The organism is Streptomyces bluensis, assembly GCF_014650715.1.
GTDB classification, from domain to species: domain Bacteria; phylum Actinomycetota; class Actinomycetes; order Streptomycetales; family Streptomycetaceae; genus Streptomyces; species Streptomyces bluensis.
This window is the reverse complement of sequence record NZ_BMVM01000032.1, coordinates 1-56,997: the sequence shown is the minus strand read 5'-3', so window position 1 is coordinate 56,997 and position 56,997 is coordinate 1. Positions and strand designations below refer to the sequence as shown.

General features: G+C 71.2%; 50 protein-coding genes (1 of these 50 only partly in view). 28 read left to right on the top strand and 22 right to left on the bottom strand.

Features of this window, described 5'->3' with window-relative positions:
- Positions 1 to 1,045: the 5' portion of an ABC transporter substrate-binding protein gene (locus IE262_RS38210; RefSeq protein WP_189880189.1), read on the bottom strand. 155 nt of this gene lie to the left of the window's left edge; 1,045 of the gene's 1,200 nt are visible here — the first part of the coding sequence; the start codon lies at positions 1,043 to 1,045; its stop codon lies beyond the left edge, outside the window.
- A gap of 383 nt (positions 1,046 to 1,428) precedes the next feature.
- On the opposite strand from IE262_RS38210, the gene IE262_RS38205 reads away from it, so the two are divergent.
- The 3 genes from IE262_RS38205 to IE262_RS38195 all read left to right on the top strand — a co-directional run bounded on the left by IE262_RS38205 (position 1,429) and on the right by IE262_RS38195 (position 4,533).
- Positions 1,429 to 2,916: a DUF1996 domain-containing protein gene (locus tag IE262_RS38205; RefSeq protein ID WP_189880187.1), complete on the top strand. Its 1,488-nt coding sequence runs from the start codon at positions 1,429 to 1,431 to the stop codon at positions 2,914 to 2,916.
- A 248-nt stretch (positions 2,917 to 3,164) separates the two neighbouring features.
- On the top strand, positions 3,165 to 3,527 hold the full coding sequence (locus IE262_RS38200; RefSeq protein ID WP_134040973.1) for a cupin domain-containing protein: 363 nt from the start codon (positions 3,165 to 3,167) through the stop codon (positions 3,525 to 3,527).
- Positions 3,528 to 3,738: 211 nt separating this feature from the next.
- Positions 3,739 to 4,533, top strand: a complete 795-nt coding sequence (locus IE262_RS38195; RefSeq protein WP_134040975.1) for an RNA polymerase sigma factor SigF — start codon at positions 3,739 to 3,741, stop codon at positions 4,531 to 4,533.
- Between the two features lie 272 nt (positions 4,534 to 4,805).
- Here IE262_RS38195 and IE262_RS38190 read toward each other — a convergent pair whose 3' ends face one another.
- Positions 4,806 to 5,147 carry an ANTAR domain-containing protein gene (locus tag IE262_RS38190; RefSeq protein ID WP_189880185.1) on the bottom strand — a complete coding sequence of 114 codons (342 nt, stop codon included), beginning with the start codon at positions 5,145 to 5,147 and terminating at the stop codon, positions 4,806 to 4,808.
- Positions 5,148 to 5,281: 134 nt separating this feature from the next.
- On the opposite strand from IE262_RS38190, the gene IE262_RS38185 reads away from it, so the two are divergent.
- Positions 5,282 to 5,974: a UdgX family uracil-DNA binding protein gene (locus tag IE262_RS38185; protein WP_189880183.1), complete on the top strand. Its 693-nt coding sequence runs from the start codon at positions 5,282 to 5,284 to the stop codon at positions 5,972 to 5,974.
- Between the two features lie 116 nt (positions 5,975 to 6,090).
- Here the strand turns inward: IE262_RS38185 and IE262_RS38180 are convergent, their stop codons facing one another.
- The 6 genes from IE262_RS38180 to rhaI form a co-directional block, all read right to left on the bottom strand.
- Complete coding sequence (locus tag IE262_RS38180; protein WP_134040981.1) at positions 6,091 to 6,759, bottom strand: LutC/YkgG family protein; 669 nt, start codon at positions 6,757 to 6,759, stop codon at positions 6,091 to 6,093.
- Positions 6,756 to 8,243 (bottom strand): LutB/LldF family L-lactate oxidation iron-sulfur protein, encoded by a 1,488-nt coding sequence (locus tag IE262_RS38175; RefSeq protein WP_189880181.1) that lies wholly within the window; start codon positions 8,241 to 8,243, stop codon positions 6,756 to 6,758. Before IE262_RS38175 ends, IE262_RS38180 begins: the two co-directional genes overlap by 4 nt.
- The gene (locus IE262_RS38170) at positions 8,240 to 8,995 is read right to left on the bottom strand and encodes a (Fe-S)-binding protein (protein WP_189880179.1); all 756 of its coding nucleotides are present in this window, start codon (positions 8,993 to 8,995) and stop codon (positions 8,240 to 8,242) included. The genes IE262_RS38175 and IE262_RS38170 overlap by 4 nt, the downstream gene beginning before the upstream one ends.
- Before the next feature lie 73 nt (positions 8,996 to 9,068).
- Positions 9,069 to 10,532, bottom strand: a complete 1,464-nt coding sequence (locus IE262_RS38165) for a rhamnulokinase (RefSeq protein WP_189880177.1) — start codon at positions 10,530 to 10,532, stop codon at positions 9,069 to 9,071.
- Between the two features lie 8 nt (positions 10,533 to 10,540).
- Positions 10,541 to 12,580: a bifunctional aldolase/short-chain dehydrogenase gene (locus IE262_RS38160; protein WP_189880176.1), complete on the bottom strand. Its 2,040-nt coding sequence runs from the start codon at positions 12,578 to 12,580 to the stop codon at positions 10,541 to 10,543.
- Between the two features lie 154 nt (positions 12,581 to 12,734).
- Positions 12,735 to 13,895, bottom strand: coding sequence for an L-rhamnose isomerase (gene rhaI, locus IE262_RS38155; protein WP_134040991.1), 1,161 nt, complete (start codon positions 13,893 to 13,895; stop codon positions 12,735 to 12,737).
- Between the two features lie 285 nt (positions 13,896 to 14,180).
- On the opposite strand from rhaI, the gene IE262_RS38150 reads away from it, so the two are divergent.
- The 11 genes from IE262_RS38150 to IE262_RS38100 all read left to right on the top strand — a co-directional run bounded on the left by IE262_RS38150 (position 14,181) and on the right by IE262_RS38100 (position 26,035).
- On the top strand, positions 14,181 to 15,695 hold the full coding sequence (locus tag IE262_RS38150) for a sugar ABC transporter ATP-binding protein (protein WP_134040993.1): 1,515 nt from the start codon (positions 14,181 to 14,183) through the stop codon (positions 15,693 to 15,695).
- Positions 15,692 to 16,732, top strand: coding sequence for an ABC transporter permease (locus tag IE262_RS38145; RefSeq protein ID WP_189880174.1), 1,041 nt, complete (start codon positions 15,692 to 15,694; stop codon positions 16,730 to 16,732). Before IE262_RS38150 ends, IE262_RS38145 begins: the two co-directional genes overlap by 4 nt.
- Positions 16,725 to 17,720 (top strand): ABC transporter permease, encoded by a 996-nt coding sequence (locus IE262_RS38140; protein ID WP_134040997.1) that lies wholly within the window; start codon positions 16,725 to 16,727, stop codon positions 17,718 to 17,720. The genes IE262_RS38145 and IE262_RS38140 overlap by 8 nt, the downstream gene beginning before the upstream one ends.
- Before the next feature lie 121 nt (positions 17,721 to 17,841).
- On the top strand, positions 17,842 to 18,924 hold the full coding sequence (gene rhaS / locus IE262_RS38135) for a rhamnose ABC transporter substrate-binding protein (RefSeq protein ID WP_134040999.1): 1,083 nt from the start codon (positions 17,842 to 17,844) through the stop codon (positions 18,922 to 18,924).
- A 17-nt stretch (positions 18,925 to 18,941) separates the two neighbouring features.
- Entirely contained in the window at positions 18,942 to 19,262 is a 321-nt protein-coding gene (locus IE262_RS38130) for an L-rhamnose mutarotase (protein ID WP_134041001.1), read from the top strand.
- A gap of 57 nt (positions 19,263 to 19,319) precedes the next feature.
- A complete protein-coding gene (locus IE262_RS38125; RefSeq protein ID WP_189880172.1) occupies positions 19,320 to 20,747 on the top strand; it encodes a BNR repeat-containing protein in 1,428 nt (475 codons plus the stop codon).
- A gap of 87 nt (positions 20,748 to 20,834) precedes the next feature.
- Complete coding sequence (locus tag IE262_RS38120) at positions 20,835 to 21,857, top strand: LacI family DNA-binding transcriptional regulator (protein ID WP_134041006.1); 1,023 nt, start codon at positions 20,835 to 20,837, stop codon at positions 21,855 to 21,857.
- A gap of 101 nt (positions 21,858 to 21,958) precedes the next feature.
- Positions 21,959 to 23,260 carry an alpha/beta fold hydrolase gene (locus IE262_RS38115; RefSeq protein ID WP_189880170.1) on the top strand — a complete coding sequence of 434 codons (1,302 nt, stop codon included), beginning with the start codon at positions 21,959 to 21,961 and terminating at the stop codon, positions 23,258 to 23,260.
- 138 nt (positions 23,261 to 23,398) lie between these two features.
- Positions 23,399 to 24,295, top strand: a complete 897-nt coding sequence (sigJ, locus tag IE262_RS38110; RefSeq protein ID WP_134041136.1) for an RNA polymerase sigma factor SigJ — start codon at positions 23,399 to 23,401, stop codon at positions 24,293 to 24,295.
- A 74-nt stretch (positions 24,296 to 24,369) separates the two neighbouring features.
- Positions 24,370 to 25,200, top strand: a complete 831-nt coding sequence (locus IE262_RS38105) for a pentapeptide repeat-containing protein (protein ID WP_189880168.1) — start codon at positions 24,370 to 24,372, stop codon at positions 25,198 to 25,200.
- Between the two features lie 109 nt (positions 25,201 to 25,309).
- Positions 25,310 to 26,035: a DUF2470 domain-containing protein gene (locus tag IE262_RS38100; RefSeq protein WP_189880166.1), complete on the top strand. Its 726-nt coding sequence runs from the start codon at positions 25,310 to 25,312 to the stop codon at positions 26,033 to 26,035.
- On the opposite strand, the gene IE262_RS38095 is transcribed toward IE262_RS38100, so the two are convergent.
- The 4 genes from IE262_RS38095 to IE262_RS38080 form a co-directional block, all read right to left on the bottom strand.
- A complete protein-coding gene (locus tag IE262_RS38095) occupies positions 26,003 to 27,178 on the bottom strand; it encodes a lactonase family protein (RefSeq protein WP_134041015.1) in 1,176 nt (391 codons plus the stop codon). The two genes, IE262_RS38100 and IE262_RS38095, sit on opposite strands and share 33 nt — an antisense overlap.
- 190 nt (positions 27,179 to 27,368) lie before the next feature.
- Entirely contained in the window at positions 27,369 to 28,439 is a 1,071-nt protein-coding gene (locus tag IE262_RS38090; RefSeq protein ID WP_134041017.1) for a hypothetical protein, read from the bottom strand.
- A gap of 71 nt (positions 28,440 to 28,510) precedes the next feature.
- Positions 28,511 to 29,767, bottom strand: a complete 1,257-nt coding sequence (locus IE262_RS38085; protein WP_134041019.1) for an FUSC family protein — start codon at positions 29,765 to 29,767, stop codon at positions 28,511 to 28,513.
- Positions 29,768 to 29,936: 169 nt separating this feature from the next.
- Positions 29,937 to 30,431: an FBP domain-containing protein gene (locus IE262_RS38080; protein WP_134041021.1), complete on the bottom strand. Its 495-nt coding sequence runs from the start codon at positions 30,429 to 30,431 to the stop codon at positions 29,937 to 29,939.
- Positions 30,432 to 30,615: 184 nt separating this feature from the next.
- Here IE262_RS38080 and IE262_RS38075 point away from each other — a divergent pair, with 184 nt between their 5' ends.
- The gene (locus tag IE262_RS38075; protein ID WP_189880164.1) at positions 30,616 to 31,572 is read left to right on the top strand and encodes a phosphotransferase family protein; all 957 of its coding nucleotides are present in this window, start codon (positions 30,616 to 30,618) and stop codon (positions 31,570 to 31,572) included.
- 92 nt (positions 31,573 to 31,664) lie between these two features.
- Entirely contained in the window at positions 31,665 to 31,913 is a 249-nt protein-coding gene (locus IE262_RS38070; RefSeq protein ID WP_134041025.1) for a hypothetical protein, read from the top strand.
- 75 nt (positions 31,914 to 31,988) lie between these two features.
- Here IE262_RS38070 and IE262_RS38065 read toward each other — a convergent pair whose 3' ends face one another.
- The 3 genes from IE262_RS38065 to IE262_RS38055 all read right to left on the bottom strand — a co-directional run bounded on the left by IE262_RS38065 (position 31,989) and on the right by IE262_RS38055 (position 34,899).
- Positions 31,989 to 33,017 carry an SDR family oxidoreductase gene (locus IE262_RS38065; protein WP_189880162.1) on the bottom strand — a complete coding sequence of 343 codons (1,029 nt, stop codon included), beginning with the start codon at positions 33,015 to 33,017 and terminating at the stop codon, positions 31,989 to 31,991.
- A 101-nt stretch (positions 33,018 to 33,118) separates the two neighbouring features.
- Positions 33,119 to 33,784: an HAD family hydrolase gene (locus IE262_RS38060; RefSeq protein WP_134041030.1), complete on the bottom strand. Its 666-nt coding sequence runs from the start codon at positions 33,782 to 33,784 to the stop codon at positions 33,119 to 33,121.
- 77 nt (positions 33,785 to 33,861) lie between these two features.
- Positions 33,862 to 34,899, bottom strand: coding sequence for a PHP domain-containing protein (locus tag IE262_RS38055; RefSeq protein WP_189880160.1), 1,038 nt, complete (start codon positions 34,897 to 34,899; stop codon positions 33,862 to 33,864).
- Between the two features lie 133 nt (positions 34,900 to 35,032).
- Between IE262_RS38055 and IE262_RS38050 the strand changes: the two genes are divergently transcribed.
- Positions 35,033 to 35,269 carry a hypothetical protein gene (locus IE262_RS38050; protein WP_134041034.1) on the top strand — a complete coding sequence of 79 codons (237 nt, stop codon included), beginning with the start codon at positions 35,033 to 35,035 and terminating at the stop codon, positions 35,267 to 35,269.
- A 157-nt stretch (positions 35,270 to 35,426) separates the two neighbouring features.
- On the opposite strand, the gene IE262_RS38045 is transcribed toward IE262_RS38050, so the two are convergent.
- The 3 genes from IE262_RS38045 to IE262_RS38035 form a co-directional block, all read right to left on the bottom strand.
- Positions 35,427 to 36,017, bottom strand: coding sequence for a VanZ family protein (locus IE262_RS38045; RefSeq protein WP_134041036.1), 591 nt, complete (start codon positions 36,015 to 36,017; stop codon positions 35,427 to 35,429).
- Between the two features lie 45 nt (positions 36,018 to 36,062).
- The gene (locus tag IE262_RS38040; RefSeq protein WP_134041038.1) at positions 36,063 to 36,725 is read right to left on the bottom strand and encodes a DUF4230 domain-containing protein; all 663 of its coding nucleotides are present in this window, start codon (positions 36,723 to 36,725) and stop codon (positions 36,063 to 36,065) included.
- Between the two features lie 168 nt (positions 36,726 to 36,893).
- The gene (locus IE262_RS38035; protein WP_134041040.1) at positions 36,894 to 37,289 is read right to left on the bottom strand and encodes an anti-sigma factor antagonist; all 396 of its coding nucleotides are present in this window, start codon (positions 37,287 to 37,289) and stop codon (positions 36,894 to 36,896) included.
- Positions 37,290 to 37,728: 439 nt separating this feature from the next.
- On the opposite strand from IE262_RS38035, the gene IE262_RS38030 reads away from it, so the two are divergent.
- Complete coding sequence (locus IE262_RS38030; protein WP_134041043.1) at positions 37,729 to 38,121, top strand: VOC family protein; 393 nt, start codon at positions 37,729 to 37,731, stop codon at positions 38,119 to 38,121.
- Positions 38,122 to 38,140: 19 nt separating this feature from the next.
- Here the strand turns inward: IE262_RS38030 and IE262_RS38025 are convergent, their stop codons facing one another.
- The gene (locus tag IE262_RS38025) at positions 38,141 to 38,437 is read right to left on the bottom strand and encodes a DUF4235 domain-containing protein (protein ID WP_134041045.1); all 297 of its coding nucleotides are present in this window, start codon (positions 38,435 to 38,437) and stop codon (positions 38,141 to 38,143) included.
- 318 nt (positions 38,438 to 38,755) lie between these two features.
- Positions 38,756 to 39,205: a nitroreductase family deazaflavin-dependent oxidoreductase gene (locus IE262_RS38020; RefSeq protein WP_134041047.1), complete on the bottom strand. Its 450-nt coding sequence runs from the start codon at positions 39,203 to 39,205 to the stop codon at positions 38,756 to 38,758.
- Between the two features lie 303 nt (positions 39,206 to 39,508).
- Here IE262_RS38020 and IE262_RS38015 point away from each other — a divergent pair, with 303 nt between their 5' ends.
- The 5 genes from IE262_RS38015 (at position 39,509) to IE262_RS37995 (ending at position 45,430) form a co-directional block, all read left to right on the top strand.
- Entirely contained in the window at positions 39,509 to 40,717 is a 1,209-nt protein-coding gene (locus IE262_RS38015) for an MFS transporter (RefSeq protein ID WP_229877958.1), read from the top strand.
- Positions 40,718 to 40,772: 55 nt separating this feature from the next.
- On the top strand, positions 40,773 to 43,160 hold the full coding sequence (locus IE262_RS38010) for a beta-galactosidase (RefSeq protein ID WP_189880158.1): 2,388 nt from the start codon (positions 40,773 to 40,775) through the stop codon (positions 43,158 to 43,160).
- Between the two features lie 111 nt (positions 43,161 to 43,271).
- Positions 43,272 to 44,339, top strand: a complete 1,068-nt coding sequence (locus IE262_RS38005) for a LacI family DNA-binding transcriptional regulator (RefSeq protein ID WP_189880157.1) — start codon at positions 43,272 to 43,274, stop codon at positions 44,337 to 44,339.
- Positions 44,340 to 44,395: 56 nt separating this feature from the next.
- Entirely contained in the window at positions 44,396 to 44,854 is a 459-nt protein-coding gene (locus IE262_RS38000; RefSeq protein ID WP_189880156.1) for a nuclear transport factor 2 family protein, read from the top strand.
- A 36-nt stretch (positions 44,855 to 44,890) separates the two neighbouring features.
- Entirely contained in the window at positions 44,891 to 45,430 is a 540-nt protein-coding gene (locus IE262_RS37995) for a flavoprotein (protein WP_134041057.1), read from the top strand.
- A gap of 44 nt (positions 45,431 to 45,474) precedes the next feature.
- Here the strand turns inward: IE262_RS37995 and IE262_RS37990 are convergent, their stop codons facing one another.
- Positions 45,475 to 46,269: a phytanoyl-CoA dioxygenase family protein gene (locus IE262_RS37990; protein WP_189880155.1), complete on the bottom strand. Its 795-nt coding sequence runs from the start codon at positions 46,267 to 46,269 to the stop codon at positions 45,475 to 45,477.
- A 63-nt stretch (positions 46,270 to 46,332) separates the two neighbouring features.
- Between IE262_RS37990 and IE262_RS37985 the strand changes: the two genes are divergently transcribed.
- On the top strand, positions 46,333 to 47,235 hold the full coding sequence (locus IE262_RS37985; protein ID WP_189880154.1) for a helix-turn-helix domain-containing protein: 903 nt from the start codon (positions 46,333 to 46,335) through the stop codon (positions 47,233 to 47,235).
- 93 nt (positions 47,236 to 47,328) lie between these two features.
- Here the strand turns inward: IE262_RS37985 and IE262_RS37980 are convergent, their stop codons facing one another.
- Positions 47,329 to 49,746: a SpoIIE family protein phosphatase gene (locus IE262_RS37980; protein WP_166681773.1), complete on the bottom strand. Its 2,418-nt coding sequence runs from the start codon at positions 49,744 to 49,746 to the stop codon at positions 47,329 to 47,331.
- Between the two features lie 305 nt (positions 49,747 to 50,051).
- On the opposite strand from IE262_RS37980, the gene IE262_RS37975 reads away from it, so the two are divergent.
- The 3 genes from IE262_RS37975 (at position 50,052) to IE262_RS37965 (ending at position 56,954) form a co-directional block, all read left to right on the top strand.
- Positions 50,052 to 53,156 (top strand): glycoside hydrolase family 2 TIM barrel-domain containing protein, encoded by a 3,105-nt coding sequence (locus tag IE262_RS37975; protein WP_189880153.1) that lies wholly within the window; start codon positions 50,052 to 50,054, stop codon positions 53,154 to 53,156.
- Between the two features lie 222 nt (positions 53,157 to 53,378).
- Positions 53,379 to 55,631: a glycoside hydrolase family 9 protein gene (locus tag IE262_RS37970; protein ID WP_189880152.1), complete on the top strand. Its 2,253-nt coding sequence runs from the start codon at positions 53,379 to 53,381 to the stop codon at positions 55,629 to 55,631.
- A 45-nt stretch (positions 55,632 to 55,676) separates the two neighbouring features.
- Complete coding sequence (locus IE262_RS37965; RefSeq protein WP_229877956.1) at positions 55,677 to 56,954, top strand: IS4 family transposase; 1,278 nt, start codon at positions 55,677 to 55,679, stop codon at positions 56,952 to 56,954.
- The last annotated feature ends 43 nt before the right edge of the window (positions 56,955 to 56,997 follow it).

Here is a 56,997-nt window from a genome sequence, read left to right as displayed (position 1 = left end):
AGGAGGCCAGTCCGCCCTCGGCGACCGCGCGCTGGCCCTCCGTGGAGAGCGCGAAGTCCATGAACAGCTTCGAGGTCGCCGGGTGCGGCGCCTCGGCGGAGATGCCCATGCCACGGGGGAGGACCACGGTGCCGTCCTCAGGGAAGACGATCTTCACCAGCCCGGCGCTGTCGTCGACGACCGGGTACGCGGGCGAGGCGCTGATCAGGAAGCCCGCCGTGTACTCACCGGAGACGATCTTCTCCAGCTGCGTCCCGGAGGAGGTCTCCGGACGGGTCAGCGGGAGGATCGTCTTCAGCGCGTCCCACGCCCCGGGGTTGCCCTCGGTCAGCGCCTTGGTCACCGAGAAGCCGAACGAGCCCTCCGGGTCACGGACCGTCACCTTGTTCTTGAACTTGCCCTCGTCGGCGCTCACGATTCTGGCCAGGTCGGCCATGCCGGTCGGCGGCTTCTCCATCAGGCTCGTGTTGTAGGCGATCGTCATCGGGTCCTGCGACAGCGAGTAGACGCTGGGCAGCAGCTCCGCTTCGTCGCCGAGTGCGGCGAGCTCCGGGGTCTTGTACTCCATCACCGTGCCCTCGCGCTGCGCGAAGTTCGCCCAGGCGCTCGCCGCGCTGGAGATCAGCACGTCCGCGGGCGAACTCCCGGCCGCGTTCTCCGAGAGGACCTTCTGGAACAGCTCGTCGCTGTCGAGCTCGTTGACCGAGACGGTCTTGATGAAGTCGTACTTCTTCTTGAAGTCACGGACGATGGGCGCCATGTTCTCGTCGCCGAGGTTGGAGTAGACGGTGATCTTGCCGCCCTCCTTCTTCGCCTGCGCGATCAGGGCGTTGTAGTCCTTGGGGTAGTAGACGGGCACCTTTCCCGTGCTGATCTTGTTCTCCGCCACCGCGGGCTTGTCGCCGCCCCCGCAGGCGGTCAGCAGTCCGAGCGCGAGGACCACGCCGAGCGCGGTCGCGGAGCGGCGACGGGCGGGGTGAGCGAGCCCGGGTGTGGTGCCCGTGGCGGCGACGTCTCGTGAGCCGAGGTGGCTGGATCTGGCCATGGTTCTCCTTTGAACGCGTGCCTTCTGGCAGCTGTTGCCGGGAGGTTAGAGACCCAGGTCAGGCGGGTAAATCCTTCAGTCGCCAGAGCTCATAGTGTGTCTTTTGGTCGTTCTGGTCGTGACGCGAGTCACTAGCTCTGTGCTGCACCGTTGGCTTGAAATAGCTGTACCACGAATCTTTTTGCTCAACGGCCGTTCCGGCGTGGGGCGGTGTGGGTGACTCGCCTCTGGTGCCGGATTCGTTCCCTCATGTCTGGTTCGTTCATGGAGGAAACCATGAATCTGAGACTTCGCTGAACATGTGGCGCTCAGATCCGTATCGAAGGGAGCTTCACACACACCGGACGCAACCGCCGGCTCAGAGGAAGTTTCAGAGAGGCCTGATGAGACGCAACACGCGAAAGAGATCGAAGACCACCGTTCGAGCTGTGGGCGCGGTGGCAGCGCTGGCCATGGGAGCCGGTGGAATCGTGGCGGCCAACATCTACGCCTCAGCCGGTGAGACCAGCACGGCGCAGGCTTCCGCCCAGAACCAGTCGGCGGCGACCCCGACCTCCACCATCGACTGCCCCGACGTCGGCCAGCAGTTAAAGGCGGTTCCCGACCGGGCCCGGTCTCAGGTGGACAAGGAACTGGCGCTCCTCGACAAGCAGATAGCCGAGGCATACCAGCGTCTTTCCACGTCCCAGCGGGCCATGCAGCAGGACGCCGGCTTCGCGCAGAACGCGATCGTGGGCCCGCTGAAGGACAAGCGGACGGCCACGATCGACCGGATCGTGATCGCCATCGGCCGCTCGGGCGCCAAGCCGCAGGGCCTTGAGGCTCTGGCCGCCTGCACGTTGCTGTCCACCGGTGGTAACCAGACCGACGCCGGTCAGGGCAACAACCAGGGGGGTGGCAACAACCAGGGCGGCAACCAGGGCGGCGGCAACGGCAATGCCGGACAACCGGCCGGTAACGGCCCCGTCGCCGCCGACTACGTGGACATCACCAAGGTCCGCCCCAATGTGAGCGCACCGCGCAAGTCGGGGAAGGCCTCGACGGGCACCTTCGCCACCAAGTGCGGCGTGAACGCCAACAAGCTGTACAACACCGACAACGTCATCGTCGCGCCCGGTGTCACCAACGGCGCACACCACACGCACGACTACGTCGGCAACCAGTCCAACAACGCCTTCGCGACCGACCAGGACTTCGCCAAGGCAAAGACCAGTTGCCAGAACCGCGGCGACAAGTCCTCCTACTACTGGCCGGTGCTGCGTCTGCAGGACGGCACCAAGGAGTTCGACGCGGACCAGCAGGGCGGCGGCGCCGAGGGCAACACCGGCAAGATCCTGACGGCCAAGAAGTCCACCCTGACCTTCGTCGGCAACCCCCGCGGCAAGGTGGTGGCGATGCCGAAGTTCCTGCGCATCATCACCGGTGACGCCAAGGCGTTCACCAACGGCACGGCGAACGCCAATGCCTCCTGGAGCTGCACCGGCTTCGAGAACAAGGTGCAGCTGAAGGACAAGTACCCCCTCTGCCCGTCGGGCAGCGACGTGGTGCGTACGTTCAAGTACCAGAGCTGCTGGGACGGCAGCAACATCGACAGCGCCAACCACCGTACGCACGTGGCCTTCGCCGACGCGAGCGGCGCGTGCCCGAGCGGCTTCAAGGCCATTCCGCAGCTGGTCCACCGTCTGGTGTACGACGCGGACGCGCCCAGCGTGAAGGACAACGGCAAGACCCGACCGTTCTTCGCCGTGGACGGCTTCCCCGAGCAGGCGCACAAGCCCGTCACCGACCACGACGACTTCATCAACGTCTTCGACGAGCGGCTGATGAAGAAGATGACGCAGTGCATCAACACCGGACGTAAGTGCAGCTGATCGTCCACGGGGGTGGGTGCCGCTCCCACGTCACCCACGGGGGTGGGTGCCGCTCCCACGTCACCCACCCCCACCCGGCGTCCCGCCCCTCGTCGGCACCACGGGATGGGTCGTGCCGACGGCGGTCGCGCACGGTGGTGGCCCGCACGAGCCGTGCCCGTCACCGCTGTCCCTCCGATGGCAGTCCCGGCTTGACAGACGGACGATGGACATGGGGGAGCGGAATTGCCGGAACAGAAGGAGCCGTCATGATTGAGGCGAAAATGGTCGGCAAGCCCGACGAACGGCGCGATTTCCCGCGCGGGCACCTGGAGGCGGTCCATCTGACCGGACTGGACTTCGCCGTGGCCACCTTCGACCCCGGCTGGCGCTGGACGGAGTCCGTGGCACCGATCATGGGCACCGAGCACTGCCAGGTCCACCACACCGGCTATATCGTCCAGGGACGTATGCGTATCCGTATGGAGGGCGGTGAGGAGGCCGAGCTCGAAGCCGGCGAGGCCTTTGTCGTCCCGCCCGGACACGACGCCTGGGTCGTGGGTGACGAACAGTGCGTGCTGTACGACTTCGCGGGTGGCATGGCGACGGGTTACGCCAAGTCACCGGGTTAGCTCGACGGCCCGCATCATCAGGTCATCGGAAATGAGTCCGTCCGAATTGTTTCTTTAGTCCGAAAGGCGGGAAATGAGCGGGTAGTGCTTCGGACAGGAGGCACGTCCGTGGGAGCTGGTGCGCCAGGCCCCGAGTGTCTCCCCGTGCGGTCCGAGTGCGCGCCCTCCCATGGTGACTGCCCGGTCACTCGTGGAGGGAGATGCGACGCGTATGCGCATCACCGTGAGAACGAGGCAACATCCGCACGACGACGCCCCCGACACGGCCGACGCCTTCGACCGGCTCCGGGCGCTGCCGGACGGGCCGGAGAGCCAGGCGTTGCGTGACGACATCGTCCAGGCATGGCTGCCCATGGCCGAGCGGATCGCCGTCCGGTTCCGGGGGCGCGGCGAGTCTCTCGAAGACCTCTGTCAGGTGGCGGCGCTCGGCCTCGTCAAGGCCGTCGACCGCTACGACCCGGTGCGGGGCAACGCCTTCGAGAGCTACGCCGTCCCCACCATCACCGGAGAGATCAAGCGGCACTTCCGGGACCACATGTGGGTCCTGCACGTGCCGCGCCGCGTCCAGGACCTGCGCAACCGGGTGCGCTCGGCGTCGAAGGACCTGTCGCAGGAGGTCTCCGGACGCAGTCCGACCGTCGGCGAGATCGCCGAGTACGCCCATCTCAGCGAGGAGGACGTGCTTGTCGGCATGGAGGCTCTGGACTGCTTCAGCACGCTGTCGCTGGACGCCGAGCTCCAGGGCAGCGACGACGGCTTCTCGCTGGGGGACGCCCTCGGTGGACCGGACGGCGGCTTCGACCTCGTCGTCGACCGCGAGTCCGTCAAGCCGTGTCTGCGCGCGCTCCCGGAACGTGAGCGGACCATTCTCTACCTGCGGTTCTTCCGCGGTATGACGCAGAGCCACATCGCCCAGCAACTCGGCATCTCCCAGATGCACGTCTCCCGGCTGATCAGCGGCTGCTGCGCCCGCCTGCGCGACGAGATGCTGACCGAGTCCGTGTGACCAGAGAGAAGTCTGTGGCGCCCCCAACCAGCCTCCTCCCGGTTCAACCGAGCCTCCCGGTCAATCCGGCCGCCCGGTCGAGAATTCTCGACCGGGCGGCCGGACGGTGAGCTCACTGTCGAACCCTCCCGGGACGGGTTCGTCAGAACGGTCCCTCACCGCTCCGAACTAACCAGGATGAAGCCGCTGAAACACGCCGGAGCTCCGCCACGGGCTTCAGGGAGCGCCGATTCCTGCGGGAACCAGGTGGGCCTACGGGAGCCGGGTAGGTCCTACGGGAGCCGGGTGGGCCCGTAGCGGTCGAGGGTGTCCTCCAGCTCGGCCCGGATCTCCGGCGGCAGCTCGCCGTTGCGGCCCCAGATGATGATCATCTCGGCTATGTTGCGCAGCTTGATGTTCGTGTGCTGCGAGACCTCCCGCAGGACCGACCAGCCCTGGTCGGGCGTGACCCGGGCCCAGGCGACGATCATGCCGATCGCCTGGTCGACGACGGCATGCGAGGTGACGGCCTCCTTGAGCTGGTGAACCTCTTCTTCGAGCTCAAAGATCCGCTCGGTGGCGTCGGTCGCCGTCTCCGGGGGCCCGCTGCCTTCCGGATGGCTCTGTGAGGGCATCGTCCCTCCCGCGTGACGCGAGCCGTCTCTTGTCTCCATGGCACTGCGGTGAGCGACTGCCCGCATCTTGAGGGGCGGCCGCGACGCTTTCGCGGGGACCGAGGGGGTACTCGGATTCGCTGGAGGTGAGGCCCATGTGCCCCTCGAAGACCACGCGGGAGAACACGAGGGGCGGCCGGCCCTACGATGCCGGGCCGTATCTGCCCCGCAGCGGTGGCCTCGACGCACACCGGCGGGCCGCCGCCCGCTGCCAGGGCTGCCCCCTGCATGAGAACGCCACCCGGACCGTCTTCGGCAAGGGCCCCGAGTCCGCCCGCATCGTGCTGGTCGGCGAGCAGCCGGGGGACCAGGAGGACAGGCGGGGCGAGCCCTTCGTCGGGCCGGCCGGGCGGCTCCTCGGCAAGGCGCTGGAGGAGGCCGGCATCGACCGGGACGAGGCGTACGTGACCAACGCGGTCAAGCACTTCAAGTTCACCGTGGCCCCGGGCGGCAAACGCCGCATCCACAAGGCGCCGGACCTGCGGGAGATCTCCGCCTGCCGCCCCTGGCTGCTGGCCGAACTGCACCTGACGCGTCCCGATGTCGTGGTGGCCCTGGGCGCCACCGCGGGCAAGGCCCTGATGGGCAGCTCGTTCCGGGTCACGAAGGACCGCGGTGCCCTGCTCCGGATGCCGGGCGAGGAGGAGGGCGCGTACGTCGTCGCGACGCTGCACCCGTCGGCCATTCTGCGCGCCTCCGACAAGGACCGAGAGGCCGCGTACGCCGGGCTGGTGTCGGACCTGAGCGTGGCCGCGAAGGCTCTGGCGGAGTGCGAGCCGTCGCCCTGACCAGCGGGATCCTGCGTCATGGCCGGCCGCGCACTGCAACCTGCTGACCTGACCAGCCGGAGCGCCTCCGCGGCGGGTCCCGCAGCGGCGGGGCCCGCCTGCGGCAGCACCAGACGCTACGGGACGACCTCGGCCCGGGGCTGACCGCTCACGAGCACCACCTCCAGGGTGCGCGGGCCGTGCACCCCCTCGACGCGGTCCAGCTCGATGTCACTGGTCGCCGAAGGACCGGAGATCCAGGTCATCGGGCGTGCCGGGTCGAGGCGTTCGAGGCCCTGCGGCACCGAGGAGACGACCTGGCCGGGGACGCGTACGACGCAGATGTGGTGGTCGGGGACGAGAGTGATGCGGCGACGGCCCTGGTCGGGCGAGCCGTCCAGGACGATGGTGCCGGTCTCGGCGATCGCGAGCGCGCACCCCGTCACCACGCTGTCGACCCGGTCCAGTTCGTGCGGGGTGCTGTTCGCGCGGTCGTGGACACGGGTCGCGTCCACCGCCTTCAACCAGGAGGGCGGCAGCTGCGGCGGGACGAGCACGCTGGTCGACCCCCGCTCGGCCAGGAGCCGCATGAGCACCTCCGGCAGCTCCTCTTCCGTGCAGCGGTGCACGAGCGCCCGGTAGTCGGCCAGGTTCTCGGCGAGGAGGTCCACCGTCTCCTCGACGCTCCGGTGGCCGTGCTCGCGCAGATAACTCCGGTCGATGATCTCGTCGTACGGCGTGTCGTCCTGTCGTACGTCCGCGAGCGCGCGTCGTACGCGGCCCAGGATCGCGTCCCTGCTGCTCACTTGCCGTTCTCCTTTCCGCCCTGCGTGCGCTGCCACCAGTCGCGGAACGGCTCCGCGGGGACGGCGGGCAGGTCGCGGCTCCCGGTCCACGCCTTTCCCGGTCCCGGCAACGCCCGCGGGTGGAGGCGGCGGGTGCGGGACGCGAGCCGCTGACCGGTGCGCAGGGCGCCCGGGTGGCTGAGCGCCCAGCGGGCCGCACGCATCGCCGCGCGCTCGGCGGCGTGCCCCTTCGCCGGTTTGAGCACCACCTTGGTGCCCTGCCGGGTGACCTGGCCGCCCTGCGCGACCCGTTCCCGCAGGTGCACCAGCACCTCGGGGATGTCGATGGCGACCGGGCACACCTCGTAGCAGGCCCCGCACAGAGAGGACGCGTACGGCAGGGAGGCGTCGATCTCGCTTGCCGTGCCCCGGAGTTGGGGGCTGAGGATGGCGCCGATCGGGCCCGGGTACACCGAGCCGTACGCGTGGCCGCCCGCCCGCTCGTACACCGGGCAGACGTTGAGGCACGCCGAGCAGCGGATGCAGCGCAGGGCCTGGCGTCCGACCTGGTCGGCGAGGGTGTCGGTGCGGCCGTTGTCCAGCAGGACCAGATGGAAGGTGCGCGGACCGTCCGCCGTCTGCGCGTCCGTCGTGCCCGTCCACATCGACGTGTACGGGTTCATGCGCTCGGCCGTCGAGGAGCGGGGGAGGGTCTGGAGGAACACCTCCAGGTCCTGCCAGGTGGGCACGATCTTCTCGATGCCGACGACCGAGATCAGCGTCTCGGGCAGAGTCAGGCACATACGGCCGTTGCCCTCGGACTCCACGACGACGAGCGTGCCGGTCTCGGCGACCATGAAGTTGGCGCCGGAGATGCCGACCTTGGCGCGCAGGAACTTCTCGCGCAGATGGAGGCGGGCGGCCTCGGCGAGTTCGGCGGGCGTGTCGGTGAGGCCGTCGGGCGCCGGGCGGCCCCACGCGCTCATCTCACGGGCGAAGATGTCGCGGATCTCGCCGCGGTTGCGGTGGATCGCCGGGACGAGGATGTGGGACGGCCGGTCCTTGCCCAACTGCACGATGAGCTCGGCGAGATCGGTCTCGTAGGCGTGGATGCCCTCGGCCTCCAGAGCCTCGTTCAGTCCGATCTCCTGCGTGGCCATCGACTTGACCTTGACGACCTCGCTCTCGCCGGTCGCCTTCACCAGGCCCGTCACGATCCGGTTGGCCTCGTCGGCGTCGGCCGCCCAGTGGACCGTGCCGCCCGCCCGTGTGACCGACTCCTCCAACTGCACGAGATACCGGTCGAGATGACGGAGCGTGTGGTCCTTGATCTGCTTGCCCGCCTCGCGCAGCGCCGCCCAGTCGGAGACCTCGGACACCGCCTTGGCGCGCTTGGCGCGGATGGTGTGGGTGGCGTGGCGGAGGTTGCCGCGCAGCGTCGGGTTGTTGACGGCGTCGTGCGCGGCCTTCGGGAAGGCCGGCATCCCCACGAACGTTCCGCTCATCCCAGGGGCTCCTCTTCCGTACTCGCAAGAATCTCGGCGATGTGGACCGGACGCATCCCGGTCCGCAGCCGGGTCATCGTGCCTCCGAGGTGCATCAGACAGGAATTGTCGGCCGCGCACAGCACCTCGGCGCCCGTGGACTCGGCGTTGCGCACCTTGTCCGTCCCCATGGCCGCCGAGACATCGGAGTTCTTCACCGCGAAGGTGCCGCCGAAGCCACAGCACTCGTCGGCGCCGGGCAGCTCGCGCAGTTCGAGTCCCCTGACCGCCTCCAGGAGCCGGCGGGGACGGTCGCCCAGGCCCAGGCCGCGCAGCCCGTGGCAGGTCGGGTGGTACGTCACCGTGTGCGGGTAGTACGCGCCCACGTCCGTCACACCCAGCACGTCCACCAGGAACTCGGTGAGCTCGTACGTCTTCGGCACGACCGGCGCCAGCGTGCGCGCGAGCGTGTCCCCGCGCCCCTCCGCACGGGCCCGTTCACCCATGCGCGGATACAGCTCCCGCACCATCGCGCCGCACGACCCGGACGGCGTCACGATCGCCTCGTAGCCCCGGAAGACATCGGAGAACTGCCGGGCCAACGGCTCCGCCTCATGCCGGTACCCGGTGTTGTAGTGGGCCTGCCCGCAGCAGGTCTGCGCCAGCGGGAAGTCGACGTCGACGCCCAGTCTGGTCAGGAGGTTCACCACGGCTCGGCCGGTGTCCGGATAGAGCGTGTCGTTGACGCAGGTCAGGAACAGGGCGACACGCATCGCGGCTCCTTGGGATCGATCATCGGATGAGTGCAGGTTACGACGTGGGCGCGCCGACGGGGAGGGGGCCCGCTCACCGCGTGCTGAGCCGGGCCTGAGCCGCCTGCCACGCCGCCGTGTCGCCCCGCGGCTCGTACCGCTCCAGCGGCTGCGTACGCGCCAGGAGCCGCCGCATCGCGGCACGGTCGCCGACCAGCCCGTGGGCCCGCGCCTGGACGAGGACGTTGCCGAGCGCGGCGGCCTCGGCCGGGCCCGCCACCACCGGCAGCCCGCAGGCGTCGGCGGTGAGCTGGCAGAGCAGCGCGTTGCGGGTGCCGCCGCCGACCACGTGGACCACGTCGACCGGGTGATCGGCGAGCTCCTGGGCCTCGGTGACGGCCCGGCGGTGGGCGAGGGCGAGCGAGTCGAGGATGCAGCGGGTGATCTCGGCGGGAGTGTCCGGCACGGGCTGCCCCGACTCCCGGCACGCCTCGGCGATGCGCTCGGGCATCCGTCCGGGCGCGAGGAACACCGCGTCACCCGCGTCCACCACCGACCGCAACGCCGGCGCCTCGCCCGCCGCCCGCAGCAGCTCACCGAGATCCGTCTCGCCCCACTCCCGCAGGCACTCCTGGAGCAGCCACAGCCCCATGATGTTCCGCAGGTAGCGGACCGTGCCGTCCAGTCCCAGTTCGTTGGTGAAGTTGGCCGCCCGGCTCGCCTCGGTGAGGACGGGGGCGTCCAGCTCCAGACCCGCCAGGGACCAGGTGCCGGTACAGATGTACGCGAAGCGCTCACCGGTGGCGGGGACGGCGGCCACCGCGGACGCCGTGTCGTGCGAGCCGACCGTCGTCACCGGCACCGGACCGGTCAGCCCCGTCTCCTCCAGCACCCGCTGCCGCAGCAGCCCCGCCGGGTCCCCGGGCCGGCGCAGCGGCGCGAACAGCTCCAGGTCGATGTCGAGCCGTGCCGCCACGCCATACGCCCAGTCACGGGTGCGCGGGTCGATCAGCTGGGTGGTCGAGGCGTTGGTGAGCTCGGTGCCGGGCTCGCCCGTGAGCCAGTACGTCAGCAGGTCGGGAATGAGCAACAGCCGCTTCGCATGGGCCAGTTGGGCCGACTCACGGGCTGCTGCCAGCTGGTACAGGGTGTTGAAGGGCGCGTACTGCAGCCCGGTCGCCGCGTACAGCTCGGCGGGGGGCAGTGTGGCCCACACCTTCTCGGCGACGCCCTCGGTGCGCGGGTCCCGGTAGTGGACCGGGTTGCCGAGGAGGGCGCCGTCGGCGTCCAGCAGTCCGTAGTCCACGGCCCAGCTGTCGATGCCCACGGAGTCGAGACGGCCACCGCAGCGGGCACCGGCGGCCCGCAGCCCGTCCAGCACGCCCCCGTACAGCGACAGGACGTCCCACCGCAGCCCCTCCGGCACGCGCACCGGCCGGTTCGGGAAGCGGTGGGCCTCGGTCAGCTCCAGCGAGCCGGCCCCCACCCGGCCGACCATGACGCGCCCGCTGGACGCGCCGAGGTCGACCGCGGCGAAGGACCTCGTGGTCGCACTCATCGGTGTGCTCACCGCAGGAAGGCGGCGGCCACGCCGGCGTCGACCGGGACGTGCAGCCCGGTGGTGTGCGTCAGGTCGCCGCCCGTCAGCGCGAACACCGCGTTCGCCACGTGCTCCGGCAGCACCTCCCGCTTGAGGATGGTCCGCTGGGCGTAGAACTCGCCCAGCTTCTCCTCCTCCACCCCGTACACCGCCGCACGCTGGGCGCCCCAGCCGCCGGCGAAGATCCCGGAGCCCCGCACGACCCCGTCCGGGTTGACGCCGTTGACGCGGATACCGTGCTCGCCCAGCTCGGCGGCCAGCAGCCGCACCTGGTGCGCCTGGTCGGCCTTGGTGGCGGAGTACGCGATGTTGTTGGGCCCGGCGAAGACGGCGTTCTTCGAGGCGATGTAGACGATGTCGCCGCCGAGCTTCTGCCGGATCATCACCCGGGCCGCCTCGCGCGAGACGAGGAAGGAACCGCGGGCCATGATGTCGTGCTGGAGGTCCCAGTCCTTCGTGGTCGTCTCCAGCAGCGGCTTGGAGATGGAGATGCCGGCGTTGTTGACGACGAGGTCGACCCCGCCGAAGGCGAGCACCGCCGCCTTGAAGGCCGCGACGATCTGCTCCTCGTCCGTGACGTCCACGGTGACGGAGACGGCCTTGTCGGACCCGCCCAGCTCTTCGGCGACGGCGGCGGCGTTCTCGCCGTTCAGATCGGCGACCACGACACACGCCCCCTCGGCCACCAGCCGCCGCGCGATGGCCTTCCCGATCCCGCTCCCCGCACCGGTCACCAGCGCGACCCGCGTCGCCAGCGGCTTGGGCTTCGGCATCCGCTGGAGCTTGGCCTCCTCCAGCGCCCAGTACTCGATGCGGAACTTCTCCGACTCCTCGATCGGCGCGTACGTCGACACGGCCTCGGCCCCGCGCATCACGTTGATCGCATTGACGTAGAACTCACCGGCCACCCGCGCGGTCTGCTTGTCCTTGCCGAAGGAGAACATGCCCACGCCGGGGACGAGGACGATGGCCGGGTCGGCGCCGCGCATGGCGGGGGAGCCGGGCTCGGCGTGCCGCTGGTAGTAGGCGGCGTATTCCTCGCGGTACTCGGCGTGCAGCTCGCCCAGCCGGGCGACCGCCTCGTCCAGCGGAGCCGTGGGCGGCAGATCCAGCACCAGCGGCCGCACCTTGGTCCGCAGGAAGTGATCGGGGCAGGACGTCCCCAGCGCGGCGAGCCGCGGGTGCTCGGCGCGGGCCACGAAGTCGAGGACGACGCCGGAGTCGTCGAAGTGGCCCACCTGCGGCCGGTCCTGAGAGGCGATCGCCCGGACGTACGGCGCGAGCGCGGCGGCCCGCTCCCGCCGCTCGGCCTCGGGCAGCGCGTCGTACCCCTCGATGACGGGCCCGAAGGGCTCGGGCCTGCCCCGCTCGGCGAGGAAGGTCTCGGCGGTCCTGATGATGTGCAGCGAGTTCCGCTCGCACTCCTCGGCGGTGTCACCCCACGCCGTGATCCCGTGCCCGCCGAGGACGCACCCGATGGCCTGCGGATGGGCGGCCTTCACCGCGGCGATGTCCAGCCCGAGCTGGAAGCCCGGCCGACGCCACGGCACCCACACCACGCTGTCCCCGAAGCACTCGGCGGTCAGCTTCTCCCCGTCGGCCGCGCACGCGAGCGCGATACCGGAGTCGGGGTGCAGGTGGTCCACGTGGGCGGCGTCCACGAGCCCGTGCATGGCGGTGTCGATGGAGGGAGCCGCTCCGCCCTTCCCGTGCAGGCAGTAGTCGAACGCGGCCACCATCTCGTCCTCGCGCTCCACACCGGGATAGACCTCGGTGAGCGCCCGCAGCCGGTCAAGCCGCAACACGGCGAGCCCGGCTTCGGTGAGCGTGCCGAGATCGCCTCCGGACCCCTTCACCCACATCAGCTCGACGTCCCCGCCGGTCACCGGATCGGTCTCGGTGCCCTTCGCGGAGGCGTTGCCGCCGGCGTAGTTGGTGTTACGGGGATCGGCGCCGAGCCGATGGGAACGGGCGAGGAGAGCGGCGGCTTCGGGGTGGGTTGCCATGTCTGTTCCGTCCTTCTCAAGAATGGGGTACGGGGAGCGCCCCCTCAGGGGCGCGGGGCTGTGTTCCATGTGCGGCTCCGCCGCGCGGGCGCGACCAGCCACACACGGCCCGCAGCCTGCGACCGGGCCTCACCCGGCAGACGAGAAGCAGCGGTCAGGCCCCCCACCCCGCCTGCTGCCCCCCAACCCGCTCCGCCACGACCTTCGCAGCCCACCCGGACGCGGCATACGCCGCAAGGGGGTCGGGGTCCAACCCCATCTCCTCCCGCACCTCACGAAGCAACGGCCGCACATCCGTGTTGTAGGCGTCCATGAGCACGGCATTGGCACCCAGCACATCCCCGGACACCTGCGCGGAGCGCAGCGCCTCCCGGTCCACCAGCAGCGCCTTCGCCGTGGCCTCCTGCACGTTCATCACCGACCGGATGATCGCCGGGATCTTGGCCTCGATGTTGTGGCACTGGTCGAGCATGAACGCGACGTCGGGCGTGAATCCGCCCCCGCGCACCACCTCGTACATGATCCGGAACAGCTGGAACGGGTCCGCGGCCCCCACCATCAGGTCGTCGTCCGCGTAGAACCGCGAGTTGAAGTCGAACCCGCCGAGCTTTCCCTCCCTCAGCAGCGTCGCGACGATGAACTCGATGTTCGTACCCGGCGCGTGGTGCCCCGTGTCGACGACGACCTGCGCCTTCGGCCCGAGCTTCAGGCAGTGCGCGTACGCCGTGCCCCAGTCCGGCACATCGGTCGTGTAGAAGGCGGGCTCGAAGAACTTGTACTCCAGCAGCATCCGCTGCCCCTCGCCGAGCCGCTCGTACACCTCGGCGAGCCCTTCGGCGAGCCGGTCCTGGCGCTCGCGCACATCGTCCTGGCCGGGATAGTTCGTCCCGTCGGCGAACCACAGCTTCAGATCCCGTGAACCCGTCGCGTCCATGATGTCGACGCACTCCAGCAGATGATCAACAGCCTTGCGCCGCACCGCCGCGTCGGGGTGGCAGATGCTGCCCAGCTTGTAGTCGTCGTCCTGGAACGTGTTGGAGTTGATCGCGCCCAGCTTCACGCCGCGGTCCTCGGCGTACCGCGCGAGCGCCGCGTAGTCGTCCACCGTGTCCCACGGAATGTGCAGCGCCACCGTCGGCGCGACGCCGGTGTACTCGTGCACCTTCGCGGCGTCGTCCAGCTTCTCCCGGGGAGTGCGGGGAACACCCGCCTGCGCGAACACCTTGAAGCGGGTCCCCGAGTTCCCGTACGCCCATGACGGCGTCTCGACGGCCTGGGTCTTGAGCGCGGCCTTCACCGCGGCGAGCTCGGTCACTTCAGGGCTCCTGTGACATCGGGTCCGGACAACGGGCGGCGGCCGTCTGGAAGGAGGTCCGCCTGAAACGATTCAGCAGCTGAAGCTAAGAGGCCCCGGAGGGGCTGTCAACCCCTGGCGCGCAGAGCGTCCGCCGTGACCAGTATGTGACCTCTGACTATCGAAAGAATTTCGATACGAACCCATTGACGTGACCTGTGACTCGTGCCTAACGTCCCGGCTACCCAGTTGAAACCTTTCACGACGCCGTGAGGCCCGACCCGCGGGCGTCGTCGAGGAGCCCCTATGACCCACCCGTCCGACACGGGTCCGGCCCCGGTGCTGGCGCTCAGGGACATCTCGAAGTCCTTCGGAGCGGTGCGCGCCCTGCGGGACGTGTCCCTGGAGCTGTTCCCCGGAGAGGTGCACGCCCTCGCCGGTGAGAACGGCGCGGGCAAGTCGACCCTCATCAAGACGCTCGCCGGGGTGCACCGTCCGGACGCCGGCCAGGTGCTGCTGGACGGCGAGCCGACCGTCTTCCACGGCCCGGCCGACGCCCGTGACGCCGGCATCGCCGTGATCTACCAGGAGCCCACGCTCTTCCCCGACCTGTCGATCGCCGAGAACATCTTCATGGGCCGCCGGCCCAAGCGCGCCCTCGGCCGCATCGACCACAAGGCCACGCACGCCGCCACCCTCGCCCTGATGCGGCGCCTCGGCGTCGAACTCGACCCCGACCGCCCGGCCCGCGGCCTGTCCATCGCGGACCAGCAGATCGTCGAGATCGCCAAGGCGCTCTCCTTCGACGCCCGGGTCCTGATCATGGACGAGCCCACCGCGGCCCTCACCGGCAGCGAGGTCGCACGCCTCTTCGGTGTCGTCCGCACGCTGCGGGAGCAGGGCGCCGCCGTGCTGTTCATCTCGCACCGCCTTGAGGAGATCTTCCAGATCTGCCAGCGGGTCACGACCCTGCGCGACGGCGCCTGGATCTCCAGCGAGCCGGTCGAGGGCATGACCGAGGACGACCTCGTGCGCCGGATGGTCGGCCGCGATCTCGAAGAGCTCTACCCGAAGCAGGAGGTCGAGGCGGGCGAGGTGGCGCTGAGCGTGCGCCGGCTGACCCGGGAGGGCGTCTTCACCGACGTGTCCTTCGAGGTGCGGCGCGGCGAGATCGTCGGCCTGGCCGGACTCGTCGGCGCCGGGCGCACGGAGGTCGCCCGCGCCGTGTTCGGCGTCGACCGCTGGGACGCGGGCGAGGTCGAGGTCGACGGGAAGGCGCTGACGAACGGCGCCCCCTCCACCGCCATGGCCGCCGGGCTCGCCCTCGTCCCCGAGGACCGGCGTGCCCAGGGCCTGGTGATGGGCATGTCCATCGAGCGCAACATCGGTCTCACCGGCCTGCGTACGACCGTGAAGGCCGGGCTGATGGACCGCGGCGCCGAACGCAGCCGCTCCCTCGACTGGGCCGTGAAACTCCAGGTCAAGTACGCGCGGATCGCCGACGCCGTCTCCACACTGTCCGGCGGCAACCAGCAGAAGGTCGTCCTCGCCAAGTGGCTGGCCACCGGCCCCAAGGTACTGATCGTCGACGAGCCCACCCGCGGCATCGACGTCGGCACCAAGGCCGAAGTGCACCGACTGCTCAGCGAGTTGGCCGCCGACGGGGTGGCCGTCCTGATGATCTCCTCCGACCTGCCCGAGATCCTCGGCATGGCCGACCGCGTGCTCGTGATGCACGAGGGCCGCCTCACCGCCGAGATCCCCCGCTCCGACGCCACCGAGGAATCCGTGATGGCCGCAGCCACGGGGAGGGCCGCGTGACGGTCACCGCCCCGAACCCAGCCCCCGCCGCCGAGGTGCCCAAGTCCAGCGGCACCCGGCTCGTGGACCGCGTCTTCAAGATGCGCGAACTCGCCATCCTGGTCGTCTTCCTGGTGATGATCGTCATCACCCAGCTGGGCAACAGCGAGTTCCTCACCGAGCAGGGCATCAAGGACCTGCTGCTCAACGCGACCATCCTCGTGCTGGTCGCCACCGGTCAGTCGCTGGTCGTCATCACCCGCAACGTCGACCTGTCGGTCGGCTCCACGCTCGGCATCAGCGCCTTCGCCGCCGGTACCTACCTCCAGGGCGGCGGCAACTCGCTCGTGGCCGTGGTCCTGGCGGTCCTGATGGGCGTCGGCTTCGGCCTGCTGAACGGGCTCCTCGTCAGCCTCGGGCAGGTACCCGCGCTCGTCGTCACGCTCGGCACGCTGTACATCATCCGCGGCATCGACTCGATCTGGGTCGGCTCCCGCCAGATCACGGCGGCCGACCTCCCGGACGGATTCGTGAACTTCGGCTCCGGCGGCATCTCCGCGGTGCCCTGGCTGGCGCTGATCGCGTTCGCGGTGCTGGTGGCGACGGCGTACTACCTCAAGCACTTCGGCGGTGGCCGCGAGCTGTACGCGCTCGGGTCCAACCCGGAGGCCGCCCGCCTCGCCGGCATCCCGGTCCGCAAGCGGATCCTCGCCGCGTACACCTTCTGCGGCGCCCTCGCCGGACTCGCGGGTGCCCTGTACCTGGCGCGCTTCGGCAACGTCGACTCCGGCACCGGCAACGGCTACGAACTCACCGTCGTCAGCGCCGTCGTGGTCGGCGGTGTCGTCTTCACCGGCGGCTCCGGCAGCGTCTACGGTGCCGCGCTCGGCGCCCTGCTGCTGACCTCCATCAACAGCGTGCTGCCCGCCCTCGGCGTCAGCTCGGTGTGGGTGCTCGCGATCAACGGCATCCTGCTCATCCTCGCCATCGCGGTCGACCGCATCGTCGCCCTGCGCGTGGCCTCCGCCCTGAAGAAGAGGAACGCCCGCCATGGCTGACTCGACGCATCCGCGCGCCGGCCGCTGGTCCGCCTCCTTGAGGTGGGACGGGGCCGTTGGCGCCCTCCTCATCGTGGTCCTGCTGCTGTCCTTCGGCACCGTCGACGGTTTCGGCAACGCCCTCAACCTGTCGTTCCTGATCGGCAACACCCTGCCGATCGCGATGATCGCCCTGCCGATGACCCTGCTCGTGGTCTCGGGCGAGATCGACCTCTCGGTGGCCTCCACCGCCGGCCTGTCCGGCGCGGTGATGGGAGCCCTGTGGAACCAGGGCATGGCCATCGAGACGATCATCCCGATCTGCCTGCTGCTGGGCGTGGTGTGCGGCCTGGTCAACGGCCTCCTCGTCACCCGGCTCGGACTGCCCTCCCTCGCCGTCACCATCGGCACCCTCGCCGCCTACCGGGGGATCGCGCAGATCGTGCTCGGCTCCGACGCGGTGACCGACTTCCCCACCCAGTACCTGGACTTCGCTGCCGGGCGCATCGGGGACACCTTCATTCCGTACGCCTTCCTGCCCTTCCTGGTGCTGCTCGCGATCGCCGTGGTCGCGCTGCACGCCACCCCGTTCGGGCGGTCGCTGTTCGCGATCGGCGCGAGCGAGGAGGCCGCACGGTTCGCGGGCATCCGCGTCAAGCGGCAGAAGCTCATACTGTTCACGGTGACCGGACTGATGGCCTCCCTCACCGGCATCTTCTGGGCGCTGCACTACGCCAGCGCCCGCTACGACAACGCCACGGGCCTCGAACTCTCCGTCGTGGCGGCGGTGTTGCTCGGCGGCATCGACTTCGACGGCGGCAAGGGCACGTTGGGCGGTGCCATCGCCGGGGTGTTCCTGCTCGGTGCGTTGCAGAACGTCATGAGCCTGCAAGACGTCTCCGCCCAGTCGCAGATCGTCGTCACCGGCGTTCTGCTCGTTCTCTCCGTGCTCGGCCCACGGGTCGCACGGCAGATCTCGGCGGCGAGGGCCGCGCGCTCCACCGGATAGGCCGTGCGCGGGCTGCCGGCCGTCTGTGGCCGGCCCGCCCGCACGGCGTACGTCGCACATCGATACAGCCCGCGTCCCCCGGGGCGCGTCACACGCCCACCTTCGTCATAAGGAACCCGCCATGCGCAAGTCATCCCTCCGCCGTGCCTGTGCGGCCCTCGCCGCCGTCACCTCCCTCACCCTCGCCGCCACCGCCTGCGGCGGCACCACCAAGAAGGACGTCAGCAAGGAGAACGCCGGCGCCGCCTCGGACGCCAAGGCCAACCCCGACGCCGAGCTGAAGAAGGGCCTGACCGTCGGCTTCCTGCCGAAGCAGGTCAACAACCCGTACTTCACGGTCGCCGACAAGGGTGGCGAGGCGGCCCTGAAGGAACTGGGCAGCACGTACAAGGAAGTCGGGCCGTCCAGCGCCACCGACACCGCCGGCCAGGTGAACTACGTCAACACGCTCACCCAGCAGCAGGCCGACGCGATGGCCGTGTCCGCACAGGACCCGGGCGCCCTGTGCACCGCGCTCAAGCAGGCCATGAAGAACGACATCAAGGTCGTCACCTACGACTCCGACACCAAGCCCGACTGCCGCAACGCCTTCGTCTCGCAGGCCAGCGCCGAGGACCTCGGCCGCACCGAGGTCCAGCTGCTCGCCGAGCAGATCGGCTACAAGGGCGAGTTCGCGATCCTGTCCGCCGCGCAGACCGCGACGAACCAGAACACCTGGATCGACTTCATGAAGGACGAGCTGAAGGACCCCAAGTACAAGGACATGAAGCTCGTCAAGGTCGCCTACGGTGACGACGACGCCCAGAAGTCCTTCCAGCAGACCCAGGGCCTGCTCCAGGAGTACCCGAACCTGAAGGGGATCATCTCCCCGACCACCGTCGGCATCAAGGCGGCCGCCCAGTACCTGTCGGGCTCCAAGTACAAGGGCAAGGTCAAGCTGACCGGTCTCGGCACCCCGAACGACATGCGCAAGTACGTCAAGAACGGCACCGTCGACGCCTTCGAGCTGTGGGACCCGGCGAAGCTCGGCGAGCTGGCCGCCCGTACGGCCGTGGCGCTGGTCTCCGGCCAGATCACCGGCAAGGAGGGCGAGACGTTCACCGCCGGTGACATGGGCGAGTACACCATCGGCAAGGACGGCGTGATCAGCCTCGGCAAGCCGACCGTGTTCGACAGCAAGAACATCGACCAGTTCGACTTCTGATCCCCGGAGGGTCGTTGATGAAGCGCGTGTGCTTCCTGCTGAAGGTACGGGCGGACCGCCTCGACGAGTACCGCGAGCGGCACGCCGCCGTGTGGCCCGAGATGCGTGAGGCGCTCTCGGCCACCGGCTGGCACAACTACTCGCTCTTCCTGCGCGAGGACGGTCTGCTGGTGGGCTACCTGGAGACCGAGGACTTCGAGGCCGCCCGGGCCGCCATGGAGGCCACCGACGTCAACGCCCGCTGGCAGGCGGAGATGGCGCCGTTCTTCGAGTCGCTGGACGGCGCCAGGCCCGACGAAGCCATGAAACCCCTCACCGAGGTGTTCCACCTGCCCTGACACCGTGTATCGTCCCGCCGCTCGTTCGCCTCCCTCCCCGCACAGGAGTCCCCGGACATGAGAAGACGCACTCTGCTGGCGACCGCCCTGCTGAGCACCGCGGCCACCCCCGGCCTCACCGGTGTCGCCCGAGCCGCCGCCCCCGGCCCCTCCCTCACCCCGGCCGGCAGCACCACACTCGACACCCGGGCCATCTACTTCGTGTCGTACGACGGCCTGGTCAACAACAACTCGTTCCAGAAGAACGGGCTGCTGACCTACAAGGGCCACCAGTACGCCGCCTGGTACACCGCCGACCGCAACGCCGTCGTGGCCCGCCGCGTCCTCGGGGCGAGCACCTGGGAGACCGTCAAGGTCGGCCACACCCTCAGGTACGACGACTCGCACAACGTCATCTCCATGGGTGTCTCCCGAACCGACGGCCGGCTGCACCTCAACATGGACTCCCACAGCGACGGCTTCACGTACGTCAAGTCCGTGGCCGGGCTCATGGACAACCCGTCCGGGCTGAGCTGGACCGTGAGCCGCTTCGGCGCCCCGCAGTCCACGCTCGACGGACTCGCGCTCACCTCGCAGTTCACCTACCCGCAGTTCATCTCCACGCCCGAGGGGAAGCTCCAGCTGAGCTACCGCGTCGCCGTCTCCGGCAACGGGCGCAACGCGCTGGCCGAGTACGACGGCTCGTCCTGGACCGCCCTCGGCGAGTGGACCAGCTCCACCGGCACGTACACCAGCGAGCACGGCTCCAGCACGGCCCGCAACATGTACCTGCACGGCATCGACTACGACAGGAACGGGCGGCTGCACGCGTTCTTCACCTGGCGCGAGCAGAACGGTGCCGTGATGTGCAGCGGAGGCGGCATCACCAACCACGACACCGGCTACGTCTACTCGGACGACCGCGGCCGTACCTGGCGCAACAACGCGGGCACCGTCGTCGGCACCACCGGCGGCTCGGACAAGGTCTCCGTCACCGACCCCGGGCTGGTCGTGGACCCACTGGGCCCGGACCACTCGCTGATGAACCAGGAGAGCCAGAGCACGGACTCGGCCGGCCTGCCGCACGCCGTCATCAGCTACGTCCCCGGCCGCTTCGGCCAGTGCACCACCAACTACGTCACCGACCGGACGAACAACGGCCGTGCCTTCCACGTCCGCAAGAACCCCTCCGGCGCGTGGCAGAAGACCGAGATACCGGTCCCGCTGAACTCCAGCCAGCGCACCAAACTGATCCTCGACCGGTACGACAACGCGTACGCGATCTTCCCGTTCTGCCGTGTCGCCGCAGCCTCCAGGGCATCCGGTTACACGGACTGGGCGGTCCTGTACGACGGCGTCGGCGCCGGTCTGAACGCCTTCGGCGAGGTCGTGATCGACGAGACGCGGGTCGCCCAGGACAACGTCCTGTCGATCATGTACCAGGAGAGGTCCAGCGGCACGACGCCCTCGGCGCTGCGCACCCGCGACTTCCGCCTGCCCGCCTGACCTGTGGCGGGTGCGCTGGCCACGGCGCCACGAAGGTAATGTGAACGCGCACCCGCCGCTCCGTAACTCCCTGGAGGTCCTCGACCGATGGCCCAGTCGGTGGGTATCAAGGACGTCGCCCGTGCCGCCGGAGTCTCCGTGGGCACGGTGTCGAACGTGATCAACCGCCCGGACACGGTCGCGTCCGAGACCCGTGCCCGTGTGCTGTCGGCGATAGACCGCCTCGGCTACGTCCGCAGCGAGTCGGCACGCCAGCTGAGGGCCGGGCGCAGCCGCATCATGGGCCTGCTCGTGCTCGACATGGGCAACCCCTTCTTCGTGGACGTGGCGCGCGGCGCCGAGCGGGCCGCACGCGAGGCCGGGCTCGGCGTGATGGTCTGCAACAGCGCCCAGAGCGCGGGCGAGGAGGCCGAGTACCTGTCGCTCTTCGCGGAGCAGCGGGTCCGGGGCGTCCTGCTGACCCCCGCCGACGCGACCGGCCGCAACATCAGGACCTTCCGCCGCCACGGCATCCCCTTCGTCCTCGTCGACCGGGTGGCCGAGGGCACCACCGAGTGCTCGGTGTCCGTCGACGACGTCGCGGGCGGCGCGCTCGCCGTACGGCATCTGGTGGACGCCGGGCACCGCTCCATCGCGTACGTCAGCGGCCCGCCCGGCCTCAACCAGGTCCGCGACCGCCGCACCGGCGCCCTGAACGCGCTGGCAGAGGCCGGGCTGGGCCCCGACTCCCTGCGCGAACTGCCCACCGAGCGGCTCGACGTGGCCGCGGGCCGCGACGCGGGCGCCCGGCTCCTCGGCCTCGCCGACCGCCCGACCGCCGTGTTCTGCGCCAACGACCTCCTCGCCCTCGGCGTGCTGCAGGCCGTGTTCGCGGCCGGGGTGAGCGTGCCGGACGACCTCGCGATCGTCGGCTACGACGACATCGAGTTCGCGGCCGCCGCGGCCGTCCCCCTCACCTCCGTACGGCAACCCGCCGTGACCATGGGCGCGATGGCCGCCGAGCTGCTCCTGGAGGAGACCGAGGAGACGGCACCGGCGGCGCACGAGCACAAGAGGGTCGTCCTCCAGCCGGAGCTGGTGGTGCGCAGCTCCAGCCTGTCGGCCCGCTGACCGCCCGATGCGTGGATTTTCTTGATCCACGGGGTCGGCCACGCGAAGAATCTGTGGTGGACTGGTGGGCGCCCTGGAATCCGTCCGTCTCGGGAGCCCTGTTGACCGTCAGCTACCGCCAGCCCGGTGTCGTCCTCACCGACCGCCGCTTCACCGTGCCCCTCGACCACGACGACCCCGTGGGGGAGCGGATCGAGCTCTACGCGCGTGAAGTCGTCGCGAGTGACAAGACGGACAAGGACCTGCCCTGGCTGGTCTACCTCCAGGGCGGGCCCGGTTTCGGCGCGAACCGGTTCATCGGCAAGCAGGCCTGGCTCGGCCGCGCCCTCAAGGAGTTCCGCGTCCTGCTCCTCGACCAGCGCGGCACCGGCGCCTCCACGCCCGCCAACCGGCAGACCCTCCCGCTGCGCGGCGGCCCCCGCGAACAGGCCGACTACCTGGCCCACTTCCGCGCCGACTCCATCGTCCGCGACTGCGAGGCCATCCGCCCCGAGATCACCGGCGGCGCCCCCTGGACCGTACTCGGACAGAGCTTCGGCGGCTTCTGCACGGTCAGCTACCTGTCCACCGCGCCCGAGGGACTGAGCGCCGCCGTCATCACCGGGGGCCTGCCCTCCCTCGACGGGCACGCGGACGACGTCTACCGCGCCGCCTACCCGCGCATCGAACGCAAGGTCGCCGCCCACTACGCCCGCTACCCGCAGGACGTCGAGCGGGCCCGACGGATCGCCGAGCACCTGCTCGCGCACGAGGTCGTCCTGCCGAACGGCTTCCGGCTCACCGTGGAGGCCTTCCAGTCCCTCGGCATCCTCCTCGGCAAGAGCGACGGCAGCGCCCGCCTGCACTACCTCCTGGAGGACGCCTTCGTCCGCACCGCGCAGGGCCCCGCACTGTCCGACGCCTTCCAGGAGGAGGTCCTGGGGCTGCTGTCGTTCGCGGGCCACCCGCTGTACGCGCTCGTCCACGAGGCCTGCTACGGCCAGGGCGAGCGGCCCACCGCCTGGTCGGCGGAGCGGGTGCGCGCCGAGTTCCCGCAGTTCGACGCGGCCAAGACGCTCACCGGGGACGGCCCGCTGCTGTTCACCGGCGAGTCCGTCCACCCCTGGACCTTCGACACCGACCCGGCCCTGCGCCCCCTGCGCGAGACCGCGGACGAACTGGCCGCCCGCACCGACTGGAAGCCCCTGTACGACCCGGCCCGGCTCGCCGCCAACGAGGTGCCGGTCGCGGCGGCCGTCTACCACGACGACATGTACGTCGACACCGCACACTCGCTGCGGACGGCCCGCGCGATCCGCGGTCTGCGCACCTGGGTCACCGACGAGTACGAGCACGACGGGGTACGGGCCTCCGGGCCACGCGTCCTGGACCGGCTGCTGGCGCTGACGAGGGACGAGGTCTGAGCGTTGTCGGTGCCGCGGGTTACTGTGCGGTCATGACGGAGCCGACGCCGCGGATGAGCGCTTCGGTGGGAAGCGGGCCGTGGCGTTGGGACTGTTCCGCCGATGACCGAGAACGGGGAACCGAGGGGAGAGCCACCGATGGCCGAGGAGGAACTGCTCGCCGAGCGGTTCGAGGAGCATCGCGGTCATCTGCGCGCGGTGGCCTACCGGATGCTCGGCTCGCTCAGCGAGGCCGAGGACGCCGTGCAGGAGGCGTGGCTGCGGCTCAGCCGCTCCGACACGAGCGATGTGCACAACCTCGGGGGCTGGCTGACGACGGTGACCGGGCGGGTGTGCCTGGACATGCTGCGCTCGCGCCGCACCCGGCGCGAGGAGTCCATGGACGCGTACGAGACGTATCTGCCCGATCCGGTCGTCCGCTCCCTGGACCGGGTGGACCCCGAGCAGGAGGTGCTGCAGGCGGACGCCGTCGGGCTCGCCCTGCTGGTGGTGATGGAGACGCTGGAGCCCGCAGAGCGGCTCGCGTTCGTGCTGCACGACATGTTCGCGGTGCCCTTCGACGACCTCGCGCCGATCGTGGACCGTTCCACCGCCGCGACCCGGCAGCTCGCCAGCCGCGCCCGGCGCCGCGTGCAGGGTGCCGTGCCCGCCTCGGACCCCGACCTGGCGCGGCAGCGGCAGGCGGTCGACGCCTTCCTCGCCGCCTCCCGTGGCGGAGACTTCCAGGCGCTGCTGTCGGTGCTCGACCCCGAGGTGGTGCTGCGCGCCGACGCCGGAGCACTGGCCGTGGGCGCGGCCGCGTCCAAGCAGGTACGGGGCAGGCAGTCGGTGGCCGAAGGTGCCTTCATGTTCCGGCAGTTGTCGCAGTACGCCCGGCCGGTGCTCGTCAACGGATCGGTGGGCCTGCTCACGGTCGTCGACGGCACACCCGTGTCGGTCACGGGCTTCACCGTGATGGACGGGAAGATCACCGCGATGCACATCCTGTCGGACCCGGAGCGACTGGCGCGGCTCGGACTCGTGGCGCTGGACTGAGCGGCCTTTCGTCCACTCACCTGGGACAGCCCGGGAAGGAGGGGTGCGACCGCGTCGTCGTTAGGCTGAACCGTATGGAACAGACAACCGCCGACGGCCTCCTCGACCTGCGAGCCGACTGCTCCCGGTGCTTCGGGCTGTGCTGTGTGGCCCTGCCCTTCACCGCCTCGGCGGACTTCGCGGCCGACAAGGCGGCCGGCGAGCCGTGCGCCAACCTCCGGGAGGACTTCCGCTGCGGCATCCACACCGAGCTGCGGCAGAAGGGCTTCACCGGCTGCACGGTCTACGACTGTTTCGGCGCCGGGCAGAAGGTCTCCCAGGTCACCTTCGGCGGGCGGGACTGGCGGACGGGATCACGTGCGGACGCGCGGCGGATGTTCGACGTGTTCCCCGTCGTACGCCAACTCCACGAACTGCTCCGGTATCTGACGGAGACTCTGACGCTGCCCGCCGCCCGTCCGGTCCACGCGGACATACGCGCCCTGCTCGCCGAGACCGAACGGCTCACCCGGGGGACCCCGCGGGAACTGGAGGAGGTGGACGTCCCCGCGCACCGGCAGCGCGTCAACGTCCTGCTGCTGCGGGCGAGCGAGCTGATGAGGGCGGGGGCAGGGCGACGGAAGGAGCGCCGGGGCGCGGATCTGATCGGTGCCCGTCTGAGGGGCGCCGACCTTCGCCAGGCCGACCTGCGCGGCGCGTACCTCATCGCCGCCGACCTGACGGGGGCCGATCTGCGGGGCGCGGACCTGATCGGCGCCGATCTGCGCGACGCCGATCTCACCGACGCCGACCTGACCGGCGCCTTCTTCCTCACCCAGCCCCAGCTCGACTCGGCCCGGGGGAGCGCCGGGACGAGGCTGCCGGGATCGGTCACCCGCCCCGCTCACTGGGCAGCGGGGTTCTGACCCGGGGGCCCGCCGCGAGCAGCGGACCGCGCACGGTGCCGCCGGGTGGTGGTTGGCCTGCGCCCCGATCTCCGATAGCTTAGGCAAGGCTTACCTAAGGGAGGTTGGGATGGCTGACCGTCACACCTGGACGTCCGTGCCCGCCGCGGCCGAGCGCGCCCGCTCGGTGCTCGCCGCGGCGTGGTCCTGCGCGGTGACCGCGGACGGCGGACGGGAGGAGTTCGTCGGCGCGCACACCGTCGCCGAGGACGGCCGTGTCCTGCTGCATGTGCCGGAGGACAGCAGGCTCGCCGCGGCCGCCGTCAGCGCCCCGCGCGGCGAGCCCTCCGCGGTGCTGGAGTTCGCCGACGTGGCACCCGTGGCCGTGCGGGGCCGCATCCGTGCCCGGCTCTGGATGGCCGGCTGGTGCGCCGCCGAGGACGGGCGGCTCGCGTTCCGGCCCACGCGGGTCGTGCTGCGCCCACCGTCCGGCGCCGTCGTCGTCGACCTCGACGAGTACGCCGCCGCCCCACCCGACCCGCTCGCCACGGCGGAGTTCCCCCTGCTCACCCACCTCGCCACCGCCCACCCCGACGCCGTTGAACGGCTCACCCGCCTCGTCGACCCCGACAGTCTGCGGGGCGCCGTCCGCGTCCAGCCGCTGGCCGTCGACCGGCACGGCCTCACCCTGCGCATCGAGCGCGCCCGCGACCACGGCGACGCGCGCCTGACCTTCCACCAGCCCGCCGACGACCTGGCTCAGCTCACCGAGCGTGTGCACATGCTGCTCGCCCAGGCCGGCGCCGCTCGCCACCCCCGCGCGCTACAGCGGCAGCGCACAGACGGCGACAGGTGACACGAACGGCTCCCCCGCGCGCCGGAGCCCACCGCTCTCGCGGTCCACGTGGAAGACGCTGACCGCACCCGACCGCTGGAGCGACGCGAACAGCAGCGTCCCGTCGGGCGTGAACGCGATCTGGCGCGGGAAGTCCCCGCCCACCGGCACCGTGTCCAGCAGTCTCAGCCGTGCCCCGCCCGCCTCGACCGCGTAGCGCGTCAGACTGTCATGGCCGCGATTGGCGAGATAGGCGTACGCCCCGTCCCCCGTCACCAGGAGCTGCGCGGGATAGGTCGTGCCGGAACCCGTCCCCGTGGGCTGCGGCTCACCCGGGGTCAGCCGGCCGCTGCCGGGGTCGTAGCCGCACACTACGACCGTGTTGTCGAGCTCGTTGGCCAGGTACGCGTGGCGGCCCCCCGGGTGGAACGTCAGATGCCGCGGCCCGGCGCCCGGCCGCGTGCGCGCCCGCGAGACCTCCGTGAGCGTCCCCTTCGCCTCGTCGAGCCGGTATGTGTACACGGTGTCCGTGCCCAGGTCCACGGCGAGGACATGGCCTCCGTCGGGGCTGGTGACGATCTGGTGCGCGTGCGGGCCCTCCTGCCCCGGTCCGGGCGCCGGACGGTCGTGCACCACGCGGTCCGTGCGTTCGCCGAGCGCACCCGAACCGTCGATGGAGTGCACGGCCACACTGCCCGAGCCGTAGTCGGCGCTCAGCAGCCAGCGCCCGCTCGGGTGCACCGACAGATGGCAGGGGGCCACGCCACCGGTGCTCCGGGTGCCGAGGACACGGTGGTCGGAGAGCCGCACGGCGGTCACGGTGCCCTGCGTCCGCTCATTGACGGCGTACAGCGTGCGGCCGTCCGGATGCGCCGCGAGGTACGACGGGTCGGCGACACCGGTGATGGTCTGCCCGCCCTTGACGCCGCCGCTCTGCGCGTCGTACGTCGCCACGCGGATCCCGTCGCCGCCCCCCTCGCCCGAGGTGTACGTACCGATGTAGAGCGGGCGTGGGCCCCTGGGGCGGGGGGAGGGAGCCGTGCTCTGCGCCGAAGGGGACGCGGAGGCGCCCGGCGCGGCCGGTGGCTCGGGGTCGGGCGCGGTGGTGGACCCGGAGCATCCCGCCAGCGCCGCCGGGACGGCCGGCGCCGTGACCGCTGTCATGAAACGGCGCCTGGTCCACTCGTGTCGGTCCCGCGCCGGTTCACTCGTCACTACCCGCACCCCGGTCCCTCGGTCGTCGTCGTGTCCGTGATCCACTTTCACCCGCGAGACCGCCGAAGCGCAAAAACCGAGCGGCGGGCGCGCCCTGACGCGATGCCCACAGCCCGCCGGTCTCCGACCCGTGGCCGGCCTACCAGTCGCCGTCCCCGACCGGCTTGCCCGACGCGTCCCCCAGCGGTTTCACCTGGTGGGGCGAGGGCTGCTGCCAGGGCTCGTGGTCGTCGCCGAGCCAGTCGCCGACCGGCCGCACGGAGCCCAGCGCGTCGGTGGGCGCGAGGTCCTGGGCGTCCTGGTCGTAGTAGTCGAACCAGGGCAGCCCGGCCCGGGTGTACGCCGCGCGGTCCACGGGCGACGGCGGAGGCGCCTCGCCGGTGATGCGGCGCCACTCCGGCGGCGTGACGAGGTGCACGAAGACGCGCCCGGCGGGCTCCTCGGCCCAGCTGCCACGCGGCCACACGTCCCGGTGGACCTCCTGGCGCATCGAGCCGCCGACACCGAGCCCCATCGCGGCGGGACCGCGGGGCGGACCAGCGGGAGCACCGCCCTGCGCGGCCCCTGGTGCGGCGCCCGGCGCGGGCGGGGCCGCCATGGGGAACGCCGCGCCGTAGCCTCCGGCCGGCTCCGCCGACCGCATGACGGCCCTCTTCTCGGCGATCCGCCGCTGCGCCTCGCGCCACTCCGCCAGCCGCTCACCGTTCAGCGGGAACGACTGGAGCTGTACGCCGCCCCAGACCTCCTCGCCGGTGACCTGGCCCTCGACCGTGGCGCCCAGGCCCAGCGGGACGGCCACGAACTGGCGGACCGTGCCCTTCCCCGAGTTGATGCCGTCCAGCCACGGCTGCCGCGGCAGCACCACGTAGTTCTGCGGGTCACGACCCAGACGGTCGCTCCACGGCCTGCCGGAGACCGCGCACACCTTGCCGACGCCCACCTGGAGCGCGGCCGGTTCCGTCGTGCCCCCGAAGTGCAGCCACATCGCCTCGCGCAGGTACACCGGCAGCATCACCCCGCCGCGCGCCCGCATCCCCTCCGGTGCCGTGTCCGGGTAGTCCTCGACGCGGCGGACCGGGAAGTCGCCGAGCCCCGGAGGCAGCGGGTGCGTGCCCGTCTCGGGCAGACGCAGGGTCCGCTTGAACCGCACCTGGACACCTCCCGGCAGGTGCAGTGTGGTGCCGTCGATCCGCACGGTGCCGTCGGTCATTGCGTACGCCCCCTAGCTGTGCTGCCGCTGTGCTGCCCTGTCGCGTCGCCACCGATGGCGACGACGCGTCGTCACTTGGAACGCCGGGCGAGCAGGGGCCGGTTCCGCAGGAGCGCGCGGACCTGGTGCAGCCGGTCGCGCAGGCGGGCGAGGCGGGGGCTGCGCTCGCGTTCCTCGCGGGAGCAGCGGTCGAGTTCCTCCAGCAGACGGCGGGAGCGGTGCTCGGTGTCGAGCTCGTCCAGGATGCGGTTGACCTCGGTGAGGACGGCGCCGCGCAGCTGCCACTGCCGGGCGTCCCGCTGCACGTCCTCCAGCAGCAGCTGGGCCAGCTTGTCGCGGGTCGCGGCCGCCGTGGCCAATTCGGCGGCGAGCCGGGCCTCGGCGGACTCGGCGTTGCTGCTGACGTCGGTGGTGACCAGCACGCCGAAGCTGACGACGGCGTCCGCGATCTCGCCGAGCAGCTGTTCGAGGACCGCTCCCGTCGCGGGCTCGAACAGCGGCTCGGGCTCCCGCTCCCGGGCGAGGTCGGTGAGCGTGCGGGCGATGACCCGCAGGACCACCGTGCAGATCTCCAGCGTGTCGAGGCCCGTGCGCAGCACGACCCGGTGCAGCAGCCCCTCCCGCACCCTCGGGTTGAGCTTCAGGCTGTCCTCGGCCTGGCTGAGGGCCGCGTCCACCTCGACGATGTCGTGGTCGAGCTGCCGGGCCTCGTGGAGCTGGGCGGCGGCCTGTACGAAGGGGGTGCGGCCCGCGGCCTCCTCGCCGACACGCAGCATCAACTGCCGCATCCGGCGCGCCATGTCCTCGATGGACTCACCGGCCGCCTCCACCCAGACCGGGGGAGCGAGGACGAGGTTGAAGACGAGTCCCACGGCGGCGCCGATCAATGTCTCCTGCACCCGCATCCAGGCCGTGCCCCCGACCTGGGTGACGCCGAGCACCAGCATCGCGCTGATCGCCACCTCGGGCACGAACTCGCTGACCCGCACGAGATGCCCGACGGCGAGCGAGGCGAGGATGATCAGGGCGAGGCTCCACCAGGTGAGCCCCACCAGCAGGCTGAACAGGATGGCGATGACAACGCCGGCCACCACCGCGTTGACGCGGCGGATACCGGTCTTGAGCGTGGCGTAGAGGGTGACCTGCACGACGAGGAGCGCGGTCAGCGGGGCCGTCAGGGGCGCAGGCTCGGAGCTGAACCGCAGCGCGACCACATACGCCAGCGTCGCGGCCGCCGCCGACCGCACCGACTGCACGACAATGGGGTCCTGGCGCCACTTTGTCATCTGCGGGCCGACCACGGCCCACGCACCACGTACGTCTCGCATCCTTGGGCTGTTCCCTTTCCGCCCCTGCCCGGAACGTTTCTCCACGGACGTTGATCGTCCGTTCAGGAGCGTAAGCCGTATCCGCTGGTCGTGAGGGTGGACGCCAAAGGGTGAGACGAGCGGGGGAGCCGGCCACCCTGACGACAGGGCCCAGGAGATCCCGCACGGCTCACTCGTGCAACTTCCGCAGGAACGAGGACAGATTGCCCACCGTCCGCGCGATCTGTTCCTCCGGTGTGAGGGTCTCCTCGAAACGGCCCCCTGACTCGGGGACCTTCTTGCCGCGTACATAGAGGGAGCAGGCGAGGTCGGCGCACATGTACACCCCGACCGAGTTGCCCTCCCGCCCGGCCGCGCCCGCCTTGCGTGCCGTCATCAGGGAGACGCCGTTGCCCGGGTGCGTGGTGAGGCACACCGAACACAGGCTCCGGTGCAGGAAACCGCGCCGGACGGACGGAAACCGCAACGCGACGCCGACCAGACCGCTGCCGTGCTCGGCCACGAGATAGCTCCGGTCGGGCGCGCCGGGGTCGCGCCAGCCGAGGAAGTCCAGGTCGTCCCAGGGGCGCTGATCGAGATCACGGGGTACTGCGAGCCGTTTCGCCTCTCCTTTGGTGCAGTTGACGAACGAGGCGCGGATGTCCTGCTCGGTGAGTGACCTCATGGGGAGCCTCCTGGGGATGGTGCGAGTGAAGCCTGGCAAAACCTAGGAGTACTAGGCCATGGAGGATGTTATGTAGGCAGATCCAGGAAGGCCAATGGATTTCGCCTCGGCAAGCTGTGTGCGGGCGCCCTGCCGACCTGGGAGAGTGTGATCGTCGGTGGCAAGGACGAGGGGGAGGCGCACGGTGACGGACGCGGTGGAGCGGGCACGGCGAATCCTGTCCGCGGCCGGACTCGGCGAGGACGACCTCGTGACGGTCCGGTCACTCGACGGCGGTACCTACAACGCGGTCGAGGAACTCGTGCTCACCGACGGCCGGCGCCTGATCCTGAAGACACCTCCGCCGCCCCAGAACCCGGCCCTGCGCCACGAACGCGAACTCCTCGGGGCCGAGGCCGAGTTCTACCGAGGAGCCGCCACCGTCGGCGTACCCGCTCCCCGCACGGTCGCCCTGGCGCACGGCCGGCTCCTGATGACCGCATGCCCCGGCACGCCCTGGCACCTCGCCTCCCTGGAGGAAGCCGAACAGCGGACGCTACGCCGGGAGCTGGGCGGTCTGGTGGCCCGCCTCCACCGAGTGACCGGCCCCGGCTTCGGATACCCCTCCGGCGCCCTCGGTCCGCTCGCCCCCGACTGGCGCACCGCCTTCACCGCCATGTACGACGCCGTACTCGCCGACGCGCGCCGCTTCCGGGCCTGGCTGCCGCGCACCGCGGACGAGGTGGCGCGCACGGCGAAGACCGCGTACGACGCCCTCGACGAGGTCACCGTCCCCCGCCTCGTCCACTTCGACCTCTGGCAGGGCAACATCCTCGTGGAGCGCGACGGCGCTCCACGCGTCGGCGGCCTGATCGACGGCGAGCGCATGTTCTGGGGTGACCCGCTGGCGGACTTCGTGTCGCTCGCGCTGCTCGGGAACATCGAGGACGACCCGGAGATCCTGACGGGCTACCAAGAAGGCGGCGGACAGGTCGAGTTCACCTCGGCCGCCAGGCAGCGTCTCGCCCTCTACCGCAGTTACCTCTACCTGATCATGCTCACCGAGACGGTGCCCCGTGCCGCCGGTGACGAGCAGGTCGGCTGGGTGCGGGAGACGGTGGCACCCCAGCTCACGGCGGCCCTGGACGAGCTCGGCGGTTGACACCGGGCCCGGCCGCCTGCCCGGCCGCCCGGCCTGGTTTCGGCCGTCTTGCCCGAGGTACTCGCGCCGGGGCGAGACGAAGGGAGTACGCCGTGACCGATCACCGTCTGGAGGGTCCCGGCGAGAACGGGGAGCCCGTACCACGAGACATGCCCGACCAGCAGGCCCACGGCGGCGACGACCCGTGGGACGTCGCCCCCGAGGGCGGCGACCGAGACGGCGAGGACGCGCCCGCAACCGACGTGCCGGACACCGACGAGGCGGGCTCGGGCAGACGAGGCGTCCCGAAGCGGGGAAACATCCACCCCGAGCAGCCCGTGCCGTACGAGTCCACCGACTGACACGACTGACACCTCCCCGCCGCCCACGGAACGGCACCGCGTGGTCGCCGTCCCGTGGGCGGTGGTCCATGGCGCTCAGCCCACCTTCCGCCCCCGCATCGGCTCCGTCTCGGTCCCCTCCCCGTGCCGCATTCCCTCCAGGAACTCCTTCAGGACCTCGACCGCCGTGTGCTGGGGGTGCCAGCCCAGTTCGTCACGCGCGCGCGTGCAGTCCATCAGCGGCAGTCGCAGGACGGCGTCGAAGAGGTGCGGCGACGCGGGCACGAGGTGCAGCCCCCAGGCGGCGGCGAGCGCCGAGCGGGCGGCCACACGGGGCATCCGTACCGGACGGGCACCGAGCATCTCGCCCAGCACGGCCGCGTCGACGGGCGGCTCGGCCGCGAGGTTGAACGCGCCGCGCACGTCCTCGTGCAGCGCGAGCCGGTACGCCTCGGCCGCGTCGTCCGTGTGCAGGGCCTGCACCCGCAGTCCCGGAACGTCGGGCAGGACGGGGAGCAGATCGGGGCGGACGAGCGGTCCGGGCAGGAAACGGCCGCCGAAGATGCGCCGCTGCTCGCTCGCCGACTCCTGCTTGAACAGGAACGCGGGCCGCATCCGCACCACCCGGATCGACGGGTGCTGGTGCTCGAACGAGTCCAGGGCGCGCTCCAGATAGGCCTTCTCCCGGCAGTACGCGGCGTCCGGCCACCCGTGCGTCGGCCATGACTCGTCCACCGAGCGGTCCTTGGGGCCGGGCGAGTACGCGCCGACCGACGAGGCGTGCACCAGTGTGGGCACCTTCGCGGCGGCCACCGCCTCGAAGACGCGGATGCCGCCGAGCACGTTGGTGCGCCAGGTGACGGCCGGATCGTGGGTGGGCTGGAACGCCCAGGCGAGGTGCACGACGGCGTCGGCGCCCTCGAACTCCTCCACCAGGTCGGTCTCCTCGACCCCCAGGTCCACCGCCGACCACTCCGTCCTGGCGGGAGACCAGTCGGGAATCCGCCGGGCCAGTCCGCGTACGGACCCCACCCGGTCGTCCTCCGCGAGCAGACCTACGAGACTCGTGCCGACGTTGCCGGTGGCGCCCGTGACGACCACCCTGCCGCTGGTTTCACTGCTCACCGCTGACTCCTCTCACAGGGGGGACCCGCTCCTCCCGGACCCAGAGGGGCAACGCCCGAGTACCCGGCCGCCCCGAGGATGCACGTGGGACCGAAGCCCGATCACATGTCCGCCGCCAGCGGGCTCTCCTCCAGGGACGCCAGCAGATGCGCCGGGTCCCGGTAGATCGCCTCCGCGCCCGCCGCCTCCAGGTCGGCGCGGGGGATGCCGCCGCTCAGTACGCCCACGCAGCGCACTCCGGCACGCGTGCCCGCGCGCATGTCCCACACCGTGTCGCCGACGAAGACCGCGCGCCCGGCGGGCACCCCGGCCAGCTCCAGGGCGTACTCGACCGGCTCGGGCGCGGGCTTCCCGGCGACCACGTCGTCGGTGCTCGCCGTGGCCGTGATCGCGTCGTCGGCGTCGATCGCCCGGCGCAGCGCGGACAGTTCCGAACCGCCGGCCGAGGTGGCGAGGACCACGCTCCAGCCCTCGCGGTCCAGCCGCCGCAACAGCCGCCCCGCACCCCGCAGCGCGGGCAGACGGTCGAAGTACGTGCCGTACAGAGCCCTGTGCGCGGCACTGAGCGCGGACACCTCGTCCGACTCCTGGTTCTCGCCCAGGACGTGCGTGATCAGATCGCCCGCGGCGAGCCCCACAGCCCGGTGGATCGCGTGCATCTCCACGTGGTGACCGGCCTGCCGGAACGCCTCCCACCAGGTCGTCACGTGGAGATGGTTGGTGTCGACGAGCGTGCCGTCGACGTCGAACACGGCTGCTCGGCCCATGGAGGTGTCCTCCTGTCTCACGGCTGCCACGGCCCGGATCCGGCGTCGCGGGGCCGGTGTGCGCCCCGGGTACCGCATCACGCGCTCCCCACGCGCGACGGCACCAGGCCCTCCCGTGTCCAGGCCAGCAGTTCGTCCGCGCTCCACGTAGTGATCACGCGTTGGGCGGGCACCCCGCATTCCTCGGCGCGGGCGCAGCCGTGGATCTGCCAGTCCAGCTGGCCGGGGGCGTGCGCGTCGGTGTCGATCGAGAACAGCACGCCCGCGTCGAGCGCCCGGCGCAGCAGCCGTCTGGGCGGGTCGAGCCGCTCGGGGCGGCAGTTGATCTCCACGGCCGTGCCGTACTCGGCGCAGGCCGCGAAGACCTCGTCCGCGTCGAACTCCGACTCCGGCCGTCCCCGCCCGGACAGCAGCCGTCCGGTGCAGTGCCCGAGGATGTCGGCGTGCGGACCGCGGACGGCGGTGACCATACGGCGGGTCATCGCCCGCGCGTCCATGCGCAGCTTCGAGTGCACGGACACCACCACGACGTCGAGCCGCTCCAGCAGCTCCGGCTCCTGGTCGAGCGACCCGTCGTCGAGGATGTCGCACTCGATGCCGCTGAGCAGCCGGAACGGAGCCCACCGCTCGTTGAGCCCGGCCACCACGTCGAGCTGCCGGCGCAACCGGTCCGCGGACAGCCCCCGGGCCACTGTCAGGCGCGGCGAGTGGTCCGTGAGCGCCGCCCACTCGTGCCCGAGCCGGGCGGCCGTCCGCCCCATCTCCTCGATCGGGCTCCCGCCGTCCGACCAGTCGGAGTGCACGTGGCAGTCGCCGCGCGACAGCGCCCGCAACCGCTCGCCGCCCGACGCGGCCGGCTCCCCGGCCTCGTCCTCCAGTTTCCGGAGGTAACCGGGCACCTCACCGGCCAGCGCCTCGCGCACCACCTGCGCGGTCTTCGGGCCGACCCCGCGCAGCGAGTCCAGCGAGCCACCGGCCGCACGCTCGGCCACCTCACCCGGGGGCAGCGCGCCCAGCACGCCGGCCGCGGTACGGAACGCCCGTACGCGATAGTCCGGCGCCTGGGACCGCTCCAGCAGGAACGCGATCCTGTCCAGGGCCTCGACGGGTTCCATGGGCACCTCCTCGTCCAGCGTTGCCCAACCACGCCGGGACCGCACACGGGACCGCGCTGTCCCTGACCCATCCGCCCAGGAGATGGGGCCCGCTTTGAGTCCCATTGACCCGATGCGATCTACGCTCTCTTGTATGACCGAAATCGCGAGCCCTCACATACCCCACCCGCGGATCCTGGTGCTCGGGGTGCAGCCCGGCCCGCCCCCGTTCCGGATCGTGGAGATCGACGGCCAGGTCGTCGGCGAGGCCAGGGCCATCACCGACGTCCTGGCCGCCGCTTCGGCGGCCGGCATCAGGGTCCACGACCTCGACGACCCCGACGTGGTCCGCTGGGTCGGCGGCGACAAGTTCACCTGGCTGCCGCACTAGGTGTGCTGTCCGGGGACGCCCGGCACGCCCTCTCGCCGCACCGGGCACAGGCCCAAGTACATCCAGTACGAGGGCCTGCGCCCGGCACGCCGAGAGCACGCACCGGACGCCGCCGGGCCCGCCCTTCGGGCGGACGACGGGACTTTCGCAACAGGCCCTATGCCTTGCGACGCAGGAAGCGGAAGCGGCGTGGGGGCCTGCGGCGCTTCTTGCCCGAGGGTGTGCTCCGCTCGGGCGGGTGCACGGCGTTGCCCAGCCGTCGCCCCAGCAGGACGTATCCCAGCAGCGCGCCCGCGGTGTTGAGGATGACGTCGTCGACGTCGAAGGCGCGCCCCGTGATGACGGCCCCCTGCACGAGTTCCACCAGGAGCATGACCATGGTGGTCAGTACCGGCACACGCAGGATGCCCCGCGTCCCGGGCGCCAGCATGGGCAGCAGTACGCCGAACGGCACGCCGAGCAGGATGTTGCCACCGATCTGCTTGACGGCGTCGCGCAGCGCGGGCTGGTTCAGATAGGCCTCCAGGGAGCGGCCCGGGCGCAGGTTGCTGTGGGTCAGGGCCTCCGAGGCCGGTGACGGCTGGAGCGTGAGCCGGGCCAGCACCGCCGCGAACGCGACCATGGCGGCGAAGGCCGTCACCAGCGCCAGGAGACGCAAGGGGGACGGGAGCGGCCGCCGCCCACGCGGGGCTGCCTTGGCCCGACGGCCGGCTGCCGATGCGCGGGAACGTGACGTGGTACGGGCCATGTAACCCTCCCAGTTTCAACTTCCCTTGTTCTGAAGGTGGTGGGCTCAGGCGTCGCCGTACGTCACCTTCACGTCCTCGAAGCCGAGCGAGCGGAGCAGGCCTTCGAGCATGCCGGTGGTGTTGGACTCGGCGCGGGCGGTGAGGTGGCTGTCCCTGGCCGCGTCGCCGATGTGCTGGGAGGCTAGCTTCTGGACGGCCTGTTCGCTGTTGGGGTTGTCCGAGAAGAGGTCGCCGATCCTGTCGAGCAGCCCGCGCTGCTTGGAGACGGCGTAGGAACGGTCGGGGTCGAGGGCGGGCTTGCCGAGCTCGGCGTGCGGCAGGTGGAGCGTGGCCGCGGTGCGGTCCTTGTTCACCTTCACGTCGTTCTCGCCCACCTTCCCCAGGTCGACGTAGGCGTCGACGGTGCCCGCGCCCACGTACAGGGTGCGGGTACCGCGGACCGCGTCCGGCAGGTACTTGGCGTCCTTCTCCAGGTCCACCACCACCTGGAAGTTGCCCGATACGGCGTCGTAACGGCTGATGTCCTGGATGGACTTGAGGAGCGCGGGGCCGGACCGGTCGTGCGTCTCCTCGCCGAACACGTCCTTCAGTCCTCCGAGGACGAGCAGCGGAACCGCGGCGAGCGCGACCACGACGAGCACCGCGAGAACGGTCAGGAGCTTCGCCCAGCCGGGCAGACGGCGGGCTCGCTTGACGGACGTCGTCATGTCGACGGTCCTCCTTCCTGTCTCCACGAATGCCCGCCAAATCCTTTGAAAGAACGCCAAGTTGACGGTTTGGTGACAGCTGTTCGGGGCACGGGCGGGTGCACGGGGGCGGCCAGGTCGCCGAACATCAGCGCGGCGTGCGTCCGCCCAGCCGGAACCGGCTCCCGCTCACAAGGTGCCCGAGGTGGCCTCCGGCCGGGCCAGCGCCTCCTCCAGGGAGGCCGCCGGCGGCAGCAGGCGGGCGAGTCCGGTCACCTTGAGGACGCGCAGGGTCAGCTCGTTGGTGCACAGCAGGTGCACCCGCCCGCCCCGGGTGAGGGCCCGGCGCCGGGCCCGGTACAGCAGACGCAGCCCGGAGCAGTCGAAGAACTCGACGGGCCGCAGGTCGATCACGATGTGAGGCTCGGGCTGGGCGGTCGCGGAGTCCAGGTACGGGATGATCTCCAGCGAGGCGAGGATGTCGATCTCGCCGTGGAACTCCAGCACGGTGTGCTCGTGTGCCGTGCGGACGCGCAGATGCCGGAGGGGCTGCGCGGAACCGTCGTGCACCGACTTCGCTTCCATCCGGCTCCCTCGTGGCAGGACTCTCACGTCACCGAGGGCCGGGGCGACGACGTCACGTGATGGAGACGTGTCACCGGGTCTCCGCGGCGTCAAAACCGTTCCTCGCTCTGCAAGTTACCCTCGTTGGAGTGAATTCCAGCATGTTCGATTGACATATGTCTTCCATTTGAGGGGCGAGTCGTCCGGCATGTTGCGTGCCCGACCTACGACCGGGCGCACGCCGGTACCGGAAGAGGGCGCAGCGGGCGTCGGGCGGCGACGAACGATTCGCCGCGAAGACCGGCTCCGATCCGTCAACTGGCCGCTGGGCACCTGGACTTCCGTACCCCGCCCTGCCCGGCGCGCGGCCGGTGGCCGACTGATTCCCCGGAACGGGGTACCCGACAGCGCACAGGCGCCGGCGGACCGCCGCCCGCGCCCGGACACCGACGGAGGAACGATGGCACTGGTACAGGCAGGCGTCGTGGTGCTGGACTGCGCCGAGCCCGAGAAACTCGCCGCCTTCTACAAGGAACTGCTGGACGCCGAGGAGACGCACACGACCGCCAACCGCGTCGAGATCAAGGGTGCCGCCGGCACTCGCATGGCGTTCCGCCGCGACGTGAACGCCACCCCGCCGAGCTGGCCGCGCCCGGAGCACTCCCTCCAGGTCCACCTGGATTTCCTCGTCGAGGACCTCGACGAGGCCGAACGCAAGATCGTCGGCCTCGGCGGGCGCCCCGTGGACACGAAGGAGCCGGCCGGGCTGTTCGAGGAGCGCGGTTACGCCGACCCGGCCGGCCACTCCTTCACCCTGCTTCGCGTACGGCCCACAGCGCCGAAACAGGGCTGAGCCCCCGCGCCGGTCCTCCTCAGTCCCGGCCCGCCTTGTCGGGCGACGGCCACACCCCCGTCCGGCGCGCGATGACCGTCGCACCCGCGCGGTCGAACGCGCTGCGGACCACCCCGAAGATGGCGCCCTGAACGGCCGCGGCCAGCAGCACCTCGCCCCAGTCGCGGTTCTCGTCCAGCGCGTCGGGTGCGTCGTCCTCGTGGCGGATCGCCTTCCATGCCGTGCGGAACGCCATCCCGGCCAGGGCGCCACTCAGCCAGCCGAGCGCGAACCCGGCGGGCTGGTAGGCGAGCGCGAGTTTCTTCTTCTTGGCCACCTGGATCTCTCCTCTCCGCGCCGCTTCTCAGAGGCGTCCCTCGCGGTCCGTGAGTGGCTCTCCGGACCGCCTGGTGTGTCCGGATGCGAGTACCCCAGGGGAGCGTGGTCAGTACCTCGGTCCCGGGGCGGAGAGTGCGGAGAGCCGCCCAGACGACCGCAAGGCGTAAGGGCCCGAAAGGCCACCGGCGCCCTCGGGACGCCCGAGGGCAGCAGAGAGCCCCGCCGCGACGGGGGAACGCGGCGGGGCCTTAGGCACGGATGCCCGGCGGGCGTCGGTCCATGCCTGCCGAACCGAAGATTTTCTCGGGCTCTTTCCTCAGCCTCCGGCCACCGGCTCCAGCACGAAGACGGGAATCACCCGATCGGTCTGACTCTGGTAGTCCGCGTACGGCGGATACGCGGCGACGGCGCGCTCCCACCACAGGGCCTTCTCGTCCCCGGTGACCTCGCGGGCCACCATGTCCTGGCGTACGGACCCGTCCTGGAGCTCCACGTGAGGGTCGGAGACGACGTTGTGGTACCAGACCGGATGTTTGGGCGCGCCGCCCAGAGAGGCCACCACGGCGTACCGGCCCTCGTGCTCCACGCGCATCAGCGGGGTCTTGCGGATCTTGCCGGACTTCGCGCCTCGCGTGGTGAGGATGATGACGGGCATGCCCGTGTCCCGCAACGTCGTTCCCTCGGTTCCGCCCGAGCTCTCGTACAACTCGACCTGCTCACGCACCCAGTCCGTAGGGCTGGGCACGTACTCGCCCTCAAGAGGCATGACTTCCGTCCCGTCGTCGCTGCTTGGTTCTTCCGTTCTCCCCAGTAGTACCAACAGTCGCGCCCGGAATCATTCTTCCGGGCCCCGCGCCGAGTCTTACGGCCGTCCCACGTCCCCGTGTCGTGGTCGAGGAATCGCCCCGGGGTCCGGAAGTCCGCAGGAGATCTTGACTCGCTGAATGTTACCGGTAACATCCATGCCCGTGGCGGCGTCACCACCGGCGCCCGAAGGCGGCGTACCCGTCAACTCCGTTGCCCCACGGCCCGGTTCATCCCCTTCTCCCGCCGAGGAGCGTGTCGCCCTGTGACCAGGCAAGCAGCGACATCGGACGACGCCACCCGTCAGGTCCCGGGCACGGCGCTCTTCAGCCCGGCCGCCGTGGTCGCGTCCTGTGTGGGCTACGTGCTCTTCGGCGCGCTCCAGGCCCTGTACGGTCCCGCGATCCCGGCCTTCCGCGAGGAGTTCGGGCTCTCCCCGTCGGCCGCCGGGCTGGGGCTGAGCGCCCACTTCGTCGGCGGTGTCGCCGGAGTGCTGCTCTTCGACCGCCTCTTCCGGCGCGTCGGCAACCGGCGGATCCTCGGCGTCTCGTACGTCCTGATGGCCGTCGGCGCGGCGGGCTTCGCGCTGGCGCCGAACTGGCCCCTGGGTCTGGCCGCCGCCCTGCTGGCCGGGCTGGGCTTCGGCGGCATCGGCTACGGCCTCAACCAGTTGTTCGCCGTCGGCTTCGGCCACCGGTCGACCGCGATGCTCAACATCCTCAACGCGCACTTCGGCGTGGGCGCCGTCCTCGGCCCCGCGCTGATCGGCGCCGTGGGATCCGAGCACTACCGGGCGGTCTTCCTCGGCTTCGCCGCCGCCAACCTGCCGCTGCTGCTGTGCCTGCGGGGCGTACGCGACCGGGCCCCGCAGCCGGCGGACACCGCGTCGGCGGAGGCCGGCGGGCAGGTCCTCGGGCGCAGCCTCGGTTCGGTGCTCGCCGTGTTCGTCGCGCTCTACGTGCTGCACGTGGGCGTCGAGGCGGGCGTCGGCGGCTTGGAGCCGACCCATCTGGAGACGGTCGGGTACGGCGCCGGAGTCGCCGCGACCGCCACCTCCGTCTACTGGCTGATGATGACCGTCGGCCGCTTCCTGGTCGCCCCGCTCGCGCTGCGCTACTCGGCCCAGGCCATCATCACCGTCTCCTGCGCGGGTATGACGGTCTGCCTGTTGCTCGCCACGATCCCCGGGCTCGCCCCCTACGCGTACGCGGGCGTCGGCTTGTTCATCGCGCCGATCTTCCCCACCGGACTGCCCTGGCTGGGCAGGGCGGCCCCGAGGGCCCGCAGGGCCGGTGCGGTGGTCATCGCGGCGTCCATGCTCGGCGGGGTCGTGGCCGGCCCAGCCCTCGGCAAGGCCATCGAATGGTCCGGGATCCGCGCGGTGCCGCTCCTGCTGTGCGGTGTCTCCGCGCTGTGCCTGGCCGCCACACTGTGGCTGGTCCGGGCCACGCGGCTCCCGGGACAGCACACCTAGGGCGTGTTCACCGCATGTTCTGCTCCGCTCCCGATCCCGGCCAGGAGAAGCCCTGATGACACCCCCGCACCGCCTCCGTGTCCCCGCGCCCTCCGCACCCCCGCTCACCGGCCATCTGCCCTTCGCCGACGCGCCCGGAGTGCCCGACCCGATCGAGGTGACCAGCCGCTGGCTCACGCGCGGTGGCCGCCCCTGGTTCCCGGTCTCCGGCGAGTTCCACTACTCCCGCTGCCCGGCCGGGGAGTGGGAGGAGGAACTGCTGAAGATGAAGGCGGGCGGGGTGACGGCCGTCGCCAGTTACGTCATCTGGATCCACCACGAGGAGGTGGAGGGCCGCGTCCGCTTCGACGGGAACCTCGACCTGCGCCGCTTCGCCGAGCTGTGCGCCCGCCACGGACTGGACTTCATCCCCCGCATCGGGCCCTGGGTCCACGCTGAGGTCCGCGGCGGCGGCCTGCCCGACTGGCTCCTCGCCCGCCCCTGCACCCCGCGCACCGACGACCCTGCCTACCTGGAGCCCGTACGTCACTGGTACGCGGCCGTCGCGGAGCAACTGCGCGGCCTCGACCGCGCCCACGGCGGCCCCGTCGTGGCGATCCAGATCGAGAACGAGCTCTACGACCAGCCCGGCCACCTGCTCACCCTGAAGCGCCTGGCCCAAGAGCTCGGCCTGAGCGCCCCGCTGTGGACATCGACCGCCTGGGGCGGGGTCCGACTGCCGCCGGACGAACTGCTCCCGCTGTACGGCGGCTACCCGGAGGCGTTCTGGACCGAGGCCGACGGCGGCTGGCCCGACACCTGCCGCAAGCACTTCTTCTTCACCCACCACCGCGACGACGAGGGCATCGGCGCCGACCTGCGGCCGACCGCCGTACGGGACGCCGACCCGGCCGCCCTCACGGACCGCTTCCCCTGGGCCACCTGCGAGCTGGGCGGCGGCATGGCCGTCGCGTACCACCGCAGGCCGCGCGTCGCCCCCGCCGACATCGGCGCCCTCGCCCTCACCAAGATCGGCTGCGGATCGGTGTGGCAGGGCTCCTACATGTTCCACGGCGGCACCAACCCGGCCGGAGAACTGACGACCCTGCAGGAGTCCCACGCCACCGGCTACCCCAACGACCTGCCCGTCCTCACGTACGACTTCCAGGCACCGCTGGGCGAGTACGGCCAGTACCGGCCCTCGTACCACGAACTGCGCCTCCAGCACCTGCTGCTGGCGGACTTCGGCCACCGCATCGCGGCCATGGAGTCCGTCCTCCCCGAGCGGGCGCCGACGGACCAGCACGACCGGAACACGCTGCGCTGGGCCGTGCGCGGTGACGGCACCTCGGGCTTCCTGTTCGTCACCAACCACCAGCCGCACGAACCGCTGCCGGACCACCCGGACACCACCTTCAGCGTCGAACTCCCGGGCACCGCCGCCCCGTTGACCCTGCCCAGCACACCCGTCACCGTGCCCTCGGGCGCCTACTTCTGCTGGCCGCTGCGCCTCGACGTCGCCGGCCTGCGGCTCGACTGGGCCACCGCGCAGCCCGTCTGCACCGTCGACGCCGAGGGCCGAACCGTCCTGGTGCTGGCCGCCATCGACGGCATCGCCCCCGAACTCGCCCTGCGCTCCGACACGTTGACGTCGGTCAGCACTCCGTCCGGCGACATCGCCCAGCTCGGCGACCGCACGCTGATCACCGGCCTGCGGCCCGGCACCGACGCCCTGGTCGAGGTGGACACCGTGGACGGCGGGCGCGCCGGCCTGCTGGTGCTCGACGCGGCCACGGCACGCACCCTCTACCGGGGCGCGGCATGGGGCGCCGAGCGGCTCGTGCTGTGCGCCGACGGGGTCGTCTTCGACGAGATCGCCGACGAGGTACGGGTGCACAGCCCGTCCCCGGAGCTGTCGTTCGCCGTACTGCCCGCGCCGGGCCGTGCACCGGTGGTGGCCGGGGCGGACGTACACACCACGGAGGACGGGGTGTTCACCCGCTACACGGTGCCGGCCGGCCCCGGGCCGGACGTCACCGACGCACGGGTCACGCGGCTCCGGGCCGCGGGACCGGCACCCGAACCCGTCACGGGAGTGATGGGCCGGGCGAGCGCGCCCGCCGACCAGCACTTCGGGACCACGGCGGCCGAGTACCGCGTCGACGTACCGGAGGACCTTCCGGCGGGAACCCTGCTCCGCGTCCACTGGACGGGTGACGTGGCACGCGCGCACGTGGGGGACACCCTGGTCGCCGACCAGTTCCACGCCGGGCGCGCCTGGGACATCGGCCTCGACCGGCTGCCGACCGGGGCCCCGCGTGCCGAAGGACTGCGGCTGAGGGTGCTGCCCCGGCACCCCGACGCCCGGGTGTACGTGCCGGAGGGGGCGGGCGACGGGGGAGTGGCGGCCGTCGAGCGGGCCGAGTGGATCACCCTGCGGTCCTGGTCGGTCAGGGCAGGCTAGGGCCCTAGCCCTGGACGCCGCCGTGTCCCGTCCGCCCGACCTATCCTGTGGGCCTGCCGGGCGGGACGGAACCGCCGGGCCGTCACCACGAGGTCGAAGGAAGCAGCCGCCATGACCCGAAGCGCCACGGACGGTGCCACCCCCAGGGGCCGCAGCAGGCGCAACTTCGCCGGATCGCGGCCCGTGATGGACGACGTGGCGCGGCTGGCCGGTGTCTCCAAGCAGACCGTCTCCCGGGTGCTCAACGACAACCCGGCGGTCCGCGCCGAGACCCGCGAGGCCGTGCTCGACGCCATGCGGTCGCTCGGCTACCGGCCCAGCCGCAGCGCCCGGTCCCTGGCCAGCGGCAGGACCCGCATGCTCGGCGTGATCTCCTTCGACGCGGCCCGCTACGGGCCGGCCTCCACCCTGACCGCCATCAACACGGCCGCCCAGGAAGCCGGTTACCTGGTCAGCTCCATCGCCCTCGACACGGCCGACAAGGACACCGTGGTCCGCGCCGTGGACCGGCTGTCGGCCGAGGGCGCGGACGGCGTGATCGCCATCGCCCCGCAGCGCCGGGTGGGCCGGGCGCTGGCCGAGGCCCGGCTCGACACCCCGCTGGTGACGCTCGACAACGCCCTCGGGGACGGCACACCCATGGTCAGCGCGGACTCCCGGGCCGGCGCGCGCGCCGCCACCGCACACCTCCTCGGCCTCGGACACGCGACCGTCTGGCACATCGCCGGTCCCACCGGCTGGACATCCGCCGAACAGAGGCTGGCGAGCTGGCGGGAGACCCTCGAAGCGGCCGGCGCCGAGGTCCCCGAACCCTTCCTGGGCGACTGGAGCGCCGACTCCGGTTACGCCCTGGGCCGCCGGCTGGCGCGGCGCCCCGAGGTCACGGCCGTGTTCGCGTCCAACGACCAGATGGCCCTGGGCGTCCTGCGCGCCTGTCACGAGGCCGGCCGCCGCGTCCCCGACGAGGTCAGCGTCGTCGGCTACGACGACATCCCCGAGGCCGCCCATCTGCTGCCTCCGCTGACCACGGTGCGCACGGACTTCGCCGAGCTCGGCACCCGCTCCCTGCGGCTCCTCCTCGACCGGCTCGACGGCACGGACGGCCCACGGACCGAACCGGTCGTCCCCGTGCGACTCGTCGTCCGTGACAGCACGGCGCCCGCTCCCGCGCCCCGTTGAGCGTGGCCAACCTCCTATGCTTTCCACCAGGTTGTCCGACCCGGAAGGACGTGAGCATGACCGATCGCCCGCCCCTGCCGCCTTTCACCCGTGAGACCGCCGCGCGCAAGGTCCAGGCCGCCGAGGACGCCTGGAACACCCGTGATCCCCACAAGGTCTCGCTCGCCTACTCGGAGGACTCGGTCTGGCGCAACCGCGACACCTTCCTCACCGGCCGCGCGGAGATCGTCGCGTTCCTCACCGCGAAGTGGGAGCGCGAGCGGGAGTACGCGCTGCGCAAGGACCTGTGGGCCTTCGACGGCAACCGCATCGCCGTCCGCTTCCAGTACGAGTCCCAGGACGCCGACGGCCAGTGGTGGCGTTCCTACGGCAACGAGCTCTGGGAGTTCGACGAGCACGGGCTGATGACCCGGCGCGAGGCCAGCATCAACGACGTACCGATCGAGGAGCGGGAGCGGCGCATCTTCGGGCCGCGGCCGGAGGCGGAGCACGGCCAGTCGTTCCCCGTTCAGTAGGTCCAGCAGATCCAGCAAGTCCAATAGGGTTCCCGGATGACCGAACAGGCCGAGAAGCCCTTCCTCTACGTCGTCGTCTGCGCCGCCGGGATCGCCGCGGACGTCAGCAAGCTGATCACGGCGGCGCAGGAACGGAACTGGGACGTCGGCGTGATCGCCACCCCGGTCGCCATGCGGGGCTTCTTCGACACCACCGCCGTCGAGACACAGACCGGTCGCCCCATCCGCTCCGCCTGGCGGTCCCCGGGCGACCCGCGCCCCTTCCCCGCGCCCGACGCCGTGGCCGTCGCGCCCGCCACCTTCAACACGATCAACAAATGGGCGGCCGGCATCGCCGACACCCTCGCCCTCGGCACCCTCTGCGAGGCATACGGGCTCGGTGTCCCGATCGCCGTCCTGCCCTGTGTGGCCGACGCCCTGGCGGCCCATCCCGCCTACCGCGCGAGCCTCGCCCGGCTGCGCGAGATGGGTGTCCGCTTCGGCGACCCCTACTCCGGTGAACCCCTACAGGACGGCGGGCGCGGGGAGTTCGCCTGGGAGCGGGCCCTCGATCTGCTCGCTCCCGACGCGGGGTGACCGACCAGGTGTCACGGAGATCGTGCTGTCCGGGGCGCACCGCCTCAGTGCGCGCCCGCCGCCTCGAACTCCGTGCCGCACGGCCCCGCGCCCTCGCTCTCCGGCAGGGCGACGGGCTCGCCGCTCATCGTGAGGGCGTGGTAGAAGCGGCCGATGCGCTCGGTGGAGCGGCCGACGTAGTGGCCGATGAAGGAGCGGCGGAAGCGGTCGTCGGTGCGGTTGGGCTGGGAGCCGTGCACCAGGCTGCCGTTGAAGAACAGCACGTCACCCGGCTCCATGTCGACGGGCACGGCGGTCAGGCCGGGCGGCGGCGGCACGTACTCCCGGACGAAGGACAGCTCGGCGTCCGCCTCCTGAGGACAGAACAGCTCCATGCGGTGCGTGCCCGGCACGACCTCCAGGCCGCCGTTGTCCTGGTCGATCACGTCGCAGGCGATCCACGCGGCCACACACGTGCCCGGCTCCACCCGGAGGTAGAAGTTGTCCTGGTGCAGCGCCTGACCGCGGGCGCCCGGCGGCTTGAAGTAGAACATGCTCTGCGCGGCCAGGACCTCCTCGCCCAGCAGCACTTCGAGGATCTCCCGCAGCCGGGCGTCGAGGAGGACGCGCCGGGACAGCTCGTTGATGCGGTGCGGGTGCATGACCCGGGGATAGATGTGCAGCGGGTCCGCCGGGGTGTCGACCGCGGTCGTCCGGGGTTCGAAATGCCCGGGGACCGGACCGCCCGCGTGCAGTTGCGCGAACTCCGCGCACAGGCCGTCGATCTCGGCGGCGGAGAACAGCCCGCGCACCACCAGATAGCCGTTCTCCTCGAAGTCCGTCCTGACTGTGACTGTCATCCGTGTGCCCCTTCCCGGCATGTCCCTTCCACGCCACGCTAGGTGGGAGCGGATACCGGGAGGATGCCTGTGCGTGCTGACGACTTGTCCGAGACTGCCGTACCGTCCCCGCCACCGGGCCTCGTGACCGTCGGGCGCTTCGACCAGGGAACGGGCTACCGGATCAACCGTCCGCGCGGATCGGACAGTTGGCTGTTCACGTGGACCACGGGCGGCGGGGGAGTGCTGCGCCAGGGCGCGGCCGAGACCGTCGCCGGTCCGGGCGATCTCGTTGTCCTGGGCCCCGGCGTGCCCCACCGGTACGGCCTCCGGCCCGGCGCGGAGCACTGGGCGTTCTGGTGGGCGCACTGCCAGGCCAGGACGTCCTGGGCCGGCTGGTTGCGGCCGTACGAGATCGGGGACCGCCTCTACGCGGTGACGCGCCCCCATACCGCTGTCCGAGGCCGTGTCGACGCCGCGTTCGCACGGATGATCGCCGACGCGCGCTGGGCGGGGGAGGGCGCGCCGCCCTCCGAGGGAGTGCCGGGGGCCGGTGAGGTGGCCGTGGCACACGGCACCGCCGCCCGTGAGCTGGCCCTGTGCTCGCTGGAGGAGGTCGTGCTGCTCGCCGCTGCCCGCTCGGAGCCGCGCCGGTCGGGGGCCGACCCGCGGATCCGGCGGGCGGAAGGCCTGATCGCCGCCGACCCGGGTGCCCGGCACACGGTCCGCTCCCTCGCCGCAGGCGTCTCGCTTTCGCCGTCACGGTTCGCGCACCTCTTCACCCAGCAGCTCGGCCGGTCCCCGATGCGGGCGCTCCTCGACGCCCGGCTGCTGCACGCGGCGCGGCTCCTCGAAGCGACCGACCTGCCGGTGGAGCGGGTCGCCGCGGCCTCGGGCTTCACCAGTCCGTTCCACTTCAGCCGGGTGTTCCGGCAGCGGTACGGGGTCCCTCCGGGGGCGTACAGAAGCGGCCTCAGGGGCGGCTGACAGGATGTTCGCCGGGGCGCGTTCGCTCGGAGCGGCCTCGGGAAAGCCGCTCAGCTCTACAGCGCCGGGCTCTACAGCGCCGGCTCCAAAGCGTCAGCCCGGCAGCGTCAGCTCCGCCCAGATCGTCTTGCCGCCGTCCGTGTGGCGGCTGCCCCAGCGCTGGGTGAGCTGGGCCACCAGCAGCAGGCCGCGGCCGCCCTCGTCGAACGTCTTGGCCCGGCGCAGATGCGGAGCCGTACCGCTGCAGTCGGACACCTCACAGATCAGGGTGGAGTCCTCGTGGATGAGCCGCAGCTGGATGGGGGGCGCGCCGTGCCGGATCGCGTTGGTGACCAGCTCGCTCACCACGAGCTCGACGGTGAACGCCAGCTCGGTCAGCCCCCACGCCGCCAGCTGGTCCAGGACGTACTGGCGGGTGCGGGCGACGACCGCGGGGTTGGCCGGCAGCGCCCAGGTCGCGACCTGAGAGGGACTCAACCCGCGGGTCCGGGCCAGCAGCAGCGCCACGTCGTCGGTGGCCCCGGCCGCCGGCAGCATCGAGCCGATCACGTCCTGGCAGACCTCGTCCAGGGAACCGGTCGAGCGGGCGAGGGTCCGGCACAGCAGATCCTGCCCGGCGTCGATGTCGCGGTCGCGGCTCTCGATCAGCCCGTCGGTGTAGAGGGCGAGGAGCGTGCCCTCGGGGAGTTCCAGCTCGGTGGACTCGAAGGGCAGCCCGCCCAGGCCCAGCGGCGGGCCCGCCGGCACGTGCACATCGAGCGGCCGGCCGTCCGGTGTGAGCACCACCGGCGGCGGATGCCCGGCCCGCGCGAAACTGCACCGGCGGGTGACCGGGTCGTACACCGCGTACAGGCAGGTGGCCCCCACCTCGGTCACCCCTTCGGCGCCGGCCTCCTTCGACAGCCGTACGACGAGGTCGTCGACGTGGGTCAGCAGCTCGTCCGGAGCCAGGTCGACGTCCGCGAGCGTGCGGACGGCCGTACGGAGCCGGCCCATCGTCGCCGAGGCCTGGATGCCGTGGCCGACGACGTCACCGACCACCATGGCGACCCGCAGGCCGGACAGCGGGATCACGTCGAACCAGTCGCCGCCCACTCCGGCCCGCGCCGCCGGCAGGTACCGCGACGCCGCCTCCAGCGCGGGCATACGGGGCAGCGTCAGCGGGAGCAGGCTGCGCTGGAGGGCCAGCGCCGTCTCGCGTTCGCGGGAGAAGCGGCGGGCGTTGTCGATACAGACGGCGGCGCGGGCCGTGACCTCCTCGGCCAGCAGTTCGTCGTCGGGTGTGAACGGGTCCTTGTGCCGGAAGCGGGTGAGTACGGCCACGCCGAGGGTCGTGCCGCGGGCCCGGATCGGGACCGACATGGTGGTGTGGATGCCGTACTCCTTTATCCGCCCACTGCGCACCGGGTCCCAGTCGAGCCACTCCCCGAGGGCGCCGCCGGAGTCCGTCGCCACGACCGTCCGCCCGGCGCTCAGGGAGGCCCCTTGTGGTGAGGAGGCGGGGTAGACGTCGAGGCCCCCCAGCTCGACCACGGCCTCGGGGCAGCCAGGGTTCACCGACTGGTGGGCGGCGCGGCGCAGAGTGAACGGGGCGGACAGCGATCCCACCGCCGGTTCGTCCCCGTAGGCCAGGGATTCCATGAGGTCGACGCTGACGAAGTCGGCGAGCGCGGGCACGCACACATCGGCCAACTCCTGGGCCGTGCGGGTCACGTCGAGGGTGCTGCCGATCCGGACGCTGGCCTCGTTCACGAGCTGCAGCCGCTGCCGGGCCTGGTACTGCTCGGTGATGTCGTGGCCGGTCACACAGACGCCGATCGTCCGCCCGGCGCTGTCCGTCAGCGGGGCGATCCGTGCGGACCAGGCGTGCGCGTCGGCCTCGTCGGCGGCCCGCAGAAAGGCCTGCACCTCCTTGCGCCGGCCGCTGCCGAGCACCTCGTGCAGCTGCTGCTCCAGTTTCTCGCCCTGCCGGCCGCCCACGATCTCGCCCATGTGGAGCCCCCGGAGGTTCTCCTCCGGGATGCCGACCGCGTCCGCCATCGCGTCGTTGATGCCGCGCAGCCGCAGTCGCTCGTCGAACACGGCCGCCGCGCACGGCGACTGGGTCATGAGCGCCGCGGCGAGAGGCTCGTCGAGACTGAGCGGACCGGGGTCCTCCAGGGGGCAGAGAACGAGCCAGCCGCCGGCCTTGTCCCCGGTGTCCGCGGCCGTCGGCCGGCGGAGGTGGGCGAGCAGCCACACCGACACCGTCCGGCCGTCCTGGTGACGCAGCGGAACCGTGCCGCTCCAGACGAGGCTGCCCGGCGGAGGCAGCCGGAACGAACCGCGTGCGGCCAGCAGACGCGCGGCGGACCGGCCCAGGACGTCCTGCGCCGACCAGCCCAGCAGCAGCCGCGCTCCCTCGTTCCACTCGATGACCGAACCGTCGGCGGCCACGACCGCCCGCGCCGTGACGGTGCCGTCAAAGGGATACGCCACGGCGTCACCCTCTGTGACCTTGCGGCTCCTCATCGTGGCCAGATTCCATTTCGCCGGACCGAACGCGCATGCGGGCGAAATCCAGCCTAGTGCGTCGCGATCCGGCACACCCGGCGTCCGGGGCGAGCGGGAGGGCCGATCGACGGGGCGACTGGGGCAAGGCGGGCGCACGTGGCCGGACGAACCCTTGACGCCTCTGCGCGTCACGACGTCAGAATCTGTTTGCTCGCGAGCACTTGTGTGTGATCGCTTGCGCTCGTGGGCCCTTGTGCTGAGGGCTCCTGCCCCACCTGTGTGCCACGGAATCGTTCCCCCGCACGTCCGACGAAGGGATGACCATGACGGTCACGCGCAGGTCGCTACTGATCGCGGGCTCCGCCGCGCCGATGGCAGGGGCGCTGGCGGGCACCGCGGCCGCCGCCGAGGCCCCGGCCCGCCCGGCCCACGCCGCCTCGGGGCGCACGATCGACCTCCGCGACGGCTGGCGCTTCGCGCTGGTCAACCCCGGCGGCATCACCGACCCGACCGGCGAGTACGCCGACGCGATGAAACCGGGCTACGACGACTCGGCCTGGCGCCAGGTGGCCGTGCCCCACGACTGGAGCATCGAGCAGAGCCCCACCACCGAGTTCGGCACCACCAGCGGCACCGGTTTCCTCCCCGGAGGCCTCGGCTGGTACCGCCTCTCCTTCACCCTCCCGCCCGCCCTCGCGGGCAAACGCGTCTCGGTGGAGTTCGACGGCGTCTACATGGACTCGTACGTCTACTGCAACGGCACCGAGGCCGGCCGTCACCCGTACGGGTACACCGGGTTCGCCCTCGACCTCACCGACCTGCTGCACACCGACGGCACCACCCCCAACGTGATCGCGGTCAAGGTCCAGAACCGGCTGCCCAGCAGCCGCTGGTACTCGGGCAGCGGCATCCACCGCACGGCCCGCCTGGTCGTCACCGACCCCGTGCACGTCCAGCGCTGGGGCACGTACGTGACCACCGAGGAACTGAGCGGCGAGCGCGCCCTCCTGCGGGCCCGGACCACCGTCGTCAACGCGTCGGGAACCGGCACGGAGATCACCGTGAGATCCCGCGTCGTCGACCCCGACGGACGCACGGTCGCCCGCACGCAGTCCACGGTCACGGCCGCCGCGGACCCCGAGACCGTCACCCACGAACTCGCCGTACCGGACCCGCGGGTGTGGGACATCGACACCCCTCGGCTCTACACCCTGCGGACCGAACTCCGCGTCGACGGCCGCACCGCCGACACCTACGAAACCCCCTTCGGTATTCGCCACTTCACCATCGACGCGGACAACGGCCTCACCCTGAACGGCCGTTACGTCAAACTCCGCGGCGTCAACCTCCACCACGACCTCGGCGCTCTCGGCGCGGCCGTCCACGCGGACGCCGTGGAGCGGCAGCTCGTCATCATGAAGAGCATGGGCGTCAACGCCCTGCGCACCTCCCACAACCCGCCCTCGCCCGAGGTGCTCGCGGCCTGCGAGCGGCTCGGCATCGTCATGATCGTGGAGGCCTTCGACTGCTGGCGCAGCAGCAAGACCCGGTACGACTACGGCCGGTTCTTCGACGAGTGGTCCGACCGGGACATAGCGGAGATGGTGCTCGCCGCCCGTAACTCGCCCGCCGTCATCATGTGGTCCATCGGCAACGAGATCTCCGAGTTCACCTCCACCGCGGGCCTCGCCATCGCGGACCGGCTGATCGCGGGCGTGAAGAAGCTCGACGTCACCCGCCCCATAGTGATCGGCTCCGACCGGCACCGCAGCCTGCCCGCCGAGGGCTCCCCGGCCGACCTGATCCTCGCCAAGGTCGACGGCCTGGGCCTCAACTACAACACGGCCGCCTCGGTCGACGCCTTGCACGCCCGTTACCCCAAGCTGTTCCTGTTCGAGTCGGAGTCATCGTCCGAAACATCGACCCGCGGCGCCTACCAGGAGCCGGAGCGCCTCAACACCGGTGAGAACCACACCCCAGGGAAGCGCGCCACATCCTCGTACGACAACAACCTCGCCTCCTGGACGTACAGCGGTGAGTACGGGCTGAAGAAGGACCGGGACCGCAAGTGGTTCACCGGCGAGTTCCTGTGGTCCGGCATCGACTACATCGGTGAGCCCACGCCGTACGACGTGTTCCCCGTGAAGGCGTCCTTCTTCGGCGCGGTGGACACGGCCGGGTTCCCCAAGGACACGTACCACCTCTTCAGGAGCCAGTGGACGGACGAGCCGATGGTGCACCTGCTGCCCATGAGCTGGAACCACGAGGAGGGCGACACCGTCGAGGTGTGGGCGTACTCCAATGCCGACACCGTCGAGCTGTACCTCAACGGCACGTCCCTCGGCGTCCGCAGGTTCGACAGGAAGAAGACCGCCGACGGACGCCCGTACCTGGAGACCACCGAGGCCACCGGCGACGACAAGACCGTCGCCTCCGGCCCCTACCCGGGCAGCTACACCAGCCCGAACGGCAGCGCCGGCAAGCTCCACCTCACCTGGAAGGTCCCGTACGAGCCCGGTGAGCTGACGGCGGTGGCGCGCCGCGACGGCCGTACGGTCGCCACGGACACCCTGCGGACGGCGGGCCGGCCGTACGCGCTCCGCCTCACCTCCGACCGCGCGTCCCTCGCCGCCGACGGCCGTTCGCTGTGCTTCGTCACCGCCGAGGTGGTCGATGCCCGGGGCGTGGTTGTGCCCGGCGCCGAGCACCTGATCACCTTCGACGCCGACGGCGGCTCACTGGCGGGCCTCGACAACGGGCGCGAGGAGAGCGCCGAGCGCTACCAGGCGAGCACCCGAACCGCCTTCCACGGCAAGGCACTCGCGATCGTACGGTCCGGCGTCGAGCCTGGCTCCCTGAAGGTGACGGCACGCGCGGACGGCCTGCGGAAGGGCTCGGTGACCGTCCGCGCCACCCCGGCACGGTCGAGGTCCACCACGCCACCGGCCGTGTTCGAGGCGGAGCACCCGCCCGCCCCCGACTTCCCGTTCGCCGACGCCAGTTACTCGGGGCGCCCCGACACTCTCCCGGCCGCCATGCTCGACGGCGACCCGGCCACCGGCTGGTCCAACGCGTTCAGGAAGGCGGCCACGGCCCTGCTGCCCGCGTTCGACGGCGCCCGCGCCGAGGACTGGGTCTCGGTCGACTGGGGCCGGACCCGTACGGTCGACCGGGCGGAGGTCTCCTTCACGGTCGGCGCCACGCACTCCCTGCCCGCCTCGGTCGAGGTGTCGGTCTGGGACGGCAAGCGGTACGTGCCCGTCCAGGGCGTGAAGACCGACTGGGCCACGGAGTCCGACGCCCCCACGGTGATCACCTTCGCTCCGGTGCGCGGCACCCGGCTCCGGCTCCTCCTGACCAGCGCCCACCCGGGCCGTGCCGAGGGAGCGGTGCGGATCAGCCGCCTGGAGGTGCCGACGACGGGCTGACGAAGGCCTACGGAAGGCCGATCGAAGGCCGATCGAAGGCTTACCGAAGTCGGCCGAAGCCGATCGAATGTGATGCCGTCGCGGTCCGGACCGGAATCAGTCCTGTCCGGACCGTTGACGCGCTGTCATGTCTCGAACAGCATGACCCGCATCCCTTTCTGGGAGCGCTCCCACGCTATGCGCCACCTCTGCGCGCCCCCCACTTCTCAGAGGAGCCCAGACGTGAAACGACGCAGAACCACCCTGCTCGCCGTGACGGCCCTCCTCGCGACGGCGCTCACCGCGCTGCCGGCCGGGTCGGCCCAGGCCGACAAGGCCGAGGAGGTCGAACAGGTCAAGAACGGTACCTTCGACACCACCACCGCCCCCTGGTGGACGACGAGCAACGTCACCGCGGGCTTGTCCGATGGCCGGCTCTGCGCGGACATCCCGGGCGGCACCGCCAACCGCTGGGACGCCGCCGTCGGCCAGAACGACATCACCCTCGTGAAGGGGGAGTCGTACCGGTTCAGCTTCACGGCGTCCGGCGCGCCCGAGGGAAACGTGCTGCGGGCGATCGTCGGACTGTCGGTGGCACCGTACGACACCTACTTCGAGGTCAGCCCGCGCCTGAGCGTCTCGGGCGACGCGTACTCCTACACGTTCACCTCACCCGTGGACACCACCCAGGGGCAGGTCGGCTTCCAACTCGGCGGCGGCAACGACCCGTTCCGCTTCTGCATGGACGATGTGTCGCTGCTCGGCGGGGTGCCGCCCGAGGTGTACGAGCCCGACACCGGACCACGGGTACGCGTCAACCAGGTCGCCTACCTGCCCGCCGGGCCGAAGAACGCCACCCTCGTCACCGACACCACCGAGAAGCTGCCCTGGCAGCTGAAGAACGCCTCCGGGAGCACGGTCGCCCAGGGCTGGACCGTGCCGCGCGGCCTCGACGCCTCCTCCGGCCAGAACGTCCACTCCATCGACTTCGGCTCCTACCGCACCCGGGCCAAGGACCTCACGCTGGTCGCCGACGGCGAGACCAGCCGCCCGTTCGACGTCGACCCGAGCGCCTACGAGCAGCTGCGGCTCGACTCGCTGAAGTACTACTACACCCAGCGCAGCGGCATCGCGATCCGCGACGACCTGCGCCCCGGCTACGGCCGCGCGGCCGGTCATCTGAACGCCGCGCCCAACCGCGGCGACAAGGACGTGCCCTGTCAGCCGGGCGTCTGCGACTACACGCTCGACGTCACCGGCGGCTGGTACGACGCGGGTGACCACGGCAAGTACGTCGTCAACGGCGGCATCTCCACCTGGGAGCTGCTGTCCACGTACGAGCGCTCCCTGCTGGCCCGCACCGGTAAGGCCGAGAAGCTCGGCGACGGCACGCTCTCCCTCCCGGAGAGCGGCAACAAGGTGCCGGACGTGCTGGACGAGGCCCGCTGGGAGCTGGAGTTCCTGCTGAAGATGCAGGTGCCGGCCGGGCAGCCGCTCGCGGGCATGGCGCACCACAAGATCCACGACGAGCAGTGGACCGGGCTGCCCCTGATGCCGGACGCCGATCCGCAGAAGCGCGAACTGCACCCGCCGACCACGACGGCGACCCTGAACCTCGCGGCCACCGCCGCACAGGCGGCGCGCCTCTACAAGTCCTACGACCAGGCCTTCGCGGCGAAGGCGCTCGCGGCGGCACGGACGGCCTGGGCGGCGGCCCGCGCACACCCCGACATCTACCCCGACCCGGACGACGGCGTCGGCGGCGGCACCTACGCGGACGACAACGCCACCGACGAGTTCTACTGGGCGGCCGCCGAGCTCTATCTCACCACGGGCGAGAAGGAGTTCGCCGACTTCGTCCTCGCCTCCCCGGTCCACACGGCCGACATCTTCGGCAGCCTCGGCTTCGACTGGTCCCGGACGGCCGCCGCGGGCCGCCTCGACCTCGCGATGGTCCCGAGCGGGCTGCCCGGCCGGGACAAGGTACGCCAGTCCGTGATCAACGGCGCCGACCGCTACCTCGCCACGCTGAGGACACAGGCGTACGGCATGCCGTACGCACCCGACAACAATCTCTACGACTGGGGCTCCAGCCACCAGGTCCTCAACAACGCGGTCGTCATCGCCGGCGCCTACGACATCACCGGCGCCTCGAAGTACCGCGACGGGGCCATCCAGAGCATGGACTACATCTTCGGCCGCAACGCGCTGAACATGTCCTATGTGACGGGGTACGGCGAGGTCAACGCGCACAACCAGCACAGCCGCTGGTACGCCCGCCAGCTCGACCCCGGCCTCCCGAACCCGCCCCGGGGCACGCTCGCCGGAGGTCCGAACTCAAGCATCCAGGACCCGTACGCGCAGAGCAAACTCCAGGGCTGCGTCGGTCAGTTCTGCTACATCGACGACATCCAGTCCTGGTCGACGAACGAGCACACGATCAACTGGAACGCCGCGCTGGCACGGATGGCGTCGTTCGTGGCGGACCAGACCTAGGGGCAATGCTGGTGACTTAGCTGTCCTGCTCTCGTTGGTTGTGGTGTGGCGAGGGTGGGGCAGGTCAAGTCGCCTGCGGGTGAGCGGTTGTCGGACCGGATTGCGATCGGGGTGCTGACGCGGGTGTTTCCGCCGGAACTGATCGATGAGGTGGTCGCGGAGACCGGGCGGGGCGAGCAGCGCAGCCGTCTGCTGCCGGCCCGGGTGGTCGTGTACTTCGTGCTGGCAATGTGTCTGTTCTTCGGGCAGCCGTACGAAGAAGTCGCGCGGCTGTTGGGCGACGGGCTCGGCGACGGGCAGCGGTTCTGGCGGGTGCCGACGACTGCCGCGATCGGGCGGGCGCGTCGGCGCCTGGGCGTGGAGCCGTTGAAAGTGTTGTTCGCCCGGGTGTGCCGTCCGCTGGCGGCGCCGCGGACGGCGGGTGCCTGGTATCGGCGGTGGCGCCTGATGGCGGTGGACGGCACGACCTTGGACCTGGCGGACACGGCGGAGAACGACAGCTACTTCGGCCGCCCGGGCTCGGGGCGGGGAACGGGCGCGTTCCCGCAGGCCAGGCTCGTGGCGCTGGCGGAGTGCGGGACCCACGCGGTGATCGGCGCGGCGGTGGGCCCGTCGTCGGTCAGTGAGCCGGTACTGTCCCGGCAGCTGTTCGGCGCCCTGCGGGCGGGGATGCTGCTGCTGGCCGACCGGGGCTTTTACGGGTTCGAGTTGTGGCAGGCCGCCCGGGCAACGGGCGCGGACCTCCTGTGGCGGATGCGCAAGAGCACCGCTCTGCCCGTGGTGCAGGTCCTGGCCGATGGCTCCTACCTCAGCACGGTCCATGCCGAAAAGGACCGCAAGAGCCGCCGCAACCCGGTGACGGTCCGCGTGATCGAGTACACCCTCGCCCGCACCGGCGACGCAACCGTCTACCGCCTGCTGACCACCCTGCTCGACCCTGAACAGGCACCGGCGAAGGAACTGGCCGCGCTCTACGCCCAGCGGTGGGAGACCGAGACCACGCTGGACGAGATCAAGACCCACCAACGCGGCCCGAAGCTCATCCTGCGCTCGCGATACCCGTGGGGCGTGGAGCAGGAGATCTACGGCTTCCTCCTGGTGCACCACGCCATCCGGCAGCTGATGCACCAGGCCGCCACCGGCCGCGGTCTTGATCCCGACCGCCTCTCCTTCACACGGTCCCTGCGGATCGTGCGCCGCCAGGTCCCGGCCCAGGCGGCGTTTTCCCCCCCAGCCGACTCGCCGGGGCACTCACCCGCACCCTGGCTGAGATCGCCGAACGCCTGCTGCCCCCACGCCGTCATCGGACCTGCCCCCGAGTGATCAAACGCAAGATGTCCAACTGGCCGCTCAAACGGGCCGAGCA

Bases quoted from the DNA above. Each gene is read 5' to 3' on its own strand.
- IE262_RS38205 (WP_189880187.1), top strand. From the start codon at position 1,429: ATGAGACGCAACACGCGAAAGAGATCGAAGACCACCGTTCGAGCTGTG.
- IE262_RS38200 (WP_134040973.1), top strand. From the start codon at position 3,165: ATGATTGAGGCGAAAATGGTCGGCAAGCCCGACGAACGGCGCGATTTC.
- IE262_RS38195 (WP_134040975.1), top strand. From the start codon at position 3,739: ATGCGCATCACCGTGAGAACGAGGCAACATCCGCACGACGACGCCCCC.
- IE262_RS38190 (WP_189880185.1), bottom strand. From the start codon at position 5,147: ATGCCCTCACAGAGCCATCCGGAAGGCAGCGGGCCCCCGGAGACGGCG.
- IE262_RS38185 (WP_189880183.1), top strand. From the start codon at position 5,282: ATGTGCCCCTCGAAGACCACGCGGGAGAACACGAGGGGCGGCCGGCCC.
- IE262_RS38175 (WP_189880181.1), bottom strand. From the start codon at position 8,243: ATGAGCGGAACGTTCGTGGGGATGCCGGCCTTCCCGAAGGCCGCGCAC.
- IE262_RS38170 (WP_189880179.1), bottom strand. From the start codon at position 8,995: ATGCGTGTCGCCCTGTTCCTGACCTGCGTCAACGACACGCTCTATCCG.
- IE262_RS38165 (WP_189880177.1), bottom strand. From the start codon at position 10,532: ATGAGTGCGACCACGAGGTCCTTCGCCGCGGTCGACCTCGGCGCGTCC.
- IE262_RS38160 (WP_189880176.1), bottom strand. From the start codon at position 12,580: ATGGCAACCCACCCCGAAGCCGCCGCTCTCCTCGCCCGTTCCCATCGG.
- IE262_RS38150 (WP_134040993.1), top strand. From the start codon at position 14,181: ATGACCCACCCGTCCGACACGGGTCCGGCCCCGGTGCTGGCGCTCAGG.
- IE262_RS38140 (WP_134040997.1), top strand. From the start codon at position 16,725: ATGGCTGACTCGACGCATCCGCGCGCCGGCCGCTGGTCCGCCTCCTTG.
- rhaS (WP_134040999.1), top strand. From the start codon at position 17,842: ATGCGCAAGTCATCCCTCCGCCGTGCCTGTGCGGCCCTCGCCGCCGTC.
- IE262_RS38130 (WP_134041001.1), top strand. From the start codon at position 18,942: ATGAAGCGCGTGTGCTTCCTGCTGAAGGTACGGGCGGACCGCCTCGAC.
- IE262_RS38125 (WP_189880172.1), top strand. From the start codon at position 19,320: ATGAGAAGACGCACTCTGCTGGCGACCGCCCTGCTGAGCACCGCGGCC.
- IE262_RS38120 (WP_134041006.1), top strand. From the start codon at position 20,835: ATGGCCCAGTCGGTGGGTATCAAGGACGTCGCCCGTGCCGCCGGAGTC.
- sigJ (WP_134041136.1), top strand. From the start codon at position 23,399: ATGGCCGAGGAGGAACTGCTCGCCGAGCGGTTCGAGGAGCATCGCGGT.
- IE262_RS38105 (WP_189880168.1), top strand. From the start codon at position 24,370: ATGGAACAGACAACCGCCGACGGCCTCCTCGACCTGCGAGCCGACTGC.
- IE262_RS38100 (WP_189880166.1), top strand. From the start codon at position 25,310: ATGGCTGACCGTCACACCTGGACGTCCGTGCCCGCCGCGGCCGAGCGC.
- IE262_RS38095 (WP_134041015.1), bottom strand. From the start codon at position 27,178: ATGACAGCGGTCACGGCGCCGGCCGTCCCGGCGGCGCTGGCGGGATGC.
- IE262_RS38090 (WP_134041017.1), bottom strand. From the start codon at position 28,439: ATGACCGACGGCACCGTGCGGATCGACGGCACCACACTGCACCTGCCG.
- IE262_RS38085 (WP_134041019.1), bottom strand. From the start codon at position 29,767: ATGCGAGACGTACGTGGTGCGTGGGCCGTGGTCGGCCCGCAGATGACA.
- IE262_RS38080 (WP_134041021.1), bottom strand. From the start codon at position 30,431: ATGAGGTCACTCACCGAGCAGGACATCCGCGCCTCGTTCGTCAACTGC.
- IE262_RS38060 (WP_134041030.1), bottom strand. From the start codon at position 33,784: ATGGGCCGAGCAGCCGTGTTCGACGTCGACGGCACGCTCGTCGACACC.
- IE262_RS38055 (WP_189880160.1), bottom strand. From the start codon at position 34,899: ATGGAACCCGTCGAGGCCCTGGACAGGATCGCGTTCCTGCTGGAGCGG.
- IE262_RS38050 (WP_134041034.1), top strand. From the start codon at position 35,033: ATGACCGAAATCGCGAGCCCTCACATACCCCACCCGCGGATCCTGGTG.
- IE262_RS38045 (WP_134041036.1), bottom strand. From the start codon at position 36,017: ATGGCCCGTACCACGTCACGTTCCCGCGCATCGGCAGCCGGCCGTCGG.
- IE262_RS38040 (WP_134041038.1), bottom strand. From the start codon at position 36,725: ATGACGACGTCCGTCAAGCGAGCCCGCCGTCTGCCCGGCTGGGCGAAG.
- IE262_RS38035 (WP_134041040.1), bottom strand. From the start codon at position 37,289: ATGGAAGCGAAGTCGGTGCACGACGGTTCCGCGCAGCCCCTCCGGCAT.
- IE262_RS38030 (WP_134041043.1), top strand. From the start codon at position 37,729: ATGGCACTGGTACAGGCAGGCGTCGTGGTGCTGGACTGCGCCGAGCCC.
- IE262_RS38020 (WP_134041047.1), bottom strand. From the start codon at position 39,205: ATGCCTCTTGAGGGCGAGTACGTGCCCAGCCCTACGGACTGGGTGCGT.
- IE262_RS38010 (WP_189880158.1), top strand. From the start codon at position 40,773: ATGACACCCCCGCACCGCCTCCGTGTCCCCGCGCCCTCCGCACCCCCG.
- IE262_RS38005 (WP_189880157.1), top strand. From the start codon at position 43,272: ATGACCCGAAGCGCCACGGACGGTGCCACCCCCAGGGGCCGCAGCAGG.
- IE262_RS38000 (WP_189880156.1), top strand. From the start codon at position 44,396: ATGACCGATCGCCCGCCCCTGCCGCCTTTCACCCGTGAGACCGCCGCG.
- IE262_RS37995 (WP_134041057.1), top strand. From the start codon at position 44,891: ATGACCGAACAGGCCGAGAAGCCCTTCCTCTACGTCGTCGTCTGCGCC.
- IE262_RS37990 (WP_189880155.1), bottom strand. From the start codon at position 46,269: ATGACAGTCACAGTCAGGACGGACTTCGAGGAGAACGGCTATCTGGTG.
- IE262_RS37985 (WP_189880154.1), top strand. From the start codon at position 46,333: ATGCCTGTGCGTGCTGACGACTTGTCCGAGACTGCCGTACCGTCCCCG.
- IE262_RS37980 (WP_166681773.1), bottom strand. From the start codon at position 49,746: ATGAGGAGCCGCAAGGTCACAGAGGGTGACGCCGTGGCGTATCCCTTT.
- IE262_RS37975 (WP_189880153.1), top strand. From the start codon at position 50,052: ATGACGGTCACGCGCAGGTCGCTACTGATCGCGGGCTCCGCCGCGCCG.